The organism is Dactylosporangium sp. NPDC050588, from assembly GCF_040654975.1.
GTDB lineage: Bacteria > Actinomycetota > Actinomycetes > Mycobacteriales > Micromonosporaceae > Dactylosporangium > Dactylosporangium maewongense.
Genome location: NZ_JBFAJA010000005.1, coordinates 132470 through 186639, shown reverse-complemented (window position 1 = coordinate 186639; position 54170 = coordinate 132470). Strand labels below are relative to the sequence as shown.

Annotated in this window: 55 protein-coding genes and 4 pseudogenes (2 of these 59 running past the window's edge); 34 read left to right on the top strand and 25 right to left on the bottom strand. The window is 73.7% G+C overall.

Annotated features, from left to right (window positions below; genetic code table 11):
- Positions 1 to 757, top strand: partial view of an enolase C-terminal domain-like protein gene (locus tag AB0I21_RS04995; protein WP_360559131.1) — the 3' portion only. Its footprint begins 536 nt before the window's first position; the window shows 757 of its 1293 coding nt (coding positions 537-1293); its start codon lies beyond the left edge, outside the window; its stop codon occupies positions 755 to 757.
- Positions 754 to 1725, top strand: a complete 972-nt coding sequence (locus AB0I21_RS04990; RefSeq protein WP_360559130.1) for an NAD(P)-dependent oxidoreductase — start codon at positions 754 to 756, stop codon at positions 1723 to 1725. Before AB0I21_RS04995 ends, AB0I21_RS04990 begins: the two co-directional genes overlap by 4 nt.
- On the opposite strand, the gene AB0I21_RS04985 is transcribed toward AB0I21_RS04990, so the two are convergent.
- The 5 genes from AB0I21_RS04985 to AB0I21_RS04965 all read right to left on the bottom strand — a co-directional run bounded on the left by AB0I21_RS04985 (position 1685) and on the right by AB0I21_RS04965 (position 5753).
- Positions 1685 to 2641 (bottom strand): hypothetical protein, encoded by a 957-nt coding sequence (locus tag AB0I21_RS04985; RefSeq protein ID WP_360559129.1) that lies wholly within the window; start codon positions 2639 to 2641, stop codon positions 1685 to 1687. The two genes, AB0I21_RS04990 and AB0I21_RS04985, sit on opposite strands and share 41 nt — an antisense overlap.
- Complete coding sequence (locus tag AB0I21_RS04980) at positions 2638 to 3447, bottom strand: alpha/beta hydrolase (protein WP_360559128.1); 810 nt, start codon at positions 3445 to 3447, stop codon at positions 2638 to 2640. The genes AB0I21_RS04985 and AB0I21_RS04980 overlap by 4 nt, the downstream gene beginning before the upstream one ends.
- Positions 3447 to 4115: a VOC family protein gene (locus AB0I21_RS04975; protein WP_360559127.1), complete on the bottom strand. Its 669-nt coding sequence runs from the start codon at positions 4113 to 4115 to the stop codon at positions 3447 to 3449. The genes AB0I21_RS04980 and AB0I21_RS04975 overlap by 1 nt, the downstream gene beginning before the upstream one ends.
- Before the next feature lie 17 nt (positions 4116 to 4132).
- Complete coding sequence (locus AB0I21_RS04970) at positions 4133 to 4324, bottom strand: hypothetical protein (RefSeq protein ID WP_360559126.1); 192 nt, start codon at positions 4322 to 4324, stop codon at positions 4133 to 4135.
- A gap of 223 nt (positions 4325 to 4547) precedes the next feature.
- Positions 4548 to 5753, bottom strand: coding sequence for an MFS transporter (locus AB0I21_RS04965; protein ID WP_360559125.1), 1206 nt, complete (start codon positions 5751 to 5753; stop codon positions 4548 to 4550).
- Positions 5754 to 5846: 93 nt separating this feature from the next.
- Here AB0I21_RS04965 and AB0I21_RS04960 point away from each other — a divergent pair, with 93 nt between their 5' ends.
- The 4 genes from AB0I21_RS04960 to AB0I21_RS04945 all read left to right on the top strand — a co-directional run bounded on the left by AB0I21_RS04960 (position 5847) and on the right by AB0I21_RS04945 (position 8458).
- On the top strand, positions 5847 to 6392 hold the full coding sequence (locus AB0I21_RS04960) for a TetR/AcrR family transcriptional regulator (RefSeq protein ID WP_360559124.1): 546 nt from the start codon (positions 5847 to 5849) through the stop codon (positions 6390 to 6392).
- 107 nt (positions 6393 to 6499) lie between these two features.
- Positions 6500 to 6856 carry a DUF427 domain-containing protein gene (locus tag AB0I21_RS04955; RefSeq protein ID WP_360559123.1) on the top strand — a complete coding sequence of 119 codons (357 nt, stop codon included), beginning with the start codon at positions 6500 to 6502 and terminating at the stop codon, positions 6854 to 6856.
- A gap of 87 nt (positions 6857 to 6943) precedes the next feature.
- On the top strand, positions 6944 to 8176 hold the full coding sequence (locus AB0I21_RS04950) for an Ig-like domain-containing protein (RefSeq protein WP_360559122.1): 1233 nt from the start codon (positions 6944 to 6946) through the stop codon (positions 8174 to 8176).
- A gap of 75 nt (positions 8177 to 8251) precedes the next feature.
- Positions 8252 to 8458: a hypothetical protein gene (locus AB0I21_RS04945; RefSeq protein ID WP_344504779.1), complete on the top strand. Its 207-nt coding sequence runs from the start codon at positions 8252 to 8254 to the stop codon at positions 8456 to 8458.
- Positions 8459 to 8608: 150 nt separating this feature from the next.
- Here the strand turns inward: AB0I21_RS04945 and AB0I21_RS04940 are convergent, their stop codons facing one another.
- The 3 genes from AB0I21_RS04940 to AB0I21_RS04930 are packed head-to-tail and all read right to left on the bottom strand — an operon-like array spanning position 8609 to position 10365.
- On the bottom strand, positions 8609 to 9403 hold the full coding sequence (locus AB0I21_RS04940) for an SAM-dependent methyltransferase (protein ID WP_360559138.1): 795 nt from the start codon (positions 9401 to 9403) through the stop codon (positions 8609 to 8611).
- A 30-nt stretch (positions 9404 to 9433) separates the two neighbouring features.
- Complete coding sequence (locus AB0I21_RS04935; protein WP_360559121.1) at positions 9434 to 9769, bottom strand: DUF1330 domain-containing protein; 336 nt, start codon at positions 9767 to 9769, stop codon at positions 9434 to 9436.
- Positions 9766 to 10365, bottom strand: a complete 600-nt coding sequence (locus AB0I21_RS04930; protein ID WP_360559120.1) for a TetR/AcrR family transcriptional regulator — start codon at positions 10363 to 10365, stop codon at positions 9766 to 9768. Before AB0I21_RS04930 ends, AB0I21_RS04935 begins: the two co-directional genes overlap by 4 nt.
- A gap of 85 nt (positions 10366 to 10450) precedes the next feature.
- Here AB0I21_RS04930 and AB0I21_RS04925 point away from each other — a divergent pair, with 85 nt between their 5' ends.
- From AB0I21_RS04925 to AB0I21_RS04915, 3 genes are read left to right on the top strand one after another with little or no spacing between them, the layout of a single operon-like run.
- Positions 10451 to 11149 carry an SDR family oxidoreductase gene (locus tag AB0I21_RS04925; protein ID WP_360559119.1) on the top strand — a complete coding sequence of 233 codons (699 nt, stop codon included), beginning with the start codon at positions 10451 to 10453 and terminating at the stop codon, positions 11147 to 11149.
- Between the two features lie 5 nt (positions 11150 to 11154).
- Positions 11155 to 12081 (top strand): glutathione S-transferase C-terminal domain-containing protein, encoded by a 927-nt coding sequence (locus AB0I21_RS04920; protein WP_360559118.1) that lies wholly within the window; start codon positions 11155 to 11157, stop codon positions 12079 to 12081.
- 43 nt (positions 12082 to 12124) lie between these two features.
- The gene (locus AB0I21_RS04915) at positions 12125 to 12856 is read left to right on the top strand and encodes an SDR family oxidoreductase (RefSeq protein WP_360559117.1); all 732 of its coding nucleotides are present in this window, start codon (positions 12125 to 12127) and stop codon (positions 12854 to 12856) included.
- A gap of 17 nt (positions 12857 to 12873) precedes the next feature.
- Here the strand turns inward: AB0I21_RS04915 and AB0I21_RS04910 are convergent, their stop codons facing one another.
- Both AB0I21_RS04910 and AB0I21_RS04905 read right to left on the bottom strand, forming a co-directional pair.
- Positions 12874 to 14001 carry a serine hydrolase domain-containing protein gene (locus AB0I21_RS04910; RefSeq protein WP_360559116.1) on the bottom strand — a complete coding sequence of 376 codons (1128 nt, stop codon included), beginning with the start codon at positions 13999 to 14001 and terminating at the stop codon, positions 12874 to 12876.
- A gap of 41 nt (positions 14002 to 14042) precedes the next feature.
- Positions 14043 to 15035 (bottom strand): FAD-dependent monooxygenase, encoded by a 993-nt coding sequence (locus tag AB0I21_RS04905; protein ID WP_360559115.1) that lies wholly within the window; start codon positions 15033 to 15035, stop codon positions 14043 to 14045.
- 5 nt (positions 15036 to 15040) lie between these two features.
- Here AB0I21_RS04905 and AB0I21_RS04900 point away from each other — a divergent pair, with 5 nt between their 5' ends.
- Both AB0I21_RS04900 and AB0I21_RS04895 read left to right on the top strand, forming a co-directional pair.
- Positions 15041 to 15292: a MarR family winged helix-turn-helix transcriptional regulator gene (locus tag AB0I21_RS04900; protein WP_360559114.1), complete on the top strand. Its 252-nt coding sequence runs from the start codon at positions 15041 to 15043 to the stop codon at positions 15290 to 15292.
- Between the two features lie 80 nt (positions 15293 to 15372).
- A complete protein-coding gene (locus AB0I21_RS04895; RefSeq protein ID WP_360559113.1) occupies positions 15373 to 16317 on the top strand; it encodes an EcsC family protein in 945 nt (314 codons plus the stop codon).
- A gap of 1 nt (position 16318) precedes the next feature.
- Here the strand turns inward: AB0I21_RS04895 and AB0I21_RS04890 are convergent, their stop codons facing one another.
- The 4 genes from AB0I21_RS04890 to AB0I21_RS04875 all read right to left on the bottom strand — a co-directional run bounded on the left by AB0I21_RS04890 (position 16319) and on the right by AB0I21_RS04875 (position 19047).
- On the bottom strand, positions 16319 to 16543 hold the full coding sequence (locus tag AB0I21_RS04890; RefSeq protein WP_360559112.1) for a hypothetical protein: 225 nt from the start codon (positions 16541 to 16543) through the stop codon (positions 16319 to 16321).
- Between the two features lie 24 nt (positions 16544 to 16567).
- Positions 16568 to 17020, bottom strand: a complete 453-nt coding sequence (locus AB0I21_RS04885) for a class F sortase (RefSeq protein WP_360559111.1) — start codon at positions 17018 to 17020, stop codon at positions 16568 to 16570.
- Positions 17021 to 17922: 902 nt separating this feature from the next.
- Positions 17923 to 18516 carry a hypothetical protein gene (locus AB0I21_RS04880; RefSeq protein ID WP_360559110.1) on the bottom strand — a complete coding sequence of 198 codons (594 nt, stop codon included), beginning with the start codon at positions 18514 to 18516 and terminating at the stop codon, positions 17923 to 17925.
- A 279-nt stretch (positions 18517 to 18795) separates the two neighbouring features.
- Positions 18796 to 19047, bottom strand: coding sequence for a DUF6343 family protein (locus AB0I21_RS04875; RefSeq protein ID WP_360559109.1), 252 nt, complete (start codon positions 19045 to 19047; stop codon positions 18796 to 18798).
- Positions 19048 to 19139: 92 nt separating this feature from the next.
- Between AB0I21_RS04875 and AB0I21_RS04870 the strand changes: the two genes are divergently transcribed.
- Together AB0I21_RS04870 and AB0I21_RS04865 are read left to right on the top strand one after the other, a co-directional pair.
- Positions 19140 to 19940 (top strand): TIGR02452 family protein, encoded by an 801-nt coding sequence (locus AB0I21_RS04870; RefSeq protein WP_360559108.1) that lies wholly within the window; start codon positions 19140 to 19142, stop codon positions 19938 to 19940.
- Between the two features lie 180 nt (positions 19941 to 20120).
- Positions 20121 to 21191: a lysylphosphatidylglycerol synthase transmembrane domain-containing protein gene (locus AB0I21_RS04865; protein WP_360559107.1), complete on the top strand. Its 1071-nt coding sequence runs from the start codon at positions 20121 to 20123 to the stop codon at positions 21189 to 21191.
- Between the two features lie 498 nt (positions 21192 to 21689).
- Here the strand turns inward: AB0I21_RS04865 and AB0I21_RS04860 are convergent.
- Both AB0I21_RS04860 and AB0I21_RS04855 read right to left on the bottom strand, forming a co-directional pair.
- Positions 21690 to 22223: pseudogene (locus tag AB0I21_RS04860) on the bottom strand (phosphatase PAP2 family protein); the annotation flags it as partial.
- Positions 22224 to 22390: 167 nt separating this feature from the next.
- The gene (locus AB0I21_RS04855) at positions 22391 to 23512 is read right to left on the bottom strand and encodes a glycosyltransferase family 4 protein (protein WP_360559106.1); all 1122 of its coding nucleotides are present in this window, start codon (positions 23510 to 23512) and stop codon (positions 22391 to 22393) included.
- Between the two features lie 59 nt (positions 23513 to 23571).
- On the opposite strand from AB0I21_RS04855, the gene AB0I21_RS04850 reads away from it, so the two are divergent.
- From AB0I21_RS04850 to AB0I21_RS04840, 3 genes are all read left to right on the top strand, one after another.
- A complete protein-coding gene (locus AB0I21_RS04850; RefSeq protein WP_360559105.1) occupies positions 23572 to 24390 on the top strand; it encodes a PIG-L family deacetylase in 819 nt (272 codons plus the stop codon).
- Between the two features lie 179 nt (positions 24391 to 24569).
- A complete protein-coding gene (locus AB0I21_RS04845) occupies positions 24570 to 25631 on the top strand; it encodes a GGDEF domain-containing protein (protein WP_360559104.1) in 1062 nt (353 codons plus the stop codon).
- Positions 25632 to 25822: 191 nt separating this feature from the next.
- Positions 25823 to 27403, top strand: coding sequence for a beta-1,3-glucanase family protein (locus tag AB0I21_RS04840; protein WP_360559103.1), 1581 nt, complete (start codon positions 25823 to 25825; stop codon positions 27401 to 27403).
- Between the two features lie 104 nt (positions 27404 to 27507).
- Here the strand turns inward: AB0I21_RS04840 and AB0I21_RS04835 are convergent, their stop codons facing one another.
- A complete protein-coding gene (locus tag AB0I21_RS04835; protein WP_360559102.1) occupies positions 27508 to 28908 on the bottom strand; it encodes a DUF1996 domain-containing protein in 1401 nt (466 codons plus the stop codon).
- Between the two features lie 283 nt (positions 28909 to 29191).
- Between AB0I21_RS04835 and AB0I21_RS04830 the strand changes: the two are divergent.
- The 4 genes and pseudogenes from AB0I21_RS04830 to AB0I21_RS04815 form a co-directional block, all read left to right on the top strand.
- Positions 29192 to 29416, top strand: a pseudogene (locus tag AB0I21_RS04830) (phosphodiester glycosidase family protein); the annotation flags it as partial.
- A pseudogene (locus AB0I21_RS04825) lies at positions 29404 to 29703 on the top strand (hypothetical protein); the annotation flags it as partial. The pseudogenes AB0I21_RS04830 and AB0I21_RS04825, both read left to right, overlap by 13 nt.
- A 67-nt stretch (positions 29704 to 29770) precedes the next feature.
- Positions 29771 to 29998 (top strand): annotated as a pseudogene (locus AB0I21_RS04820) (VTC domain-containing protein); the annotation flags it as partial.
- Positions 29999 to 30039: 41 nt separating this feature from the next.
- Entirely contained in the window at positions 30040 to 30315 is a 276-nt protein-coding gene (locus tag AB0I21_RS04815; protein WP_360559139.1) for a hypothetical protein, read from the top strand.
- 20 nt (positions 30316 to 30335) lie between these two features.
- On the opposite strand, the gene AB0I21_RS04810 is transcribed toward AB0I21_RS04815, so the two are convergent.
- Complete coding sequence (locus tag AB0I21_RS04810) at positions 30336 to 30794, bottom strand: MarR family transcriptional regulator (RefSeq protein ID WP_344504801.1); 459 nt, start codon at positions 30792 to 30794, stop codon at positions 30336 to 30338.
- 66 nt (positions 30795 to 30860) lie between these two features.
- On the opposite strand from AB0I21_RS04810, the gene AB0I21_RS04805 reads away from it, so the two are divergent.
- The 3 genes from AB0I21_RS04805 (at position 30861) to AB0I21_RS04795 (ending at position 34003) form a co-directional block, all read left to right on the top strand.
- Entirely contained in the window at positions 30861 to 31043 is a 183-nt protein-coding gene (locus AB0I21_RS04805; protein WP_360559101.1) for a hypothetical protein, read from the top strand.
- A gap of 762 nt (positions 31044 to 31805) precedes the next feature.
- Positions 31806 to 32492: a hypothetical protein gene (locus AB0I21_RS04800; RefSeq protein ID WP_360559100.1), complete on the top strand. Its 687-nt coding sequence runs from the start codon at positions 31806 to 31808 to the stop codon at positions 32490 to 32492.
- 101 nt (positions 32493 to 32593) lie between these two features.
- The gene (locus AB0I21_RS04795; protein ID WP_360559099.1) at positions 32594 to 34003 is read left to right on the top strand and encodes a S28 family serine protease; all 1410 of its coding nucleotides are present in this window, start codon (positions 32594 to 32596) and stop codon (positions 34001 to 34003) included.
- A gap of 114 nt (positions 34004 to 34117) precedes the next feature.
- On the opposite strand, the gene AB0I21_RS04790 is transcribed toward AB0I21_RS04795, so the two are convergent.
- Both AB0I21_RS04790 and AB0I21_RS04785 read right to left on the bottom strand, forming a co-directional pair.
- Positions 34118 to 34771 carry a hypothetical protein gene (locus AB0I21_RS04790; RefSeq protein ID WP_360559098.1) on the bottom strand — a complete coding sequence of 218 codons (654 nt, stop codon included), beginning with the start codon at positions 34769 to 34771 and terminating at the stop codon, positions 34118 to 34120.
- Between the two features lie 80 nt (positions 34772 to 34851).
- Positions 34852 to 35793 (bottom strand): S41 family peptidase, encoded by a 942-nt coding sequence (locus tag AB0I21_RS04785; protein ID WP_360559097.1) that lies wholly within the window; start codon positions 35791 to 35793, stop codon positions 34852 to 34854.
- A 249-nt stretch (positions 35794 to 36042) separates the two neighbouring features.
- On the opposite strand from AB0I21_RS04785, the gene AB0I21_RS04780 reads away from it, so the two are divergent.
- Genes AB0I21_RS04780 through AB0I21_RS04770 form a run of 3 tightly spaced genes read left to right on the top strand, consistent with a single transcriptional unit; the run spans position 36043 to position 38770 of the window.
- On the top strand, positions 36043 to 36807 hold the full coding sequence (locus AB0I21_RS04780; RefSeq protein WP_360559096.1) for an SDR family oxidoreductase: 765 nt from the start codon (positions 36043 to 36045) through the stop codon (positions 36805 to 36807).
- Positions 36804 to 37589, top strand: a complete 786-nt coding sequence (locus tag AB0I21_RS04775) for an SDR family oxidoreductase (RefSeq protein WP_354891044.1) — start codon at positions 36804 to 36806, stop codon at positions 37587 to 37589. The genes AB0I21_RS04780 and AB0I21_RS04775 overlap by 4 nt, the downstream gene beginning before the upstream one ends.
- Entirely contained in the window at positions 37589 to 38770 is a 1182-nt protein-coding gene (locus tag AB0I21_RS04770) for an acyl-CoA dehydrogenase family protein (RefSeq protein ID WP_360559095.1), read from the top strand. The genes AB0I21_RS04775 and AB0I21_RS04770 overlap by 1 nt, the downstream gene beginning before the upstream one ends.
- Here the strand turns inward: AB0I21_RS04770 and AB0I21_RS04765 are convergent.
- Entirely contained in the window at positions 38757 to 39524 is a 768-nt protein-coding gene (locus AB0I21_RS04765; protein WP_360559094.1) for an alpha/beta fold hydrolase, read from the bottom strand. The genes AB0I21_RS04770 and AB0I21_RS04765 overlap by 14 nt on opposite strands.
- 47 nt (positions 39525 to 39571) lie before the next feature.
- Between AB0I21_RS04765 and AB0I21_RS04760 the strand changes: the two genes are divergently transcribed.
- From AB0I21_RS04760 to AB0I21_RS04730, 7 genes are all read left to right on the top strand, one after another.
- Complete coding sequence (locus AB0I21_RS04760) at positions 39572 to 40744, top strand: acyl-CoA dehydrogenase family protein (RefSeq protein WP_360559093.1); 1173 nt, start codon at positions 39572 to 39574, stop codon at positions 40742 to 40744.
- Between the two features lie 73 nt (positions 40745 to 40817).
- Positions 40818 to 42317 (top strand): long-chain fatty acid--CoA ligase, encoded by a 1500-nt coding sequence (locus tag AB0I21_RS04755; RefSeq protein WP_360559092.1) that lies wholly within the window; start codon positions 40818 to 40820, stop codon positions 42315 to 42317.
- Between the two features lie 716 nt (positions 42318 to 43033).
- Positions 43034 to 46360 carry a LuxR C-terminal-related transcriptional regulator gene (locus AB0I21_RS04750; RefSeq protein ID WP_360559091.1) on the top strand — a complete coding sequence of 1109 codons (3327 nt, stop codon included), beginning with the start codon at positions 43034 to 43036 and terminating at the stop codon, positions 46358 to 46360.
- A 181-nt stretch (positions 46361 to 46541) separates the two neighbouring features.
- Positions 46542 to 47042, top strand: a complete 501-nt coding sequence (locus AB0I21_RS04745) for a SigE family RNA polymerase sigma factor (protein WP_360559090.1) — start codon at positions 46542 to 46544, stop codon at positions 47040 to 47042.
- Positions 47035 to 47871: a hypothetical protein gene (locus AB0I21_RS04740; protein WP_360559089.1), complete on the top strand. Its 837-nt coding sequence runs from the start codon at positions 47035 to 47037 to the stop codon at positions 47869 to 47871. Before AB0I21_RS04745 ends, AB0I21_RS04740 begins: the two co-directional genes overlap by 8 nt.
- A gap of 160 nt (positions 47872 to 48031) precedes the next feature.
- Complete coding sequence (locus AB0I21_RS04735) at positions 48032 to 49147, top strand: exo-alpha-sialidase (protein ID WP_360559088.1); 1116 nt, start codon at positions 48032 to 48034, stop codon at positions 49145 to 49147.
- Entirely contained in the window at positions 49144 to 49440 is a 297-nt protein-coding gene (locus tag AB0I21_RS04730; protein WP_344501932.1) for a MoaD/ThiS family protein, read from the top strand. The genes AB0I21_RS04735 and AB0I21_RS04730 overlap by 4 nt, the downstream gene beginning before the upstream one ends.
- A 100-nt stretch (positions 49441 to 49540) precedes the next feature.
- Here the strand turns inward: AB0I21_RS04730 and AB0I21_RS04725 are convergent, their stop codons facing one another.
- Positions 49541 to 50380, bottom strand: a complete 840-nt coding sequence (locus tag AB0I21_RS04725) for an alpha/beta hydrolase (protein ID WP_360559087.1) — start codon at positions 50378 to 50380, stop codon at positions 49541 to 49543.
- A 127-nt stretch (positions 50381 to 50507) separates the two neighbouring features.
- On the opposite strand from AB0I21_RS04725, the gene AB0I21_RS04720 reads away from it, so the two are divergent.
- Positions 50508 to 51680: a hypothetical protein gene (locus AB0I21_RS04720; RefSeq protein WP_360559086.1), complete on the top strand. Its 1173-nt coding sequence runs from the start codon at positions 50508 to 50510 to the stop codon at positions 51678 to 51680.
- Positions 51681 to 51686: 6 nt separating this feature from the next.
- On the opposite strand, the gene AB0I21_RS04715 is transcribed toward AB0I21_RS04720, so the two are convergent.
- The 3 genes from AB0I21_RS04715 to AB0I21_RS04705 all read right to left on the bottom strand — a co-directional run.
- Entirely contained in the window at positions 51687 to 52469 is a 783-nt protein-coding gene (locus tag AB0I21_RS04715; protein WP_360559085.1) for an LPXTG cell wall anchor domain-containing protein, read from the bottom strand.
- Positions 52470 to 52620: 151 nt separating this feature from the next.
- Positions 52621 to 53016, bottom strand: coding sequence for a hypothetical protein (locus AB0I21_RS04710; protein WP_360559084.1), 396 nt, complete (start codon positions 53014 to 53016; stop codon positions 52621 to 52623).
- Positions 53017 to 53183: 167 nt separating this feature from the next.
- Positions 53184 to 54170 carry the 3' portion of a methyl-accepting chemotaxis protein gene (locus AB0I21_RS04705; protein WP_360559083.1) on the bottom strand. 666 nt of this gene lie beyond the right edge of the window, so only the last 987 of its 1653 coding nucleotides appear in the window; its start codon lies off the right edge, out of view; its stop codon occupies positions 53184 to 53186.

Below are 54170 nucleotides of genomic sequence, written 5' to 3'. Positions count from 1 at the left end.
GGCGGAGCCCGGCCTCGGCAGCTACGGCCACGCGGGGACGGGCGGGCACTACCCGGACTCGCCGAACCCGGACGGCTGGGACCCGGAGCGCTATCTGCGGGGCACCCCGTCACTGTTCGAGGCGGCCCGCGAGCGGCTCGGCACGGGCGTCAACCTCATGCACGACGTCCACAGCCGGCTCTCCCCGAAGCAGGCGGTCGTCCTGGCACGGGCCCTGGAGCCCTACGGGCTGTCGTTCCTGGAGGACCCGATCCCGTCGGAGCTCTACGACCGGCTGCCGGAGATCCGCGCCGCGTCGCCGGTGCCCCTCGCGGTCGGGGAGCAGGTGAGCGCGGTCGCCGACGCGGCCCGGCTGATCCGCGACGGCGGCGTCGACCTCATCCGCCTGCACACGTCCGCGGTCGGCGGGCTCACCCCGACGCGGAAGCTGGCGGCGCTCGCCGAGCTGTGCGGGGTGCGGACCGCGTTCCACTCCCCGGCGGACGTGTCGCCGGTCGGCGTCGCGGCGAACCTCGCGGTCGACATCTCCAGCCACGCGTTCGGGTTCCAGGAGTCGCACGAGTACAACGAGGCCACCCACGACGTGTTCCCCGGCTGCCCCGACGTGACCAAGGGCTACATGTACCCGTCGGACCGGCCCGGCTGGGGCGTGGACGTCGACGAGGCCGAGGCGGCGAAGTACCCGCCGACGAAGTTCCTCTTCGACCGGTGGGCCGCCGTCGTCCGGCGTCCGGACGGCTCGCTGGAGGCGCCGTGAGGATCGTCGTCACGGGTGCCGGGGGCAACATCGGCCGGGCCACGGTCGCCCGCCTGCGCGCCGCCGGTGCCGACGTCGTCGCCCTGTCCCTGGAGCCCGTCGCCTTTCCTGATGTCGTTTCCGGCGTCGGTACCGCCAATGCCCCTGACGCACATACCGGGGTCGACGGCGGCGGCCCGTCGAAGGCCGCCGGGACGGCCGGCGACCCAGAGGCGCGCGACGGGGCCGGTGGCCACGTCGACGTGGTCATCGGATCGGCCGGGGACCCGGACGTCGTCGCGGCGGCCTTCGACGCGCCGGTCGACGCCGTCATCCACCTGGCCGCGATCCCCGCGCCGACCCTCGGCACCGGCCTGGAGGTGTTCGGTGGCAACACCCGGGCCACGTTCGTGGTGCTCGACGAGGCCGCCCGCCGCGGGGTCTGCCGGGCCGTCCTGGCCAGCAGCTACGCGCTGCTCGGGATGCCGTTCTCGCCGCACGACCTGCACCCGCCGTACTACCCGCTCGACGAGGCGGCCCCGCCGCAGATCGAGGACCCGTACGCGCTGTCGAAGCTCGTCGACGAGCTGACCGGCGAGATGTTCCACCGCCGCGACGGCATGGACGTGGTCGCGCTGCGGTTCCCGTTCACCGGCGACACGGACCGGCTCGCGAAGACGGCCGCCGACCTGCGCGCCGACCCGGCGAAGGGCGCCCGGAACTCGTGGGCGTACCTGCACGTCGACGACGCCGCCGAGGCCGCGTGGCTGGCCGCGACCGTGCCGCTGACCGGGTTCCACCGGTGCTTCGTCGCCGCGCCGGAGACGTTCTGCGACACGCCGACCGAGGAGCTGATCGCCACCTACCACCCGGGCGTGCCGGTCCGGTCACCGATCCCGGGCCGGCGGGTCCCGATCGACACCGGCGTCGCGTCGCGGCTGCTCGGGTTCACGCCATCACGGGGTACGGCGCCGTCTTCGCCCCGGTGACCAGCTCCTGGAAGAACGCGGTCGTGACGAGGGCCCGGTCCGCGTACCGGCGCATCACCGCAGCGGCGGCGGGCGGGCCCAGGAACGGCGCCTCGCCGCGGAGCACGGCGGCGCGGTCCGCGTCGCCACGGAACTCCTCCGCCAGCCAGGTGGCCAGGTGCCCGGTGGTGTACCGCAGGTCGTAGTCGGCGTGCTCGCGCAGCCAGGCACGCTCCGGGCCGGTCAGGTCGAAGCCCTCGTGCAGGGCCAGGCCGTAGTCCGCGAGGTACACCTGCCGGCCGTCGGTCAGGATGTTGTCGAAGTGCCCGTCGAAGTGCCACAGCCCGGCGCCGTTCATGAACGCGATCGCGTCCCGCAGCTGGACGTCGACGTCGGGCGCCGTCTCCGGCCGCTCCTTGAGGTGCTCGTGCACGGTCCGGGGGAGGTGCTCGAGGAAGAGCACCAGCCGCGCCGGCGCGTCCTGGAGCTGCGTCAGCCGGAGCCGCACGGACGGCGTGTCACCCCAGTAGGCGACCCGCTCCTCGATGTCGACGCGCTCCCACGCGACGCCCGCCGGCAGGACCCGCCAGTGGTGCAGCAGCGGGAACGCCGGGTGCCGCCCGGCGAGCACCCACCCGGTCGTGACGCGGTGCGCGGCCAGCTCCCGCCACACGCCGAAGCCGGTCGAGCCGACCCCGTACTGGCAGTACATCGGCAGCCCGAACAGGTTTGCGGTGGAGTGCGGGTGCGCCAGGTCCAGCTCGGTGACCGGCACCTGCTTGACGAACACCGGCACCCCGCCGACGTCGAGCGTCGCCGTCTGCCCGCCGATGCCGACGGCGTCCGGCCGCGCGTCGTCCAGCATCGCCGCGACCGCGGCGTCGCTGAGCAGCGCCAGCCGCGAGGACACCCGCTCGTGCCGGTCGGTCCGGCTCATCGCAGGATCCCGGCCGCGTCGCGCAGCCAGCGGGCGTCGGCCTCGGCGCAGGCGGCGGACTGGTGCACCGACTGGGCGAAGTTGTGCTCGAGTCCGGGCTCCGTCCGGTGCACGACCGGCACCCCGGCCTGCCGGAGGCGGTGCGCGTACTGGTCGCCGCCGTCGCGGAGCGGGTCGTGCTCGCAGGTGACGACGAGCGCCGGGGGCAGGCCGGTGAGGTCCTCGGAGCGCGGGTCCGGGGCCGCCCCGGGCGCCCACCAGCCGATCCACTCCCGCAGCTGCGCGACGTCGAGGCCGAAGCCGGCGCCCTTCTCGGCCACGCTGCGGCTGGTGGCGGGGAGCGCGACCTCCGCGACCGGGCACACGAGCAGCTGCCCGTCGACCCGTCCTCGCCTGGCCAGGGCCGCCAGGATCGCGAGGAACCCGCCGGCGGAGTCCCCGGCGAGCGCCACCCTGCCGTCCGGCCGGGTCTTGAGCACGGCGTCCAGCACCGTGAGCACGTCGTCGAACGCGGCCGGAAACGGGTGCTCCGGGGCCCGCCGGTAGTCCACGGCGACGACCGTCCGTCCGGTGGCCTCGGCGATCCGCCGCGCGAAGGCGTCGTGGGTCTCGAGGTCGCCGAGGACGAAGCCGCCGCCGTGGGCGAAGACGACCGTGTCGGGGCCGCGCTGCTCATACCGGCGGATCCCGACCCCGTCGACGGTGCCGTCCTCCACCGGCATCGGCGGCCCGGCCGGGCGCAGGGCGGCCCGTTCCCGGCCGCCCCGGCGCAGCCCGGCGATGGCGTCCTCGCGATCCTCGCGCATCAGTCGCGGCCCTGCCAGGTGGTGACGCAGACCTCGTTGCCCTCGACGTCGGCGAGGATCCAGTACGCGGGGGCCGCCGCCTCGGACACGAGGACACCGCCGGCGGCGAGGGCGGCGGCGATGCGGTCCGCCGCCGCGTCGTGCGGGACGCTGATGTCGAGGTGGATCCGGTTGCGCTCGACGCGCGGCTGGTCCATCTGCTGGAACCAGACGGCGGGGCCGAGGCGGTGCGGGTCGACGACGGGCGCGCCGGTGTCGCCCTCGCCGCCGGCCTCGTCCTCGTAGCCGAGCACGGCCTTCCAGAACGGGCGGACCGCCTGGATGTCCATCGCGTCGACGGCGACCTCGATGAGCTGCGCGGCCCGGCCGGTCGCGGGCACGGTGCTCAGGCCGATCTCCCGCAGCGACCCGGTGAGCGCCCGGGCCAGCTCGATGTCACGGGGCGTCACGGCGGCCTCGCCGAGGCTCTGGAGGGTGAGCAGGACGTGGTCGGCCCGCAGGTCGAGCCACAGGTGCCGGTCGGCGTCGTCGCCGGCCGCGGCGGTGCACCTGGCCGCGACCTCGGCGGCCTGGCCGACCGATCCGACGGGCACCATGGTCATGATCGTGCTGAGGATGTACCGCCATCCGACGTCGACGACGGCGTCGCTGATCTCCTGCCGCTTCATCCGACCGAATCTAGTCCCTACAGGTAGATGTCGACGCCCTTGCCGTCGGAGAGGCCGGCCGCGACCGCGGTGTTGTGCTTGGTGCCCATGAGCGCGCTGAGCGTGTCGGCCTGCGCGTTGACCTGTGCCTGGGCGGTGGCGGGATCGACCCCGCGACCGGCGGCCGGGACGCTCCAGGTGATGGACGATGCGATGGAACCGACCTCCATGCCGTGTCTCCTCTGCTCGCCGGGCTGGTCGTGTCCACATCGGCACCGCCGGTCCGCGCTGAAGAGATTCCGCACCGCCGGCCCGCTCCGAAGAGGTTCCGCGCCGCCGGCCCGCGCTGAAGAGGTTCCGCACCGCCGGCCCGCTCCCGAAGAGGTTTCGCACCGGCGGCCCGCTCCGAAGAGGTTCCGCGCCGGGCCCCGGCGGGACGGGCCACCCGCAGGGTCATGCGGGGCGGGTGAGCCGCCACTGGGTGAACAGGCCGGCCGCCGCGGCGGCGAGGATCGCGGCGCCGTACAGCAGGACCGTGGTGAGCAGTCCGAGCGGGGCGACGAGCTGCCCGGCGACGATCGCCGGCACGCCGAAGGACAGGTAGGCGACGATGAACACGGCCGCGAACAGCCCGGCCCGCTGGTGCGTCTCGGCGAGCGGCCCGACGGCCCGCAGCGCCCCGGAGAACGTGGCGCCGAACCCGGCACCCCCGACGATCCCGCCGATCCAGACGAGCGGCAGCGCGACGGCGACGATGCCGGTGAGCACGACCGCGGCGCCGAGCAGGACGGCGGTGCCGCCGAGCACGATCGTGCGGCGCGGGTGCTGCCGGCCGAGGGCGTAGCCGGCGACCGCGGCGGCCGCGGGCGGCAGGAACGCGGTCGCGCCGTTGAGCAGGCCGCTGTCGAGGTGGAAGATGTCGCGGACGATCGTCGGGGCGAGGCCCATGAACAGCCCGGCGAACATCCAGCTGGCCAGGTGCACGGGGATCGCGGCGCCGAACTCGCGGCGGGCCGCCCGGGGCACCGTCACCCGCGGCCTGAGCGAGCCGAGCGCGCCGGCGCGGCGGGTCACGGTCTCGCCGGACAGCGCGGCGGTGAGCGTGCCGAGCACCATGATGACGGCGAGCGTGCCGAAGACGATGAGGTTCGCCGAGCCGGTGAACTGCACGGCCGTGCCGGTCAGCAGCGCCCCGAGGCCGAGCCCGCCGGCGGGTGCCGCGCCGGCGACGACCGTGCCGAGGCGCTTGCGGTGCGGCGGCGCCAGCTCGACGAGCGCGGCGGTGAACGCGCTGCTGGCCGCGCCGGTCGCGACGCCCTGCACGACGCGGGCGGCGATGACCCAGCCGATGCCCGGCGCGAACACGAACATGAGCATCGCGACGACCTCGACGCTGAGCGCGCCGACCAGCACGGGGCGGCGGCCGACATGGTCGGACAGCGAGCCGGCGACGAGCAGCGCCGCGAGCAGCCCCAGCGCGTAGGCGGCGAACGCGACGGTGAGCACCCACGGCGCGAAGCCCCACTCCCGCTCGAACAGCACGAGCAGCGGCGTCGGCGCGCCGGCCGCCAGGTAGAGCGACGCGAACGCGAGACCCGTGCCGGCGAACGCGACCCCGGCGGGCAGCGTGAACGGTCTGGCCAGAGCGGTGGTGGTCATGGCGTACCCCCTAAAGCAAAAATCTCTGCGTTAGGCTGAAGCTACGCGCTCCGGCGCCGCTTAAAGCAATTATCGTTGCGTTAGGAGCGTCACATGCCCGAGAAGCGCACCGGCGGTCGCAGCGCCGCGGTGCTCGCGCAGATCAGGACCGCGGTCGAGGACCTCGTGCGGGAGCGCGGCGCCGAGCGGGTCACCATCCCGATGGTCGCCGAGCGGGCCGGCGTCAACCCGACCTCGATCTACCGGCGGTGGGGCGACCTGCCGACGATGCTCAACGACATCGCCACCTACCGGCTCGACCCCGCCCGCCCGCTGCCCGACACCGGCGAGCTGCGGGCCGACCTTGTCGCCTGGGCCGGCGAGATCGTCGAGCACTACGCCAAGCCCGTCAACGCCGCCCTGCTGCGGGGCGGAGCCGCCTCCGCCGGCGAGACCGAGTCCGACTGCCTGCGCAACCGCCGGGCCGAGGCCGTCGTCCTCGCCTCGCGGTCCGGCGCGCCGTTCGCCGCCGACGACATCGTCGACCTGGTCGTCGCCCCGATCATCTACCGCGTGATCTTCCTGCCCTGGACGCTCACCGACCCGGGCCTCGCCGAGCGGTGCGTCGACCGGCTGCTCGCGACGGGCCGTGCCGCCTGACGGCGGCGCGACGGGCCGTGCCGGGCCGACGGCGGCGCGACGGGCCAGGCCGGGCTGACGGCGGCGCGATGGGCCGGGCCGCCTGACCGCGAGCTAGGGTCGGGACCATGAAGATCCCCGATGCGAGTCACCCGATCACCGTCACGCCGACCGGCCGGCGCGTGACGGTCCGCGTCGACGGCGTCACCGTCGCCGACACCACCGACGCGCTCACCCTGCAGGAGTCGACCTACCCGCCGGTGTACTACCTGCCGCTGGGCGACGTGGACCAGTCGCTGCTGCGGCGCACCGAGCACCAGACCCACTGCCCGTACAAGGGTGACGCGTCGTACTACAGCGTCGTCACCCCCGACCGTGAGCTGACCAACGTCATCTGGACCTACGAGACGCCCTATCCGGCCGTCGAGCCGATCGCGAAGCGGGTCGCCTTCTACCCGGACCAGGTCGAGCTGACCGTGGAATAGCCGACTTCCTCACTGCCGGGTGCAACGCGAAGGGTTTTGCGAGACGTCTTCGTGTGGGTAGCGTTCGCGGGCGGGGAGGGACGAGACATGCTGAGTCGTCGTAGGGTGCTGGTCACGGGTGCGGGAGTCGCGACCGCCGCGGTGCTGGCGGGGTGCTCCGACACGCCGAAGAAGACCGGCGCCGGCGCCGGCTCGACCGGCGGCGCGGGTGGCGGGGGCGGTGGCGGCGCCCAGCCGGCCAAGGTCACCATCACGCCCGCCGCCGACAGCAAGGACGTCGCGCCGTCGAGCCCGGTCACCGTCGCGATCGAGAACGGCACGCTCGACACCGTCACGGTCGCCGCGGGCGGCAAGAACCTGGCCGGCACGCTCGCCGAGGACAAGCACGGCTGGCAGTCGACGGGCGCCCTCGCCTACGGGCAGACCTACACGGTCACGGTCACCGGTGTCGACGCGGCCGGCGCCGCCGTCAACCAGACCGCGACCTTCACCACGCTGAAGCCCGCGAGCACGGTGTCCATCACGTTCCAGGCCAACCCGATGCTCGCGCTGAAGAACGGCAACACGTATGGCGTCGGCCAGCCCGTCATCGTCTTCTTCAACAAGGCCGTCACCAACAAGGACGCCGTCGAGCAGGCCATGAAGGTGACGACCTCGCCCGAGGTCGAGGGCAAGTGGCACTGGGTGAGCGCGCAGAGCGCCCACTGGCGCCCCGAGAAGTACTGGGCCCCCGGCACCACCGTGAAGGTCAGCGCCAACCTCCTCGGCGTCGACATCGGCAACGGCGTCTACGGCGGCACCAACGCCTCCGCCAACTTCTCCATCGGCAAGTCGCGCATCGCCATCGCCGACTCCAACACCAAGCAGATGGAGTGCTACATCGACGGCCAGATGGTCCGCCGGATCCCCTGCAGCATGGGCAAGGGCGGCAAGGGCACCATCGGCTCCAAGGGCGAGAAGATCGACTACCTGACCGCCAGCGGCGTCCACGTCCTCATGACCAAGGAACCCCTGGTCACCATGAGCTCCGCCAGCTACGGCGTCACCAACAAGAACGACCCGAACTACTACGAGGAGAAGATCCGGCTGGCGTGCCGCATCTCGCTCTCGGGGGAGTACGTCCACCTCGCCGATTGGAACATCCCCAAGCACGGCAAGGAGAACACCTCCCACGGCTGCATCAACGTGGCCCCCGACCACGCCAAGTGGTTCTACGACACCTTCGACGTCGGCGACGTCGTCGAGGTCCGCAACACCCCCAAGAACCTGCAGCTCACCGACGGCCTCGGCGACTGGAACGTCCCCTACGCCCAGTGGTGACGCGCCCCATGCCGGGCAGGTCCGATTTTTGCGATTTGGGCGGTAAGTGGGGTACCCCCGCACCAGAATCATGCGGTGCGGGGGATGCGGGTGCTGGTCACCGACGACGGGCGGTGGCGGCTGGAGGTGCGGGCGCGCGGCGTCGACGTGTACGACCGCGGGGCGCAGTCGGCCCGTAAGACGCGGGTCGGGGCGCTGGTGCTCCGGCAGGCCGACCTCGACCGGGCCGTGCGGTTCCTGCTCGACCACGGCGCCGACGTGGACACCCTGCACGAGCGCTGACCACGGCGCCGACGTGGACACCCTGCACGAACGCTGACCACGATGCCGACCTGGACACCCTGCGCGAACGCTGACCGCGGTGCCGGCGCGTCACCACCGGCCGGTTCGCCCGGTGCCGGACCGCTTGCTCGACGGGATCGAGAAGGAGGGCTACAGCCTGCCGACGGCCCCGTAGACGGACACGTCCGCGGGCGTCAGCGCCGGGTCCGGCGGGGTGTCGGGGCGCCACTCGTGCACCGCGACGACGCCCGGGTCGACCAGCGTCAGCCCGTCGAACAGGGCGCCGAACTCGGCCTCGGTCCGGGGCCAGATGTCGGTCTGCCCGGCGGCGAGCATCCGGTCGTACACCTGCGAGATCTGCGGCGGGAGGAAGTCCTTCGTCGCGTTGCTGGCGACGAGGTAGCTGCCCTCGGGCAGGGCGGCGAGCAGCTCCCGCACGATCGGCGCGCCGGCGCCCTCGCCGTGGATGAAGTGCAGGACCGCGACGAGCATCAGGCCGATCGGCCGGGTGAAGTCCAGTGTCGCCCGCAGGTCGGGGTGGGCGAGGATGCGGCCCGGGTCGCGCAGGTCCGCCTCCAGGTAGGCGGTCCTGCCCTCGGGGGCGCTGGTCAGCAGCGCCCTGGCGTGGACCATGACCATGGGGTCGTTGTCGACGTAGACCACCCGGGCCGACGGGTCGATCGCCTGGGCGACCTCGTGCGTGTTGCCGGCGGTCGGCAGGCCGGTGCCGATGTCCAGGAACTGGCGGATGCCCGCCTCGCCGGCCAGGAACCGCACCGCGCGGCCGAGGAAGCGCCGGTTCTCCCGGGCCGCGATCGGCGCGCTCGGCCAGGCCGCGGCGATCGCGTCGGCGGAGGCGCGGTCGGCGGCGAAGTTGTCCTTGCCGCCGAGCCAGTAGTTGTACCGCCGCGCGGGGTGGGCGACGCTGGTGTCGATCCGGTCCATGGACACGCGCCAAACTGTATACGCCTTTTGTCAGGTGGCCCGGATCGCGGCGGCCATCTTCGCGGGGTCGTGACCCGGGCGGACCCCGTCGAAGAGGATCGCGGAGCCGGCGATGTGGTCCGTGCGCAGCGGCAGGATCTCCTGGTAGGCGGGGGAGTCGTACCAGGAGCGGGCGGCGGAAAGCGTCGGGAAGGCGATGACCACGACCGTGCCGGGCCAGTCGCCCTCGCGGACCTCCACGTCGGGGCCGTGGGCGATGAACGTGCCGCCGAACGGGTCCAGGGTCGCCTGGATGCGCTCCAGGTAGACCAGGACGTCCTCGTTGATCGTCGGGGTGTGCAGGTGCGCGAGCGCGTATGCCGTCATGCCCCCGATCCTCGCCCGCCGGAGGTAGCCGGGTCGATTACCCCGGAGGTCATGTCCAGCAGCATCGCCGCGGTGCGGCTGGCGACGTCACCGATCGCCGCGCCGCGCATGACGGCGCGGACGGAGGCGCCGTCGAAGAGCATCAGCAGCTGCGTGCCGAGCTGCCCCGGGTCCGGGGCGCCGAGCAGGGCGGCCTGGCGCTGGAAGTACCCCTCCAGCTGCTCCTTGAACGCCAGCGCGACGCGGCTGGCCTGGTGCGACGCGTCGTGCAGCTCGATCGTCGTGTTGGCGAACGGGCACCCGTGGAAGCCTGGTGAGCCCGCCTGCTCCTCCAGCGTCGTGAACACGTGCAGGATCCGTTCGCGCGGCGACGGGGCCGTGTCCTCAGGGGCGAAGTAGCGCGCGACGGTGGCGGGTCCGTGCACCCGCAGGGCCTCGGCGACCAGGTCGTCCTTGGTGGCGAACAGCTGGTACATCGACCGCTTCGACACGCCCGCGGTCTGGCACAGGCGCTCGACGCCGACCGCGCCGACACCTTCCGCGTAGAACAGGTCGGCGGCGGCGCGCAAGAGGCGGTCCCGTGTCGGAGAGGTCACACCCCAATCGTAAACCGATCGGTTTATGGTTGCCGGCGAGAGCGGAAACCGATCGGTTTCCGCCCGGTCGGAGGGGAGCGCGGACATGGATCTCAAGCAGGCAGTGGTGCTGGTGACGGGCGGCAACCGGGGCATCGGCAAGGCCCTCGTGGCGCAGGCGCAGGCGCGGGGCGTCCGGAAGGTGTACGCAGCGGCCCGCGACCCGCGCACGGTGACCGCGCCGGGGGTCGAGGCCGTCGCGCTCGACGTGACCGACCCGGAGTCGGTGCGGCGGGCGGCCGAGCGCGCCGGCGACGTCACCGTCCTGGTCAACAACGCCGGCATCTACGTCGGGGCCAGCTACGTCACCGGCGACCTGGCGGACATCCGGCGCGAGTTCGAGACGAACTTCTACGGGCCGCTCAACGTCACCCGTGCGTTCGTGCCGCAGCTGCTCGCCAACGGCGGCGGCCGGATCGTCAACGTGCACTCGGCGCTGTCGTGGGTGGCGCTCGGCGGGTCGTACAGCGCGACCAAGGCCGCCCTGTGGTCCGCCAGCGACGCGCTGCGCCTGGAGCTCGCGCCGCGCGGCATCGGCGTCACGGGGCTGCACGTCGGCTACGTCGACACCGACATGGCCGCCTCGGTCGACGCCCCGAAGATCAGCCCGGACGCGGTGGCCGTCCAGGTCTTCGACGCGATCGAGCAGGACCGCGACGAGGTCCTCGCCGACGACACGTCCCGCGGTGCGAAGCGGTCGCTGACCGCGGAGCCGGGCGAGCGGTACGCGCGGGTGGCAGCATAGGACGCATGGGTGCATACCGGTCGACGGGCGAGTTCCAGCGGGACCAGAACTACATCACCACCCGCATCACCGCCGACGGACGGGACGGCTACCCGGTCGAGCCCGGCCGCTACCGGCTGGTGGTAAGCCGGGCCTGTCCGTGGGCGAGCCGGGCGATCATCGTGCGGGAGCTGCTCGGGCTGCAGGACGTCCTCTCGATGGGCGTCTGCGGCCCGACGCACGATCCGCGCAGCTGGACCTTCGACCTCGACCCGGGCGGGCGCGACCCGGTGCTCGGCATCGAGCGCATCCAGGACGCGTACTTCGCCCGCTTCCCCGGCTACGAGCGCGGCATCACCGTGCCGTGCGTCGTCGACGTCACCACCGGCCAGGTCGTCACCAACGACTACGCGCAGATCACCCTGGACCTCTCCACGGAGTGGGTGGAGTTTCACCGGCCCGGTTCGCCGCAGCTGTACCCGCCGGCGCTGCGCGAGGAGATCGACGAGGTCAACGCGCTGGTCTTCAAGGACGTCAACAACGGTGTGTACCGGGCCGGGTTCGCCGGCACGCAGGAGGCCTACGAGGCCGCCTACGAGCGGCTGTTCGCCCGGCTGGACTGGCTGTCGGAGCGGCTGTCGACCCGGCGGTACCTCGTCGGCGGCCAGATCACCGAGGCCGACATCCGCCTGTTCACCACGCTGGTCAGGTTCGACGCGGTCTACCACGGCCACTTCAAGTGCAACCGGCAGAAGCTCACCGAGCTGCCGGTCCTGTGGGATTACGCGCGCGACCTGTTCCAGACCCCGGGCTTCGGCGACACGGTGGACTTCGAGCACATCAAGCGCCACTACTACGAGGTCCACCGCGACATCAACCCGTCGGGCGTCGTGCCCCTCGGCCCCGACCTGTCCGGCTGGCGGCTGCCCCACACCAGGGCCACGCTGCCCTAGGCGGCCCTTGCCGACGCCGGGCACGGGCTGCGAGGCTCCGCGCATGGAGAAGATCACCATCGTCACCGGCGGCAGCCGGGGCATCGGCGCCGCCACCGCCGTCCGGCTCGCCGCGGACGGGCACCGGATCGCCGTCGGCTACCAGCGGTCCGCCGGCTCGGCCGCCGAGGTCGTCGCCGCCGTGGCGGCCGCCGGCGGCCACGCGGTCGCCGTGCAGGTCGACACGTCGGTGGAGGAGGACGTGGCCCGGCTCTTCGCGACCGCCGCCGCCGAGCTCGGCCCGGTCACCGGCCTGGTGAACAACGCCGCCGTCACGTCCCCGATGGGCCCGTTCGCCGACCTGCGCACCGCCGACCTGCGCCGCGTCGTCGACGTCAACTTCGTCGGCGCCTTCCTGTGCGCCCGCGAGGCCGCCCGCGTCCTGCCCCGCGGCGGCGCGATCGTCAACGTCTCCTCGGGCGCCGCCACGCTGGGCAGCCCCGGCGAGTACATCCACTACGCCGCCACCAAGGCCGCCCTCGACACGCTGACCGTCGGCCTGTCGAAGGAGCTCGGCCCCGCCGGCATCCGCGTCAACGGCGTCGCCCCCGGCATCATCCGCACCGAGATGCACGCCGTCGCGGGCGACCCGGACCGCGCCGAGAAGGCCGGCCCGAACCTCCCGCTCGGCCGCCCCGGCGAGCCCGCCGAGATCGCCGAGGCGATCGCCTGGCTGCTCAGCGACGCCGCGTCGTACGCCACCGGCACCACGATCCGCGTCGCCGGCGGCCGCTGACGCCCCTTCGCGCGGGGCTACCCGCGGAGGACGGCCTCGAGGGTGTCGTACATGGTGTCGCCGCGGCCGTGGTCGCCGAGGCGGCGGGTGACGTACGCGAGGCTGTAGCCCAGCGACTCGTCGTGCCCGGCGGAGGAGCCGCCGATGCCGCCCATGCCGAACCAGGAGCCGTCGCGGCGCCAGCCGAGGGTCCAGGTCGCGTCCTCCTCCAGGAGCCGGTCGACGCCGACCGCCTGGGGGCCGAGCGCCTCGGCGAGCAGCGGGGCGGGCAGCAGGCGGGGCAGGGCCTCGTAGAAGGCGGCGAGGCCGCGGGCGGTCGCGTGGCAGTTGACGGCGGGCAGCTCGCCGGTGCGCCAGAGCGGGCCGTTGACGACGTCGGTGGCGAGCAGCTCGACCGGGCCGAGGGCGCGGGACCACAGCTCGCCGTGGCCGGACAGCTGGCGCTCGGGCCAGTCGGGGGTGGCGTGCTCGACCTCGGCGCAGCGGGCGGCGTCCGCGGTGGACAGCCCGAAGTGGACGTCGAGGCCGAACGTGCGCACGACCTCGCCGACCGTCTCGCCGGTGGCGCCGAGGAGGATCTCGCCGAGGATGGTGCCGTACGTGAGGGCGTGCTCCCCGAACGCCGTCCCCGGCTCCCACTCCAGCGGCGTGGCCGCGATCGCCGCCGCGAACCGGGAGCTATCGAGAATTTCGGAAATGTCCGGAAGTGGGAAGGCGACGGAACCGGGGTGCGGGTCGCCGCCGGCCGGCGGTAGGGGAGCGGCGGCGGTGGCGGCCGAGCGGGCCGCGGGCAGGCCCGCCTGGTGGGACAGGGCGTGGCGGACGGTGGCGGACGGGTGGGGGAACGCCTTCCAGTACGTCGCGATCGGCGCGTCCAGGTCGATCCTGCCGTCGGCGATTCTGCGCAGCACGGCCATCGCCGCGACCGGCTTGCCGGCGGAGAACACGGTCGACAGCGTGCCGGGCTCCCACGGGTGGGTCCTCGCCGCGTCGGCCCAGCCGCCCCACAGGTCGACGACGAGTGCGCCGCCCACGTGGGCCGCGACCGACGCGCCGGTCTCCGCGCCCGAGCCGAACAGGTCCTCGAACGCCGACCGGACCGCCTCGAACCCGGGTGCGACGCTGCCCCGCACAATGTCTGTCACGCGCCGCACCCTACCGGCGCCCCGACGGCACGCGCCGGGAATTACTCCCTGTCGCCGCCGCGGGTGGTGTACAGCGAAGCCTCGAACTTCCGTTTCAGCGCCGGGACCCGGTCGGTGGTCCGCAGGAACGCCCGCTGGCCGGCCAGTGCCAGCCGCCCGATCACCGGCCGGTGGACCAGCTGGTCGCCGCCGGTGCGGGCCTTCGAGGCGGCCACGGCGGCGAAGCCGTAGTCGAGCATCTGCCGCTCGTACACCTGCGGCGAACGACTTCCGGAGGTCAGTGCCCGCACGAGGTTGTGGGCGTCGCGCAGCGCGGTGTTGGCGCCGACGCCCTGGCCGGGGGTCATGGTGTGGATGGCGTCGCCGAGCAGCATGACGCGGTCGGTCGGCCACGCCGGCACCGGCACCGACGTGCGGATGTTGATCGGGAAGCAGGTGGCGGGGTCGGTGAGCGTGAAGAGCCGCCGCAGCGCCGGGCTCCACCGCGGGGTCATCGCGAGGGTCTGGGCGACCAGCCGCGGGCCGTCGAAGCCGGTGACGTCCGCGGGGAAGCGGTCGCGGTGCGCGGAGACGCCCCAGTTGACGTGGTCGACCGTCGGGTCGCCGGGCACGGGCGAGCCGCCGCCGGGGCCCCACGGGAACTCCATGACGTGCAGGATGCAGGCCATGCCCCGCGGGGCGAGGACCAGGCCGATGCCGGGGAACACGCCCTCGGGCAGCAGCGCCCGCGTCTCGCCGGTGAGCGGCACCTTCCCGCCGATCGCCACGACGCCGGAGTCATCGACGCGGGCGTGCGGCAGCTTCTGGGCGCGCACCCGCGAGTTGGTCCCGTCGGCGCCGACGAGCAGGTCGCCGGTGACCGAACTGCCGTCAGCGAAATATGCCGTTATTTCGGTTTCAGTCTGTTCATAGTGGGTGAAGTCGCTGCCGAAGCGGACGACGTCGGTCATGCCCGTGTAGAGGACCTGCCGCAGCGTCATCCGGCTGACGGACTTCTCGTCGTTGACGTCGTCGGTGGGTGTCCGCAGCGGCACGGTGAGTGGGAACGATCGACCGGCTCGGGCGCGCCGGCTACGTGACCCGCGAACGCGACTCCGCCGACCGCCGCCGGGTCACCGTCCGCCCGACGCCGCACGCGCACCGGGTCGTCGCGGAGATCTACGGCCCGATCGTCGCCGAGGGGCAGGAGCACCTCACCCGGTACGACGACGCGACGCTGCGCCACATGGTCGAGTTCATGTCGTTCGCCACCGAACAACAGCACCGGCACGCGGCCCGGCTCGCGGAGTGACCCGCGGGCGCTGGTAGCGGCGCGGGTGCGGTCGGATATCGGTCCGCGCGCCGTTTGCGTGGATCTCCTACAGTCTTCGTGTGACCGACGTGCCGCCGCAGACCCCCGACCACGCCGACGGCGCCTCGCAAGCCGTTCCCCCTGCCCCGATCTGGGCGTCCAACGCCGCGCCTTCCGCGGCTTCCGCGCCGTTCGCGGCTTCTGCTGGTGGCGCGGCCGGGGTCGATGACGACGGAGGGCCGCCGCGGGCGCCGATGGTCGACCCGGGTCCGCCGTGGGTGCCCGGAGACGAGGGTCCCGCGCCGCAGCCTTCGCAGCCGTCGCCCGACGGTGTCGACGACGGGCCGCCGCCGGGGCTGTGGCAGAAGATGCGGGCCGACCCCGAGTACGCGCCGGAGCACCTCGCGCTCGAGGCCGTCACCAGGATCGGGCCGAAGATGGTCCTCGAACTGCAGAAGCTGCGCGCCCAGAACCCGGGCGCCCCGCCGGAGGCCATCGCGAGCATGGTGGCCTACCGGTACACCAACCACGCCCGGCTCTCCGGGGCGGTCTCCGGCGCCGTGGGGCTGGCCGGGGCGGTGCTCGACGTCGGCGTGCTCGCCTGGACGCAGGCGAAGATGGTGCTGCTCATCGCCGTCGCGTACGGGCACGACCCGGCCGACCCCGAGCGGGCCACCGAGCTGCTCGTCCTGCAGGGGGTGCACAAGTACACGCAGACGGCCCGCACCGCGCTGCAGGTCGCGCGCGGCCGGGAGGGCATCGGGGCGCTGCTGCCGGACAAGCGCCGGCCGATCAACCAGATGCTGCTGACCCTCGGACTCAAGCTCGCCCAGATGGCCGGCGTCAAGGCCGCGAAGCGCATCTTCGCGAAGATCGTCCCCGGCGCCGCCATCATCCTCGGCAGCTTCGCCAACGCGGGCGCGACGAAGGCCCTCGCGAAGAAGGCGATCGAGCTCTACGGCCGCCCGGCGCTGCCGATGCAACGCCCGCCGATGCAGCTGCCGCCCGCCCCAAAGCGGATCTGACTCACTCCGGCACCCGGATCAGGTGCCCCGCCTGCCGCGCGACGGACTCCATCGTCGCGCGGTACTCGGCCCTGGTCACCGTGCCGTCCAGCAGTCCCCGCGCCGCCGCGGCCTCCACGTCGTGCTGTTGCTCACCGCGCTCCGCCCTGGCCACCATCAGGTGCCGGGCGATCAGGACGCAGTAGACCACCGCGACGAGCGCGGCCACGAACATCGTCGCGAACATCCTGCAGACCCTACGGTCACGCCCTCACCCCGCCCGGCGCAGCGTCGCAAAGACGACGACGTTGCCACGGTACGAGCGCCGCAGCCGATCGAACGTCCCGCCGCACGTGATCAGCCGCAGCACCGGCCGGTCGACCGCGCCGTAGACCTCGTCCGACGGGAACTGCGCCTTCGCGTACTCCTCGACCCGGTCCACCCCGAACACCGCCGTGCGCCCGTCGGCCCTGCGCACGCTGACCTCGTCGCCCGGCCGCAGGTCCCGCAGCCGGTAGAACACCGCAGGCCCGTCACTCCTCGTGTCGACGTGCCCGAGGACCACCGCCGGCCCGACCTCCCCGGGCGCGGCGAGCTGCCGATACCACCCCGCCGGCGCCTTGGCCCGCAGCGGCGGCACCTCGATCGTCCCGTCAGGGTTGAGCCCGAGCCCCATGAGCGCCGTGCTGACCCCGATCGCCGGGATCTCGAGGTGTACGGGCACCGAGAACCCCATCCCCACCCCACTTGCACCACTCCCGCCTGCCTCCGCCCCTGTCCCCGGGTCGGTGCTGGATGGGGAGCCAGACGCGGTGCCGGAGGTGGAGCCGGATGCGGGACCGGTCGTGGCGCCGGACGCGGGGGCCGTCGCTCGGACGGACCCACGGGGCCCGGGCGGCCCGAGCACTTCCTGATCGGCTGCCGTGGCGGCCTGCTCGGTGCGACGCTGCGGCTCCTCGGCCGGCGCCGCCCCGACGATCACGAGCGCGAGCCCGGCCACGGCACAGACAGCGGTCACGACGTCGAGGACCCGCCTCCGCCGCCGGTCCTCCATCGCCGCCCACAGCTCCCGCCCCCGCCCGACAACCCGCCCCGCCATGCTCTCCGCTGCGGTGCCGTCCTTCGCGCTGTCCTGGGTGGCGGGGCTCTCCTCCTTCCCGTTCCGCGCGGCGGATGCCTTGTCCGCCTCTCCGTTCCGCGCTGCGGGAACCTTCTCCGCCTTCCCGTTCTGCGCGGCGGGAGTCTTCTCCGCCCTTCCGTTCTGCGTGGCGGATGCCTTGTCCGCCTTCCCGTTCTGCGCGGCGGATGCCTTCTCCGCTTTCCCGTTCCGCGCGGCGGGAGTCTTCTCCGCCCTTCCGTTCTGCGTGGCGGATGCCTTCTCCGCTTTCCCGTTCCGCGCGGCGGGAGTCTTCTCCGCCTTCCCGTTCCGCGCGGCGGGAGTCTTCTCCGCCTTCCCGTTCTGCGTGGCGGGAGTCTTCTCCGCCCTTCCGTTCCGCGCTGGGGGAGTCTTCTCCGCCTTCCCCCTCCGGACAAATCCGAAATGTCGGATAAGTCCGGCGCTTGCGTCCGGACTTATCCGGGGTGGGGCGGTGGCATCCGTCGGGGTGGTGGGTGGTTCGGGGTGCATCAGCGCCAGCCGGGAGCCGGGCGGAGGCGGAAGACGGTCAGGGCCGCGGCGATGAGGAGCAGGGCTATGCCTGTGCCGGCGAGGAGGGGGTTGCGCATGCCGAGGCCTCCGCCGCCGCCCGTTCCGGGGGCGCCGCTGGGGGTTGCGGGGGCGCCTGCCGAGTTGGCACCGGTGGGGGTGGCCGTCGAGTTGCCTGTCACGCCCGCCGAACTGCCGCTCGCCGCACCCGCCGAGCCACCCGTCGCGCCGCCTGTTGCGTTGCCGGTCGCGCCGCCTGTCGCGCCGCCTGTTGCGTTGCCGGTCGCGCCGCCTGTCGCGCCGCCGGGGGACTTGGCGCTGCCGCCCGGAGCCGTCGAGGTGCTGCCTGCGCCGCTTGTGCCGGTCGGGGATCCGGTTCGGGCGGGCGGGGAGGCGGTGTGGGACGCGGTCGGGGTGGTGCCCGGGGCGGCGCCGTTGCGGTTGGTGCGGTTCGCCACGCAGTACGACAGCAGCAGCACCAACAGGACCAGCAGCGCGACCGCGAGGACCGCGGCCACCATGCGGCGCTCGGCGAGGGGGCGCCGGGCGTGTGATCGCCTCACGGGTGTGGACATCGAGCCATCCCTCCGTGCGGCGTCGCCGGGCGTGTGGTGGGTGGTACCCAACCGTCAGCGTGGCATAACCGCCGGTCGATAGCACCTGTCGCCCGAAGGTGGGCGAGCCGCGCCCGAGGTCAGCCGGCGGCGGTGGGGGAGCGGCGCGCGGCCGCGGCTCGGCGGTCCCACAGCACCAGGAGCCCGATCCCGGCGCGCAGCGACACGGCACCCACCAGTACCCACACGATCCATGGCATGGCTCACCTATGCCCGCGGCGTCGATGGATCTAACCGGGGCTATTCGAAGAGCGAGTGGTGGCCGCCGCGGGCCCGCCGGCGACGCTGCACGACGACAAGGTCGACGGCGGCGACGGCGGCGAGGACCACGAACGCCCACGCGGGCAGTGGCAGGTGGGCGCGGAAGAGCAGCACCGCGAAGGCGATCGAGGTGACGAGGCCGAACGTGGCCAGCACCAGGCGCAGGTTCAGCGGGCTGTAGGGGTGCCCGACGGTCCCCCTCCGCCGTGGCGGTTGCGCGTCGAGAGGCATACCGGTCACGTACCCGTCCCCGGAGCGGCCCAACCGGTTGAAGCGGGCCGGTACCGTGACCAGGTGCCAACACATGGTCGAAGGCCCGCGGCATGAGCGGGAGGCTGCGGGAGATCGCCCGGCAGACCATCGCGATCGCCGAGGCGGGGGAGTACCGCACCGAGGCCGGCGGCGTCGTGGACATCGGCCCGGCGGTGCGGGCGGCCGTCGCCGGGACGACGCTGCACCTGCCGGACGAGACCCTGCCGCCGCCGCAGGGCGGGCCCACGAAGGCGAGCATCGCGGTCACGGGCGAGTCGACGCTGGCCGCCGCCAGAAGGCTGGGCGACGACGTGGCGTGCCTGGTGTTCGCCTCGGCGAAGAACCCGGGCGGCGGCTTCCTCGGCGGTGCGGTCGCGCAGGAGGAGAGCCTGGCCCGGGCCTCGGCGCTGTACCCGTGCCTGCGGGCGGCGCCCGAGTTCTACGCGTTCCACCGCGAGCAACGGGACCTGCGCTACAGCGACCGGGTCATCCACTCGCCGGGCGTGCCGGTGTTCCGCGACGACAAGGGCCGGCTGCTCGACGTGCCGCACCGCGCCGCGTTCCTGACCTCCGCCGCGCCGAACCTGGGCGCGATCCTGCGCAACCAGCCGGGCGACGCCGGCGATGTCCCGGCGATCCTGCACCGCCGGGCCCGCCGCGTCCTCGCGGTCGCCGCCGCGCACGGACACCGCAGGCTGATCCTCGGCGGCTGGGGCTGCGGGGTGTTCCGCAACGAGCCGGCCGACGTGGCCGGGGCGTTCGCCGCCGCGCTCGGTGAGGTCGACCGCTTCGACGAGGTGGTCTTCGCCGTGTACGACCGGGTCAGCGGCTCCCCGGTCCGCGCGGCCTTCGCGGCCGTCTTCGGCGGGTAGCGGGGGAGTTGCCATGCGTTCACCAGGCCGGTGTGGGTCAGTTCGCGACCGTGGGCAGCAACGGGCCATCTGTAGAATTGGCGCCCGGATTAGGCGCAATGCAGGAATTGGGCCGATTCACGCCCAGGGGCCCGTCAGGTATGTTCCGTCGGTCGCACGAGCGGTAGGAGCGGAATGAGCGTGAACCAGGCAGCCTGCGAGGACGCCGCACCGGACACCGTGGCGACCGAGGCGGCCGAGGCCACCGAGGAGACCGGCAAGAGCACCGTGCTGGGCTCCTCGCTGCCCCGGATGCTGCTCGCGATCGCCGTCGCGGTCACCGTGGTGGTGCTCGGCGTCACGCACTGGTCGACCCTCAGCGCGGGCGCCGCCGGGCTCGCCCGGGCCAACAGCGCCTGGCTGGTCGTCGCCGCCCTCGGCACCGCGTCGATCTGGGTGGCCGGCACGGTGACGCAGATCGGCTCCATGTCGCTGCGGCCGCCGGTCGGCCGGCTGCTGGCGGTACAGGTGGCGGCATCGTTCGCCAATCACGTGCTGCCGGCCGGTTCGGGCGGGATGGGCATCAACATCCGGTTCCTGCGCAAGCACGGTCTCGGCCCGGGCGCCGCGGTCGGATCCGTCGGGCTCAACACGCTCGTCGGCGCGGTCACGCACACGCTGCTGCTCGTGGTGGCCGTCGCGATCAGCCCGTCGCTCGCCCGCGGCATCCACGTGCCCGGGTCGTGGCGCGACTCCGTGGCGCGGGCCGCCGGGCCGGCCGGCTGGATCCTGCTCGCCGTCTGCGGTCTGGCGCTCGCGGCGGGCCTCGCGGCCGCCGTGCGCCCGGCGTGGCGCCGCCGGATGGCGGAGCGGGCGGTCGGGGCGGGGCGCAGGGTCGGCGAGGAGCTGCGCCGCCTCTGGGACGTGCTGCGCGACCCCTACCGGGCCGCTGCCCTCTGGCTCGGGTCGTTCTCCACGCCCCTGCTGCACGCGATCATCCTGTACGCGGTGCTGCGCAGCCTGGGTGTGGCGGTGACGGTCGGCACGGCCGTCGTGCTCTACCTGGTGGTGTCGACGCTGTCGGCGTTCGTGCCGTCACCCGGCGGCATCGGCGCGCTCGACGTCGCCATGCTGGCCGGCCTGACCGCGATCGGCGTCTCCTCCGCGGTCGCGCTCGGTGCGGTGGTGGGGTATCGCCTGATCACGGTGTGGGTGCCGCTGCTGCCCAGCGCCTTCGTCCTGGCGGTCCTGCTGCGCCGCCGCATCATCTGACACCGGGCCCGACCGCGCCGCTGCCCGGTCATGCGCCGCGTCTGAGGGCGCGTGCCGCCGCGTTGTCCGGTCATGCCCCGCGGAGTCCGACGGTTCGTGCCGCCAAGGTGTCCGCGCCGGTGCCGCGGCGTCTGACGACGCGTCCCGCCGCGACGTCCGGTCATGCGCCGCGTCCGACGGCTCGTGCCGCCACGGCGCCCGCTCCGGCGCCGCGGAGTCCGGCGACGCGCCACGCCACGACGGCGCCCGGTCCGGCGCACCGGACGTCGACCCGCCGCGCAACGACACGGATTCCGGCGTGCCGGACGGCGACCCGCCGCGCGAGGACGGCGTGCCGGACGGCGACCCGCCGCGCGAGGACGGCGTGCCGGACGGCGAACCGCTACGCAAGGACGGCGTGCCGGACGGCGAACCGCCGCGCCACGACCGCCAGACGCGCGACGGCCAGGTGGTGAGCCGGTCCGGCAGCGGCGGCAGCGCCGGGGCGAGCGCGACCGCGGCCAGCCCGACGGCGACCCCGGCGACGACGTCGAGGACCCAGTGGTTGGCGGTGACGACCACGACGACGCCGGTGGTCGTCGGGTACAGGTAGCACAACGCCCGCCACCTGTGCAGCCCGCGGGCCGCCAGGAGCGCCGCCGCGACGCTCGCGGTCCAGACCGCCCACGCCAGGTGCAGCGACGGCATCGCCGCGTACTGGTCGGCGGGCACCTGGCCGCCGTGGTCGAGGCTGAAGCCGGCCTCGCGGATCGTGTCGACGTAGCCGCCGCCGGGCATCAGCCGCGGCGGCATGACCGGCAGCAGGTAGAAGACGGTCATCCCGGTCACGTTGGTGATGACCAGGGCGTTGCGCATCGGCCGGTACAGCTCCGGCCCGGCGATGTAGCACCAGATGAGCGCCGCGAGCGCCACGCCGATGTGGGCGAACTGGTACCAGTACACCGCGGCCAGGGCGAGCGGCGGGTGGTCGGTCAGCCACCGGTTGGCGGCCAGCTCCCAGTCCAGGTGCAGGAGCCGCTCGATCGAGAGCACTTCGGCGCCGTGCCGGTGCGCCGGTGCCTCCCGGACCGCGGCCAGGGAGCGGATCAGGTCGTACACCTTGACCAGCAGCACCACGATCAGCAGCTCACCCAGGATGTTGGGGCGGCGGCGCCGGGTGACCGGAGCGGTGGCGGGGCGTTCGGTAACCGGGTTCAGGGTCACGCGCGGGCGCCGATCGGAGCGTGGTGCGCCGCGGCGGCCAGGTCGTACATGCTGGTGGTCCGGGCGAGGACGTCCGGCCACGCGACCGGTGGCGACGTCGCCAGGTTGTGCGCGGCGATACGGCCGCGCCGCTCCGGATCGGTGGCGAGCGCGGCGATCGCGTCGGCCATCGCGGCGTCGCTGTCGACCAAGACACCCTCCCTGCCATCGGTGATGAAATGGCCGATTCCGCCCTCGGCCCGCGCGACCACGGGAAGCCCGGCGCACCGGGCCTCCAGCGCCGCGATCCCGAAGGACTCCAGGATCGCCGGCGCGACGAACAGGTCGGCCTGCGCGAACAGCGACCTGATCTGCGACCGGGACAGCCTACCGGGCAGGCTCACCCATCCGGCCATTCCGTGGCGGCGCAGGTAGCGCTCCATCGCCGGGCGGCGCGGGCCGTCGCCGGCGATCACCGCCCGCATGCCGGTCGTCTCGGGCAGCGCCAGCCGGGCCCGGCGCAGCATCCGCAGCAGCTGCAGCGGGCGCTTGCGGGCGGCCAGCCGCATCACGGCGACGACCAGCACGCCCCGCGGGTCGGTGGGGTGCGGCTGGATCCGCCACCGGTCGGCGTCGATGCCGTTGGGCAGCACGTGCACCTGCGCGGGCCACACCAGGCGCCGCAGGGGCTCCGCGGCGACGTCGCTGACCGCCGTCCACACGGCCGGCCAGCGCGACCAGCCGGCGGCGCCGTCGAGGGCCCGGAACGCGTACTCCAGGTGTGACAGCAGTGAGTGGATCGTCACGACCGTCGGGACGTGCTCGGCGAGCGCGGCGGCGGCGAAGGCGAGCGGCGAGGCCGGCCCGGCGTGCACGTGCAGCACGTCGTACCGGCCGGACAGCAGCAGCGAACGGCCCGCCCGCAGCACGCCGGGGCGCACCTCGGCGGGCAGCACGAAGAGCCGCTCCGACAGCCGGTGCACCCGCAGCTCCCCGTCGTCGGCGGAGGTGCCGGGCGTGGTGGTGACGATCTCGACGTCGTGGCCGGCCGCCTGCTGACGGAGGGCCAGGTCGTGCACGTGCATCTCGATGCCGCCGAGACGGGGAAGGTAGAAGTCGGTGACGTGCGCGATTCTCATGAACTGCGGCTCCGAGGTGGTGACGGCCGACGTCCCGGAAGAGATGGGAGCATTGGCCGGTGCCGTACACGATGGTGTCGTTTCATGCGCATCCCGACGACGAGGCGCTGCTGACCGCCGGGACCCTCGCCCGGGCCGCCGCGGAGGGGCACCGCGTGGTCCTCGTCGTCGCCACCGCCGGAGGGGCCGGGCTGGCGTCCTCGGCGGTGCTCGCGGAGGGGCCCCTCGCGCGGCGCCGCCTGGCCGAGCTGCACGCGTCGGCGGAGGCGCTCGGCTGCGCCCGGGTCGAGTGCCTCGACTACGAGGACTCCGGGATGGCCGACGCGCCGTCCGGGGCGGCCGGCGCGTTCGCCGACGCCGACCCGCGGGAGGCGGCCGGGCGGCTGGCCGCGCTGCTGGCGGAGGAGCGCGCGGACGTGCTGACCGTCTACGACCCGGCCGGCGGCTACGGCCACCCCGACCACGTGCAGGTGCACCGGGTCGGGACCCTCGCGGCGCAGCTCGCCGGGACGCCGGTGGTGCTGGAGGCGACGGTCGACCGGCGGCTGCTCCAGCGGGTGCTGCGCGCCGTGCACTGGCTGCCGGGCGTGCCGGCGGACTTCCACCCGGCGCGCTTCGCCGGCACCTTCGCCGACCCGGAGCGCATCACGCACCGTGTCGACGTGCGCCGCTACGCCCCGGCCAAGCGCGCGGCGATGGCCGCGCACGCCAGTCAGGCCGGCGCCGACACCGGACGGCGCACGCTGGAGATCCTGCAGAAGCTGCCGCGGCCGCTGTTCCGGTTGCTGATGGGGCGCGAGTGGTTCGTCCAGCACGGCCGGGCACCCGGCCGTCCCCTGATCGACGACGTGTTCGCCGGTCTGCGGGACGGCAGGTGACCCGTTTCCCCGAGCAGGCAATGCGCCCCCGATCGTCGATCGCCCCTTGCGTCCGCAACCCAACGATCAGCGAACCGCTGGGGAATTGTAGGTGGTCCGCAGCCGACGCAGGGGGTAGGCACACCCCCTGATCGTCACGTTGTGCTCAGATGCGGGGCCCGGATGCCGAATCTGCCGGGGTGGGAGAACCGCGCCGGTCGATGATCCTCGCCCGGGACAGGACGGCCGCGACGCGCGCCGTCGCGTACTTCCTCATGCTCGGCGGCGCGGTGGTCGGGACCTGCGCATTGCTGGTCCCCGGCTTCGCCGGCAGCGCCGCGGGCGTCGTCGCGACGGTGGTCACAGCGGGCGCGATGATCTTCGCCGGGGCGTGCTGCCGGCTGGTTCCCCAGCGGGTTCCGGAGCCGTTCTGGGTCGCTGTGCCGATACTCGGCGTAGCGATCATCGGTGGTCTGAATCTCGCCACCGAGGACGTGAGTGTCAGCGCACACCTGTACTATCTGTGGCCGCTCATCTACGCCGCGACGTTCCTGCGCAAGGATGTGGCGTACGCGCTGCTCGCCGCGGCGAGCGTGACCGACGCCGCGGTGACGTTCACGCTGCAGCCGGTGGGGGTCGGGCTCACCGACGTCGCGGCCCTCGTCACCGCGTACTGCGTGCTGACGGTTGTGGTGACGAAGCTGCGCAGCCGCGAGGACGCGCTCGTCACGATGCTGGAGCGGCAGGCGACCACCGACCCGCTGACCGGCCTGCCCAACCGGCGGGCGTTCGACCGTGACCTCGCCACCGCGCTGGCCGCGGCCCGGACGACCGCCGCCGAGCACTGCCTGCTCATCGTCGACGTCGACCACTTCAAGACCATCAACGACACGTGGGGGCACGCGACCGGCGACGCCGTCCTGGTCCAGGTCGCCGCGGCGCTGCGCGACGCGGCCGCGGGCGGTGCCGTCGCGGCCCGGCTCGGCGGCGACGAGTTCGCCGTGATCGTCGAGGGCGGCGTGCCGGTGGCGCGGCGCGTCGCGGCGGCGGTGCGGGCCGCGGTCGCCGGGATCTCCGACCTGCCCGACGGGCTGCCGACGCTGAGCATCGGCCTCGCGTCCACCCGGTCCGGCGCCACGGAGGCGGAGGCGCTGCTCGCCGCCGCCGACCGCACCCTGTACGACGCGAAGGTCCGCGGCCGGGACCGGGTCTCGACCGTCGAGGCCACCCCGCGCCGGCGGTCGCACGCCCCGAACAGGTAGCCACCCGGCCAGTCCCGCGACTATTGACATGTTCCGATCTCGACCCGATGCTGTGAGAGCGCTCTCAGTTAAGAATCTTCACAGATTCGGTACCGGGCGCATGGCGAACCCAACGTCGCGACGGCCCTGCCCGGCCGCCACCGGGCGCGACCGGGGCTGTCCAGCGGAACCGAGGAGCCACCTTGCGCACCATGAGAAGGCTGCTGCGCGCAGCCGCAACCCTCCTGCTGGCGGCACCGGCCATATTGACGGCCGGCACCGCCGCGCAGGCGATCGGGCCCAACCTGCTGCCCATGACCGTCACCAACTCGACCGGCCGCGGCGACGCCGTCTACCTCTACGTGCTCGGCGTCAACCTGAGCACCGGGCGGCTCGGCTACGTCAACTCGGCCGGCACGTTCAACAACTGGCCGGCGGGCGGCCTCCCGCCGACCCCGGCGCCCGACGTGTCGATCGCGGGCCCCGGCAACGGCGGCTCGAAGGTCATCCAGATCCCGCGCGGGCTGTCCGGCCGGGTCTACTTCTCCCTCGGCCAGCGGATCAACTTCTACCTCACCCCGGACGGGCTCGTGCAGCCCGCGCCGTGGGCGGGCGGGGACTCCAACCGCGACATCCTCTTCGACTGGAGCGAGTTCACCTACAACGACTCCGGCCTGTGGCTCAACAGCTCGCAGGTCGACATGTTCGCGGTGCCGCACGCCGTGACCGTCACCGGCGCCACGGGCGCGACGAAGCGGACCGGTGACCTCGTCGCCGGCGGCCGCGACGCCGTCATCAACGGCATCCGGAACCAGGCCGGCTGGGGCGGCTCGATCTACACCCGCGGCGACGGCACCGTGCTGCGCGTCCTCGCCCCGGGCAAGGCGGCCGAGGCGGGCGGGCTCAGCTCCACGTACCTCGACTCCTACATCAACTCGGCGTGGGGCGCCTACGCGTCGAAGACCCTCACCGTGGTGCCCTTCGGCGACCAGCCGAACACGAAGTACTTCGGGCGGGTCTCCGGCACGACGATGAACTTCACCAACTCCGCCGGCCAGCAGGTCGCGTCGTTCCAGCGGCCGACCAGCGCCGACGTGTGGGTCTGCGCCGGCCGCCTCGCCGCGCCCAACGACCTCGTCGTCGGGCCGATCTCCCGCACGCTGTGCGCCGCGCTCAACCGCGGCACGCTCGGCACCATCGACACCCAGCCCAGCACCAACGCGGCGGACTTCTACAAGAACAACCCGACCAACCAGTACGCCAAGATCATTCACGCGAACATGGTCGACGGCAAGGCGTACGCCTTCCCCTTCGACGACGTGGGCGCCTTCGAGTCCCTCGTGCACGACGGCGACCCCCGCGCGGCCGGCATCGTGCTCACCTCGTTCACCGGCGGCGGCAACCCGCAGCCGACCGGCAACAGCATCATCAGCAACATGAACAACAAGTGCGTCGACGTGCCGTCGTCGAACTTCACCGACGGCAACCAGCTGCAGATGTGGGGCTGCAACGGCACCGGCGCGCAGAACTGGACGTTCGTCGGCGACACCATCCAGGCCGGCGGCAAGTGCATGGACGTCGCGGCCGGCTCCCTCGCCAACGACGCGAAGATCCAGATCTGGACCTGCAACGGCACCGGCGCGCAGCGCTTCACGCTCAACGCCGCGGGCGACATCGTGAACCTGCAGTCCGGCAAGTGCCTGGACATCCAGTCCTTCAACAGCGCCGACGGCGCGAAGCTCATCCAGTGGACGTGCACCGGCAGCTCCAACCAGAAATGGCGCCGGGGCTAGGTCCTCCGCGGAGTCGCCTGCACCTGACAGGGGGAACGTGGTCCCGGCCCGCCAGCCGAGACCACGTCTCTCACCCGTGGAACGTCAGTGTCGCCGGACGGTCGTCAGAACGTGCCGGCGGTGTTGCACTTGGCCTTCTGGACGATGCAGTCCTTCACCCGCTGGCTGAGGGCCACGTTGTCCCAGGCGAAGAAGTTGTCGCCGTGCATCGACGACGCCATGCCCGACGCGAGGGTGTAGCCGTCCGCGCTGCCGTGCGTGTTGTAGTCGATGACGAAGGAGACGTTCGGGATCGCGACCGGGAACGCCCCGCCGCACTGCCCGTTGACCAGGTTGCTCGACACGTGCGACTTGTGGTCGGGGCTGTCCAGGTTGATCCCGTCCCAGCAGTCCTGGAAGACGAGCTGGAAGGTGAGGTTGGCGGTCTGCGCGCAGATCGGCCAGTTGCCGTCGGCGCTGCGCCCGATCTCGCCGCCCGGACCCGCGCACCAGAACTGGCCCGGCGCGCCGGACGGAGTCGCCACCTGCCGCTTGGCGTCACCGGCGATCATCCGGAAGCCCTGCGGGAACGGCACCGTCTTCGTCGGGTCCTGCAGGCGCGAGCCGTAGTACACGGTCACGCCGCGCGGCTCGATGGCCACGCCCCGCTCGTACAGCGTCGGGATCCAGTACGCGGAGTGGTCCAGCGCCGGGCCGCAGCTCGACGACGTGTTCGCCAGCAGTGACTCGGTGGTGGTGTTGGCGTTGGTACCGCGGTTGCCCAGGAAGCTGTGCATGTGCGACGCGCCCGGCAGGCCGGGGAAGACGATCGGGTCGTCCTTGAACGAGTGGCTGTAGGTGCACGCGGCGTTGAACTCCGAGACCCGCACGGCGTTGGCGGGCGCCGGGTGCATGGTCATCGCGTTGAACTGCGCGAGCTGCGCGGCCCACTTCGCCTGGTCCATCTTGATCCAGCCGGCGCCGGACGACGCGCTGCCGGTCGGCGTGGGCTGGACGCCGCCGGTGCCGAACACCTGGAACTCGAACAGCGATACCCCGTACTGCGTGGCGCGGACCGTGGTGTTCAGCCGCACGTACCGGCCGGATCCGTTCACGGTGAGCGTCTGCACGCCGCCCGTGCCGTTGGTGGTGGTGTTGATCGTCGTCCACGAGGTGCCGTTCGTGGACGTCTGGATGGTGAAGCCGCGCGCGTAGGCGGCCTCCCAGTTGAGCACGACCTTGGTGACCGTGGCGGTCGCGCCCAGGTCGACCTGCAGCCACTGCGGGTCGCTGAACGCGCTCGACCACCGGGTGCCGGTGTTGCCGTCGACCGCGTTGGAGGCGGGGGTGCCCCCGTTCTCGGTCGAGGACGCCGTCGCCGGCCGGCCCTGTGACAGCGGGGTCTCGGCGGCGTCGGCGGACTGCAGGGCCTGGGCGGTGAGGAACGTGCCGACCAGCGCGGTGAGCGCGGCACCGAGCACCAAGGTGCGCAGCCGCGTTCTGCCCGCGAGGGCACTACGGGACATGACGGGTCCTCCGGTTCTGCGGGAACGGCCGGGGGCGGGGCCCGGCCGGCATCGGGCCCGTGGCAGCGGGCCCAGCGAATGATCTTGCAAGAGAGCGCTCTCTGTGGTTTCACAGTGAACCTCGTACGGGATCGGTGTCAATGGATTCCGACAAATGGGAGAGCGCTCTCCAAGAATCCGCTTTCCCGCAGCCCGTACGGGTGTGTGACCGCCCACGCGCTGCAACCGTGCCTCCTCACGGGTTCGAGGGAGCGCTCTCCAGCATGCGCGTCGTGATGGCGCGGCGATCAGCAGGCACGTCACGGGCGCAGCAGCGGATACAGCGCCGGGGGTCACCATGACCGGGCCGGCGGAGCTGATGCGGGACCTCGGCGCCACCACGGCGTACAACCTGGACGGCGGGGGCTCGTCGACGATGGTCTTCGACGGCGAGCTGGTCAACAACCCGCTCGGCAAGGGCCAGGAGCGCGGCACGTCCGACATCCTCTACCGCTCATGGCCGTGGTGATTCCGGCGTACGAGCCGGACCAGCGCCTCGTCGGTCTCGTGGACGACCTGCGCGAGGCGGGGCAGCGGGTCGTGGTCGTCGACGACGGCAGCGGACCGGCGTACGAGGAGACGTTCACGCAGGTGCGCAGAACGCGTAACCAACTGAAGGATGAAGGATCTCCCGTGAACGACTTGATGATCATCGGTGTGGACCTGGTCGCCATCGCCGTACTGACCTTCGGGGTGTACTTCCCCCGCCACCACCGCCGGGACCTCGTCGTGGCGTTCCTGGGGGTGAACCTCGGCGTCCTCGCCACCTCGATGGTGCTCGGCTCGTCGTCGGTCGGCGCGGGCCTCGGCCTGGCTCCCCGGGGTGCTGCGCCGCCTCGCCGGCGCCGCCAGGGTCCTCGACATCGGCGGCCGGCGCCGGTTCGGCTACCGCTCCGACTACTTCGACACGCCCGGCCTGGACAGCTACCTCGCCGCCACGCACCGCCGGCGCCGCCGATTCAAGGTGCGGGTCCGCACCTACGTGGACACCGGCGGGCGGTTCGTCGAGGTGAAGGCCCGCGGGCCGCGCGGCACCACGGTGAAGGAGCGGGCGCCGTACACCGGCGGGGCCCTGGAAGGTGCCCACATCCCTTGCGATCCCGCGTCGCTGCGGCCGGACCTGCCCGCGAACCGCCGGACGCAGACGCTGCGCCGGCACTTCCCTTCCGCTCGAAGGCGACCCAGAACCTCGTCTACTCCGCACCCGGGATCACCAGCGGCGGCCAGTACAAGATCTACACCGGCGGGACCTGGACCGGCACCTCCACCGGCGGCCTCGCCCAGGGCGGCACGCTCGGCTCGGCCACCCTCGCCGTGACGGTCACCGCCGGTCAGGCGCCGGCCGGCGGGGGTATGGGCGGCCGCTAGGCGGCCGGCAGGGCTCCGCTTCAGGAGGCGTCCGGCCCTTCCTTCTGGGTGACCTCGATGACCTTGGTGAGCGCGGCGTGCAGCTGGAGCAGCTCGTCGAGGGGCATGCCGAGCCGGGCGAACACGGCCGGCGGGATCAGCTCCGCCTGCCGCCGCAGCTCCTGCCCCTCGGCGGTCAGCGTGACCGCGAGGAGCCGCTCGTCGTCACGCGCCCGCTGCCGGCTGATCAGCCCGGCCGCCTCGAGCCGCTTCAGCAGCGGCGACAGCGTGCCCGGGTCGAGCTGGAGCAGGCCGCTGAGCTCCTTGACCGACAGCGGCGCCCGCTGCCACAGCGCCAGCATCACCAGATACTGCGGGTGGGTCAGGCCCATCGGCTCCAGCAGCGGCCGGTAGAGCGCGATGACGTTGCGCGAGGCCACCGCCAGGGCGAAGCACACCTGGCGCTCCAGGGCGAGCGGATCCTCGAGGTTGTCGGTCACGAGATCGAGTGTACACTGACGATTGGTACACCAACTATTGGCACACCAAGCGATTGGGTCTCGGGCATGTTCAAGCGGTCGCAGGGCACATCGAAAGATCGGTTCGGCGAGTTCTTCTTCAAGATCTTCGGCCCGGCGACCGTGGAGGGCGCCATCCAGGGCTGGCACCCCGAGGCCCGTGAGCAGTACAAGCAGCTTCGCGCCCGGCAGAAGGAGGCCGCCGCGCGTCGCGCCGAGGGGCAGTCGTGACACGATCGGGTGCGTCCTGACGGCCACCCGCGACCGACCGTCGGCAGCCGAGTCGGCCCCGACGGAGGTGTCGCCGGCCGTGTGCCCGTCAATACGCTCGGTGGCATGACGTGCCCGATCTGCGCCTTTCCGGGCAACGACGCCGCCGCGATCCGGTGCGCGAACTGCGGCTTCTCGATGCGCCCCGCACCGCCCAACCCTGAGCCCGAGCCGGCCAACCCTGAGCCCGGGCCGGCCGTCGCCGGGCCTGCGCCGCGTCCGATCCCGGACGCCCACGCCCTGCCGCCGCTGCCCCCGCCGCACGTCTCGTGGCCGCCGGTCGCCTGGTCGCCGTCCCGGGACGCCCACGACGCCGCCGTGCCGGCCTCATGGCCACCGATCTCCGGCCCACTGGCCCCGGGCCCGCTGACTTCGGGCCCGCTGACTTCGGGCCCGCTGACTTCGGGCCCACTGACTTCGGGGGCGCTGACCCCGGGCCCGCTGACTTCGGGGGCGCTGACTTCGGGGCCGCAGACCTTGGGACTGCTAACCCCAGGGCCGCCGATCTCCGGTTCGCCGATCTCCGACCCACCGGCTTCGGGGGCACAGGGCCCAGTGCGGCCGACCTCGGAAGTGCTGGCCTCGCAATCGCCGGCGTCGGGAGTGTCGATCTCGGGGCGACCGGCGCCGGGTCGGCCGGTCTCCGGGCCGCCCGTCTCGCTGTCCCCGGCGCCGGGCCCGCCGCGCGGGCTCTACGCGGCGCCGCAGCGGTCCCGCGCCGGCGTGCCGCTGACTGTGATCGTCGCGGTGCTGGTGCTCGCCGGCGCCGTCATCGCCGTCGTACGGATGACCGGCGGGACCCGCTTCACCCCCGCGTCCGCCGGATCGACCGCCGGCGCGGCCTGGCCGAAGATCCCCAGGCAGTCAACCAGCCAGTCAACCAGCCAGTCAACCGGGCCGTCGAGCGGGCAGCCGGCGGGCCCGGGTCAGCCGACGCAGGTCGCAGCGCCGGGCGCGGTGCCCGGCGACCCGCGGGCCCAGGCTGCCGCCGTCGACGCGGTGCTCGACGCCAGCGTCGCCAGCAGGACCAAGCTCAACGCCGCCATCGCCCGGGTCGACGACTGCACCGCCGTCGAGCAGGCGGTCGCCGACCTGCGCGCCGTCGGCACCGAGCGGCAGGCCCAGCTGGACGCCGTGGCCGCGGCCGACCTGTCCGCGCTCCCCGAGGGCGAGCAGCTCCGCGGCCTGCTCACCGACGCGCTGCGACACTCCCTCGCCGCCGATCGCGGCTTCGTCCTGTGGGGCCAGGCCGTCCAGGCGGGCGGCTGCGGCGGGAGCGGCCGGGCCGACTACCGGGAGGCGCAGCGCCAGTCGAGGCTGGCCGGCGACGCGAAGGCGCGGTTCCTCGCGGTGTGGAACCCGGTCGCCGCCCGCCACGGCCTGCGCGACCGCTCCTCGGCCGGCATCTGACGCCACCGGACCGCAGGTCAAGGGCCAGGACGAGGGCCGGAAGGCGGCGGACCCTCGATAGCGTGCATCGACGTACTCGAAATCGTCGATGGGAGGGCGCGATGACACGCTTCAGGCGTGTGCTGGTGTCGATGGCAGTGCCGCTGCTCGGGCTGGTCGGGGCGGTGGTGGCCGGGAGCCCCGCGGCGGCCGCGACCGACATCCGCGACCAACTCGAGGCGGCCCCGGGCGTGACCGTGCTGGAGGAGCAGCCGGTCGCCGCGCCGTACCGGTTCTTCGTCCTGAGCATCACCCAGCCGGTCGACCACCTGCGGCCTTCGGCGGGGACGTTCCAGCAGCGGTTCACGCTCCTGCACAGGGGCACCGACCGGCCGACGGTGCTGCACACGACCGGCTACAACGTCCCGGGGTACGCGTTCCGCTCCGAGCCCACCCGGCTCGTCGACGGCAACCAGATCTCCGTCGAGCAGCGGTACTTCACCCCGTCGCGGCCCGACCCGGCGGACTGGTCGAAGCTCACGATCTGGCAGGCCGCCACCGACCACCACCGCATCGTCGCCGCGCTCAAGCCGATCTACTCGCAGAAGTGGATCTCGACGGGCGCCAGCAAGGGCGGCATGACCTCGATCTACCACCGCCGCTTCTACCCCGGTGACGTCGACGGCACCGTCGCCTACGTCGCGCCGCAGGACGTCAACAACGCCGAGGACTCGGCGTACGACCGGTTCTTCACCAAGGTGGGCACCGCGCAGTGCCGGGCCGCGCTCGACGCCGTGCAGGTCGAGGCGCTGCGCCGCCGGGCGGAGCTCGTCGCCCGCTACGAGGCGTGGGCCGCGGACAACGCCCGCACGTTCACGGTCGTCGGCAGCGCCGACAGGGCGTTCGAGTTCATGGTGAACGGCACGACCTGGGCCTTCTGGCAGTACAGCCTGGAGAGCGACTGCGTCGACGTGCCGGCGCCGACCGCGTCCAGCGACGACATCTGGGCGTGGCTGGACGCCATCTACGGCATCGACTCCAACACCGACCAGGGCGTGAACCCCTACGTCCCGTACTACTTCCAGGCGGCCTACCAGCTGGGCTACCCGGACGTGTCGCTGCCGCACCTCGCAGGCCTGCAGCACTACCGGGGCCAGGACCGGGCCCAGTCCTACATCCCGCGCGACATCGTGCCGCACTTCCAGCCCCTGACGATGGTCGACATCGACGTGTGGGTGAAGCTCTTCGGGAAGCGGCTGCTGTTCGTGTACGGCCAGAACGACCCCTGGGGCGCGGAGCCCTTCCGCCTCGGGCCGGGCACGAGGGACTCGCTGTCCTACACGGCGGCCGGCTACAACCACGGCTCGAACATCAGCCGCCTCACCCCGGCGGAGTCCGCGACCGCGACGGCGGCCGTGCAGCGCTGGGCGGGGGTGCCCGCCCCGGCGGCGCTCGCCCCGGCGGCCCCGTCCTACATCCCCTCCCTCGACGACCGCGACCCGGCCCTGGACCGGCGGTTCAACCTCCGCTAGGAGACCGTGAGCCCGCCCCGTGACGGGGCGGGCTCATCCGAGCGGCGGCGTGCGCCGGGCTTCTCCACGTCTGGAAGCCGGCCGGCGGTCGCCGCGGTGGCTGTCCCGTCCGGGTCAGGAAGCGGACGGGGCGGGGACGGCGGTCGTGGGGGTCGGGGCGGTGGAGGCGGCCGGTGGGCCGGGTCGGCGGTTGCCGCCCTGGCCGGGACCCTGTCCCGGGTTCTGGCCCGGGTTCTGTCCGGGGTTCTGCCCGGGACGGACCCCGCGGCCGTTGCCTTCGCGGCCGCCGGGGCGGAATCCGTTGTCGTTGCGGTCGATCTTGATCCGGTCGTCGCCGCGGTGGCCGTCGCCGAAGACCGCCACGCCGGCGGCGACGATGCCCCCGCCCAGGCAGCAGCCGAGCACCAGGCCGGCGGCGCCGACCAGCACCGGGACGCGGGACCTCCGCCAACGGCTGCCCGCCGGGTGGGTCCGGAGCGGGGCCGCGGGTGCCGGATGGGCCGCGGGCGGCGGCTCCGCCGCCCAGACCGGCTCGCCCGGCGCGGGGTCGGGCGTGGCGGCGGCCGGGGAAGCGCCAGCGGCGGCCGGGGCAGCGGCGGCTGGGGCGGCGGCGGCTGGGGCGGCGGCGGCCGGGGCGGCGGCGGCCGGGGTGGCAGCGGGCGCGACGGCTGGGTCGCTGTGGGCGGGGGTGCTCACCGTCGGGGCGTCCCGGGTCGGGTCGGCGGCGGGCCGGTCCGGGTCGTCCGGGAGTGGTTTCGTGTCGCTCATCAGTGGTCCTCCGGTGCGGGGCGGTGTGGGGCCGACGCTGCCAGCATCGGCCCCGCACCTAAGAGCGCCGGTCCGCGACCTTAAGAGTTGGATGAGAAAGCGAGGGCTTCCCGTGCCTCGGTGAGCACGGCGTGCGATGTCGACGTGGTCAGGATGTGCTCGAGGGCCTTGCGGTGCGCGACGGTGAGCGCGTCGCCGGCCGCGACCGGGATGTCGGGGACGACGCCGGTGCCTTCCCAGTTGGTGCCGGTGACCGGGTTGACCGAGCGGGCGTTGGGCACCGCGACCTCCAGCGTCGGCGAGACGGGGAAGCGCTCGGTCGGGTGCGCGCCGCCCCGGGTCACCTCGCCGATGAGCGTGGCCCGGCCCAGTGCCTTGAGGTCGTAGGCGAACTCCTCCCCGCCGGAGAAGGTGAAGGCACTGGTCAGCACGTAGACGGGCCGGTCGAGGTAGCGGCTGCCCGGCACGTACGCGAGGGTCCAGAACTGGCGGGTGCGGGCCGTGCCGCCGTCGTAGATGTCGTTGAGGTGCGTGTCGGAGTCGGGGAACAGGTAGCTGAGCCACAGCTGGACGCCTTCGGGGTCGCCGCCCTTGTTGCGGCGCAGGTCGAAGACGAGGGCGCCGGTGTGGGCGACGAGCTCCATCGCGGCGCTGATCGCGGCGCCGGCGGTGCCCGGTGACGCGACGCCGCGCAGGTCGATGTAGCCGACGTTGCCGTCGAGCCGCTGCACGGCGGCGATGTGGTGTGCGGCGAGCCGCTGCGCCTCCAGCCAGGCGGTCTCGGCCTCCTCCGGGGTGGTCGCGGCGCGGTGGTCGGGGGAGCGGACGAGCAGCCGCAGGTGCTTGTCGCCGCTGACCGCGTGGAAGCACTCGGTGACGCGCGCGGCCAGGGCGTCGTCGTCGAGGCCGGCGAACTCGCCTGCCGCGGCGCGGGTCTCGATCGCGGTGGCGACCTCGGCGGCGACGGCCGGGAAGATGTAGTGCCGCCGGACGAGGTCGAGCAAGTCGTTGAGCAGTTGCATTGGGTGGATGCCTTTCGCACTCAGGTCACTGGTGGTCAGGTGACCCAGGCGTGCGTGGCGCCGCGAGCAGGGCTCAGCGGCGGACGGTGACGCCCGGGCGGTCACAGCTGCGCTCCATGGCGTCACCTCCTTCGTACGGCTACGGGCCCACAGCATAGCGGGGCGCCTCGCGGGTGGCTTGCCGGTTGACGGGGGCGGCGAAAAACATACACTCCAAGTGCAAATACTCCGGCGGATTGAAGGAGGGGCATGAGCGCTCAGGAAGGGCGGCTGGCCGGAAGGGTCGCCGTCGTGACCGGCGCGAGCCGGGGCATCGGCTTCGGCATCGCCCGGCGGTTCGTGGCGGAAGGCGCCAAGGTCTGCATCACCGCCCGCAAGCCGGACGCCCTGGAGGAGGCGGTCGGCGCGCTCGGCGGGCCGGTCAACGCGGTCGCCGTGGCGGGCCGCGCCGACGACCCGGAGCACCGCGCCGAGACGGTCCGGCGCGTCGCGGACCTGTTCGGGCCGCCGGACATCCTCGTCAACAACACCGGGATCAACCCCGTCCACGGGTCGCTGCTGGAGCTCGACCTGGCCGCCGCCCGCAAGATCTTCGAGGTCAACGTGGTCAGCGCGCTCGGCTGGGTGCAGGAGGTGTTCCGCAAGCCGCCGCCGCGGGGTGGGGCGGTCGTGAACGTGTCGTCGGTGTCGGCGATCCACCCGCCGGCCGGGATCGCGTTCTACGGCGTCACCAAGGCGGCGCTCAACCACCTGACGTCGTGCCTGGCCGCCGAGCTGGCGCCGGCGGTGCGGGTCAACGCGGTCGCGCCGGCGGTGGTGAAGACGCGCTTCGCCGCCGCGCTGTACGAGGGGCGCGAGGAGGACGTCGCCGCGCTGTACCCGATGCGCAGGCTCGGCGTGCCGGACGACGTGGCGGGTGCCGTGGCGTTCCTGGCCTCCGACGAGGCGAGCTGGGTCACCGGCCAGACCCTCGTCGTCGACGGCGGCGTCACCCTGGCGAGGCGGGCCGGATGAGCGGGCTGCAGCTCAACGGTGCCGCAGTCGTCATCACCGGGGGAGGGTCCGGGATCGGCGCGGCCCTCGCCCGCCGGCTCGCCGGCCTCGGCGCGCAGATCGTCGTCAACGACCTCGACGCCGGCGCCGCCCGCCGCGTCGCGTACGAGATCGACGGCCTCGCGTTCTCCGGCGACGTCGCCGACCCCGACGAGGTCGACCGGCTCGTCGACTTCGCCTGGGACAAGCTCGGCGCCCTCGACCTGTTCTGCGCCAACGCCGGCGTCGCCCCCGGCGGCGACGCGACCGCCCCCGACGCCGCCTGGCAGCAGGCCTGGCAGGTGAACGTGATGGCGCACGTGTACGCCTCCCGGGCGCTGCTGCCGCGCTGGCTCGCCAAGGGCCGCGGCCGGCTCCTCGCCACCGTGTCCGCGGCGGGAATGCTGACGCTGCTGGGCAAGGCGCCGTACGCGGTCACCAAACACGCCGCGTTCGCCTACGCGGAGTGGCTGCGCGTCACGTACGCCCACCGCGGCATCGTCGTGCAGGCGCTGTGCCCGCAAGGGGTGAAGACGCCGATGCTGGCCCGCGGCGAGGGCCCCAGCCGCGGCCTGCTGGACCGGTCGGCGCTCACCCCGGAGCAGGTCGCGGACCGGGTCGTCGAGGGGCTCGCGGGCGAGGAGTTCCTGATCCTGCCGCACCCCGAGGTGGCTACGTACTACGCCCGTCGCGCCGAGGACCCCGACCGGTGGCTCAACGGCATGAACCGGCTCCAGCAGAAGATCGACCAGGGCAGGCTGTGATGGACTTCGAATTCGACGCCGTGACGCAGGGCTACCGCGAGCGGCTCCTGGCGTTCATGGACGAGCACGTGTACCCGGCGGAGGCGCGGCCGCACGCGGAGGCCCTCGACGAACTGCGGCTGGAGGCCCGCCGGCGCGGGCTGTGGAACCTGTTCCTGACCGGCGAGCACGGCCCAGGGCTGACGAACCTGCAGTACGCGCCCCTCGCCGAGATCATGGGTCGCAGCCCGTCGCTGGCCCCCGCCGCCCTCAACTGCGCCGCCCCCGACACGGGCAACATGGAGCTCCTCGCCGGGTTCGGCACGGGGGAGCAGCGCGACCGGTGGCTGAAACCGTTGTTGGATGCCCGGATCCGGTCCGCGTTCTGCATGACGGAGCCCGACGTCGCCTCCTCCGACGCCACGAACATCGCCACCCGCATCGAGCGCGACGGCGACTCGTACGTCGTCAACGGCCGGAAGTGGTTCGCCACCGGCGCCATGAGCCCGCACTGCGAGCTGCTGATCGTGATGGGCAAGTCGGATCCGGCGGCCGACCGGCACCGGCAGCAGAGCATGATCCTGGTGCCGCGCGACACCCCCGGCGTCGTCATCCGCCGCGGCCTGCGCACCTTCGGCTACGACGACGGTGACCACGGCGGTCACGCCGAGATCGATTTCGCCGGTGTACGGGTCCCCGCCGGCCATCTGATCGGCGGCGAGGGCGACGGCTTCGCGATCGCCCAGGCGCGCCTCGGCCCGGGCCGCATCCACCACTGCATGCGCCTCATCGGCATGGCCGAACGCGCCCTGGAGCTCATGTGCCGGCGGGTCACGGCCCGGGTCGCGTTCGGTCGGCCGCTCGCGGAGCAGGGCGTCGTGCGGGACTGGATCGCGGAGTCGCGGGTCCGCATCGAGCAGGCCCGGCTGCTGGTGCTCAAGACCGCGTGGCTGATGGACCGCGTCGGCAACCAGGGCGCCCACACCGAGATCCAGGCCATCAAGATCGCGGTGCCGTCCACTGTGGAATGGATCGTGGACAAGGCGGTCCAGGCGCACGGCGCGGCCGGCGTCAGCCAGGACACGCCGCTCGCCGGGCTGTGGGCGAAGGCCCGCACGATCCGCATCGCCGACGGGCCCGACGAGGTGCACCGGCGCTCGCTCGCCCGCCGCGAGCTGCGCCGGTGGGTCAGCTCGCGATGAAGTCGACGAGGGCCGGCGCGTACGCGGGGGACCGCAGCGCCGTCATGTGGTCGCCGCTCACCGCCTTCCAGCGAGCGTCGGGGATCGCGGCGGCGAGCACCTCGGGGCGCGCGGCGAGGACGTCGTCCTGCCCGACCAGGACGAGCGTCGGCGCGGTGATCCGGTCGAGCGCGATCGGCGTGCGGTGCGCGGCGTGGACCTGCGCGGCGAGGGCGGCCCGGTCCGCGCCGACCGCGTCGGCGAGCATGCGGAACGCGGCGGCCGGGGACGCCTCGACCGCCGCCGGCGACGACGTGAGCAGCACCGCGGCGACCTCGGCCGGCGGCATGACCCGGGTGTCGAGGCCGCCGAGCTCGACGACCCCCGCGCCGACCCCGGACAGCACCAGCCGCCGCACCCGCGGGCCGTTGCCGGCGGCGAAGATGGCCGACACGACCGCGCCCATCGAGTACCCGACCAGGTCCACCGTGCCGAGGCCGAGGGTGTCGAGCAGGCAGCCGAGGTCGCGGGCCATGGCGGGCTCGCCGTACCGGGCCGGGTCGTGCGGCTTGTCGGAGGCGCCGTGCCCGCGCGCGTCGGGTGCGACGACCCGCCGGCCGGCCGCGACCAGCGCGCCGACGACGCCGGGGACGGCGAAGTTGGTGGTGGCGTCGACCACGAAACCGTGGTGCAGCACCACGGGTGGCGCCTCGGAAGGCTCGCCCCACACCTGGTAGGCGATGCCGGTGCCGTCAAACGAAGTGAACCGCTCCATGTCGGCGAAGATTAGTGCACTCGAAGTGCAAATAGGAGAGGAAAGCGATGGATTTCTCGCTCAGCGACGAGGAGAAGGCGGTCCGGGACACCGCCCGGACCTTCATCCGCAAGGAGATCGAGCCCCTCGAGCAGGAGGTGCTGCGCCGCGAGCGCGAGCACCGGACCGGCCTGGACCGCAGCGAGCTGCGCGAGCTGCAGCTCAAGGCGAAGCAGTTCGGGTTCTGGGGGCTGTCGACGCCGCAGGAGCACGGCGGGATGGACCTGCCGGCGGTGCTGCAGTCGCTCGTCTGGACCGAGGTCGGCCGGTCGTTCGTGCCGTTCCGCTTCGGCGGCGAGGCCGACAACATCCTGTACTTCGCCAACGACGAGCAGCGCCGCGAGTACCTCGTGCCGACCATCGAGGGCGAGCGGATCTCCTGCTTCGCGATCACCGAGCCCGGCGCGGGCTCCGACGCGGCGAACATCAGGTTCACCGCCCGCCGCGACGGCGACGACTGGGTGCTCAACGGCGAGAAGACGTTCATCACCAACGGCAACGACGCCGACTTCACGATCGTCATCGCCGTCACCGACCGCGACAAGGACGTCCGCAAGGGCGGCGCGACCGCGTTCCTCGTCGACCGGGCGATGGGCTGGCGCTCCGAGTTCATCCAGACGATGGGCGAGGGCGGGCCGGCGTCGCTGGTCTTCGACGACGTCCGCGTGCCCGGCCGCAACGTGCTCGGCGAGATCGGGCAGGGCTTCGACCTCGCGATGCGCTGGATCGGCAAGGGTCGCTACATCATCCCCTCGCACGCCCTCGGCATCGCCGAACGCGCGCTGCGCATGGCGATCGAGCACGCCAACACCCGCCACACCTTCGGCCGGCCGATCGGGCAGAACCAGGCGATCCAGTGGATGATCGCGGACTCGGAGGTCGAGCTGGAGGCGGCCCGCTGGCTCGTGCTCCGCGCCGCGTGGACCGTCGACCAGGGGATCGACCCGCGCCACACGTCGTCGATGGCCAAGCTGTACGGCGCGAACATGGTCAACAACGTCGTCGACCGGGTCATGCAGATCCACGGCGGCATGGGGTACACCCGCGAGCTGCCGATCGAGCGCTGGTACCGCTCCGTGCGGCTCCTGCGCATCTTCGAGGGCACCGACGAGATGCAGCGCATGATCATCGCGCGGGACCTGCTGCGCGGCTACACCCAGATCGGCGGGCACCTCGCATGAGCGGCCAGCGGAGCGGCTCGGGCCGCTCATCATGGATGCAGTGTCGGGTCAGGCCGACGCCGGAGGCGGCGGAATGACCGCAACGCTGTCGGTCGCGGCGATCCTTGCCGAGTCTTCTCGCCGGTACCCGCGGCGCACGGCCGTCGTGGACGGGGACCTCCGGGTCACGTATGCGCAGCTGTGGCGCGAGGCGCTCACGGTGGCGGGTGCCCTGCGGGACCTCGGGGTGCGGCCCGGCGACCGGGTGGCGCTGCAGTGCCCGAACACGGTGGACTTCCCGCGGGCGTACTACGGCATCCTCGCCCTCGGCGCCGTCGTCGTGCCGGTGCACCTGCTGCTGACGCCCGCGGAGGTGGCGTACACGCTGCGGGACAGCGGCGCGCGGCTGCTCGTCGCGCACCCGGCCGTCGCCGCCGGGGACTTCGACATCCCGGTCGTGGCGCCCTCGTCGCTCCTGGACGCCGAGCCGCTGCGCTCCTACGCGTCGCGGGACCCGTCGGACCCGGCGGTCGTGCTGTACACCAGCGGCACCACGGGACAGCCGAAGGGCGCCGTGCTGTCCCACCTGAACCTCGTCATGAACGCGACCGTCAACGTCTTCGACGCCAATGACGCCCGCCACTCCGACGTGGTGCTCGGGTGCCTGCCGCTGTTCCACACGTTCGGGCAGACCGTCGGCATGAACGGCACCTTCCGCCTCGGCGCCACCCTCGTCATGCTGGCCCGCTTCACGGGCCCGGCGGCCCTCGACCTCATGGTGGCCGAGGGCGTGGACGTGTTCCATGGCGTGCCGACCATGTACCTGGCGCTGCTCGACGCCGCCGCGGGACGGGCCGACCTGCCGCGGCTGCGGCTGTGCATCTCCGGCGGCGCGTCGCTGCCGGTCGCGGTGCTGGAGCGGTTCAACGCGGCCTTCTCGACGTCGATCTTCGAGGGGTACGGGCTGTCGGAGACCTCACCGACCGCCACCACCAACCAGCCGCACTTCGGCACGCGGGCCGGCACCGTCGGCCACGCGGTCTGGGGTGTGGAGGTCCAGGTCGCCGACGCCGCCGTCGACGAGCGGATCGAGCTGCTGCCGCCCGGAGCGCTTGGCGAGCTCGTCGTGCGCGGGCACAACGTCTTCTCCGGCTACCTGGACCGGCCCGGGGACACCGCCCTGGCGGTCGTGGACGGCTGGTTCCGCACCGGCGACCTGGGCACGGTCGACGAGGACGGGTTCGTCACGATCGTCGACCGCAAGAAGGACCTCGTGATCCGGGGCGGGTTCAACGTGTACCCGCGGGAGGTCGAGGAGGTCCTGGCCCGCCATCCCGGGGTCGCGCAGGTGGCGGTGATCGGCGTGCCCGACCCGGTGCACGGTGAGGAGATCTGCGCGGTGGTCGTGCCGGGGCCTTCCGCGCCGTCGGGGGACGAGCTCATCGCCTGGTCGAAGGAGCGTCTCGGCCGGCACAAGTACCCGCGCCAGGTCAGGTTCGTGGAGTCGCTGCCGCTCGGCCCGAGCCACAAGGTCCTGAAACGGGAACTACGCAAGGCCGTCGTTGCCTCTTCCATTGGTGTTACCGAGGCGTAACACTGGCTGGCATGGTTAGTGCATCGACCGTGCAGAAAGTTTCGTTGCGAGGCCGGGACGCCGACCGTGCCGCCGTCGCCGCCCTGCTGACCGCCGCGGCCGCTGGGCACGGCGGCGCCCTCGTCGTCGCCGGCCCGGCCGGCATCGGCAGGACCGCCCTGCTCGCGGACGCTCCTGACGATGCCGCCGTCGCGCTGGCGGTGACCGGCTGCCCGGCGGAGGCGGCGCTGCCGTACGCCGGCCTGCACCGCCTGCTCGCCGGCTGCCCGCCGTCCCACCGGCCACCGCTCGACGGGCGCCCGCCGCATCCGCCGTCGCGCGAGGGCTGCCGCCCGGCTTCCGCTTCGAGTTCGGTGCCGGCTTTCGCTTCGGGTTCCGCGCCGGATGTTCGGCCCGGTTCCGCGCCAGGTGTGGAGCCGGGTTCGGGACCGTGCTCCACGCCGGGTTCGAGGTCGGGTTCGGGACCGTGCTCCGCTTCGGGTTCGGCTTCGGGTTCGTGCTCGGCTTCGGCTTCGGCTTCGAGGCCGGGTTCGGGACCTTGCTCCGCTTCGGCTTCGGCTTCGAGGCTGGGCTCGGCGCCGGGTTCGGCTTCGGCTTCGGCGCCGGGTTCGGGTTCGGCTTCGGGGCTGGCTTCGGGTTCGGGGCCGGGTTCGGCGGCAGGTTCGGGTCCGGGGCCGGGTTCGGGGCGCGGGGATGCGGGCCGGCAGGGCGGCGCGGTGCCGGACCAGCTCGCCGCGGGGATGGCGACCCTGGCCGCGCTGCGGGCCCTGGCGGCGAAGGCGCGCGGGCCCGTGCTGTGCCGGATCGACGACGCGCAGTGGCTGGACAAGCCGTCGCTGGACGCCCTGGCGGTGGCGGCCCGGCGGGCGGGCGGGGACCGGATCGCGTTCCTGTTCGCGCTGCGCGACACCCCCGCGTGCCCGGGCGCCGAGGCGTCCCTCGCCGGCCTGCCGGTCCGGCGGCCGGCACCCCTGGACCTGCGCGACAGCCGCGACCTGCTCACCGCCGCCCTGCCCGACCTCGCCGGCGACGTGGCGGGCGTCCTGGCCGGGATGGCGTCCGGCAACCCCCGCGCCCTCACCGAGCTGGCCGCCGCCCTCACCGCCGAGCAGCGCCGCGGAGAGGCCGCCCCGCCCGCCACGCTGCCCCGGGACAGCCCGCTGCGCCGGGAGTACCGCGCCGTGCTCCGCGCCCTGCCCGCGCCGACCCGCCGCGCCCTGCTGCTGGCCGCCACCGCAGCCCTCACCGGCCCCCAGGACCCCACCGCCGGTGCACCCACCTGCCCCGTCGCCCCGCTGCTCGCCGCCGGCCACCACCCCGCCGACCTCACCCCCGCCGAAGACGCCGAGCTCATCCACATCGACGCCGACCTCATCCGCTTCGCGCCGCCCCTGTTCGCCCAGGTCCTCTACGCCGAGGCCACCCTCGCCGACCGCCACACCGCCCACCACCGCCTCGCCGCCCTGACTCCCGCCTCGCTCTCCGCCCCAACCCCCAGCGGTCCGTCACCCGCCCCCACACACCCCACGCCGCCACCCGCCGCCACACCCTCAGCCGCCGCCACGCCCATCGCTTCCACATCCGCGGTGGCTCGGCCCGCCGCCGCGCCCGCCACGCCCACCGGTTCCACATCCGCGGTGGCTCCGCCCGCCGCGGAGCCCCCCGCTCCGCCACCCGCCGCCACACCCTCAGCCGCCGCCACGCCCACCGGTTCCACATCCGCGGTGGCTCCGCCCGGCGCGGAGCCCCCCGCTCCGCCACCCGTCGCCGCCCCGCCTGCGCCTTCACTTGCCGCCACGTTCACCGCTTCCGCAGCGGCTCCTCCAGCCGCCGCGCCCCCTGCGTTGCCACCCGTCGCCGCTCCGCCTGCGCCGTCACCTGCCGCCACGCTCACCGCTTCCGCAGCGGCTCCTCCAGCCGCCGCGCCCCCTGCGTTGCCACCCATCGCCGCTCCGCTCGCGCCGTCACCTGCCGCCACGTCCACGGCTTCCGTATCCGCAGCGACTCCGCCCGGCGCGGAGCCCCCTGCGTCGCCACCCGTCGCCGCTCCGCCCGCGCCGTCACTTGCCGCCACACTCACCGCTTCCGCGGTGGCTCCGCCCGCCGCGACGCCGGTCCTCACATCCACCGCGTCGCCATCTGATTCCACGTCTGCTGCGCCGCCGCTGGTCGCTGGTCCGGCCGCGTCGCACATCGCCGCCATGTCCGCCGCGCCGCCGTTGCACTCCATGGCCGTCGCGCCGCCGTCCGACTCCTTGTCTGCTGCGGCGCCGCCCATCGCCGCGGCTGTCGTGGCGCCGGTCCTCACACCCACCGAGACGCCGGCCGATTCCACGGCCGCTGCGGCGCTCGGCGTCCTGACTGCCGCGTTGCACCGGGCCGCTGTCGCCGACGGGTTTGACGATGCGCTGGCCGGTACACTCGCCGCCGCTGCTGAAGGAGTCCCGCCGGCGCTCGCGGCCACGGCGCTGCGGCATGCGGCGGTGCTCACCAGCGGGGCGGTGCTCGCGGCCGAGCGGACCCTGGCGGCGGCCAGGCTCGCGTGGCGGGGCGGGGAGCCGCACCAGGCGAGGATGCTGCTGCGGTCGGTGTTCGGGCCCGCGGTGCCGGAGCACCTGCACGCGGAGCGGGAGCTGCTGCTCGGAGAGATCGACCTGCGCACCGGGGCGAGCGGCGGGGAGCAGCACACCCTCATCGCCGCGGCGGGGCGGCTCATCGCGCGCGACCGGCAGCGCAGCCTCGGGGCGCTCATGCTGGCCGGGGAGGCGCTGCTCGCGACCGGGCGGCACGACCAGTTCGGCGCGCTCGCCGAGCGGGCGCTGCGGCTGAGAAGGCCCGGCGACCCGGCCGGCGCGGTGCTGCTCTTCGAGCACTTCACCGGGCTGGCCGCGATCTTCGCCGGTGAGCCGGCGCGGGCCGGTGAGCCGATGCGGCGGGTCCTGCACCTGGCCGCCGCGGTCGACGACCCGCCGACCCTGGTCCGCGCGGCCGGCGCAGGGATCCTGATCGGCGAGGACCAGCAGGCGTACCGGCTCGCGGTCCGCGCCGCCCGGCTCGCAGGCGGGGCCGGCGACCGGGTCACCGTGCCGCACGCGCTCGACCTCGCCGCGACGGCCGCGTTCGCGCTCGGCGACCTGGACCTCGCCGTGGCGACCGCGACCGAGGGGCAGCGGCTCGCCGCCGCCACCGGTCAGGACACGGTCGCCGACAACTGCCGCGGCATGCTCGCCGTCGTGCTCGGCATGCTCGGCGACGGGCCCGCCAGCCAGGCGTGGGCGCGCAGGTGCCGGGCCAGGGCAGGCGTCGACGTCGACAGCCAGGCCCGGGCGATGTGCGTGTGGGCCGCGGCGCTGCTCGACGTCGCGGAGGGTCGGCACGCCGACGCCGCCGGCCGGCTCTGGGGCGTCATGCGCACCGCGGGCGGCCGCGGGCACCTCGGCGTGCAGATCCCCGCGACGCCGACGCTGATCGAGGCGGTCGCCCGCTGCGGCGACCGGGCCCCCGCGCGGGAGATCCTGCGCGCGTACGACGTCTGGGCCTCCAGCACCGCGAACCCCACCTGGCTCGCCCTCTCGGCCCGCTGCCACGCCCTGCTCGCGGACACCGACGACGAGGCCGACGACCGCTTCCGCGAGGCGATCCGGCTGCACCTGGCGGGGGACTCGCCGTTCGCCCGGGCCCGCACCGAGCTGCTCTACGGCGAGGAGCTGCGCCGGCGCCGCCACCCGGCCGCGGCCCGCGCGCACCTGCGCCGTGCCCTGGCGACGTTCGAGCAGTTCGGCGCGGTGCCGTGGGCCCAGCGTGCCGCCGCCGAGCTGCGGGCCGCCGGCGACCACGTGGCCGCGGCGGCGCCGGAGGACACCCGGGTGGCGCTCACCGCGCAGCAGGCCCGCATCGCGGAGCTGGTCGCGGGCGGCGCCACCAACCGTGAGGTCGCCGAGGTGCTGTTCCTGAGCCCGCGCACCGTCGACCACCACCTGCGCAACATCTTCACCCGGCTCGGCGTCCGCTCCCGCACCGAGCTCGCCAAGGTCGTCTCGTAGGCCGGTGATTCCACCGATGCCCGGCCGTGCCGCGGGCACCAGGATGGGCTGACAGCCCGGGTACGCACATCGACGTGCGTGCCCGGGTTTGCGCTGTCCGAGAATTGACGGCGCGGGGGGTCAACCGTGCCGGTCTCCGGCGGGTGTTGCCTTCAAGTGGACGCCGGAGGGGAGCACGGGGTTGGCCGAGGAAGACGGCTTCGAAGAGTTCTATCGGGGGACCCGGCAACGGGTCATGACATTTCTGTACGCGATGAGCGGCGACCGCAACGAGGCCCAGGACGCCGCCCAGGAGGCGTACGTCCGGGCGTGGCAGCGCTGGTCGACGATCCGCGGCTACGACGACCCGGAGGCGTGGGTCCGCACCGTCGGCTACCGGCTGTGCGTCAGCCGCTGGCGCAAGGCCCGCAACGCGCTGACGGCCCACCGCCGGCACGGCACCGGAGCGGAGGCGGAGCCGCCCAGCGAGAACACCGTCGCGCTGGTCCGCGCGCTGCGGCAGCTGCCGGCGGCGGACCGCGAGGCGATCGTCATGCACCACCTGCTGGACCTGACGGTCGCGGACGTGGCCGCCCACACGGGCGTGCCCGCCAACACGATCAAGACGCGGCTCGTCCGCGGTCGGAAAACGCTCGCCGGGCTGCTCGGCACGGATCTGACGGGGGACTACACCAATGCCTGACCCGCTGTTCCAGACACTGTTCGACGACACCGAAGCCGTCCCGTGGGCGCCGACCGGCACCGTGCGGGACCGGGCCCGCACCCGGACCCGCCGGACCCGGGCCGCGGCCCTCGCGGCCGCGACGGTCGCGGTGGTGATGGTCCTCGGCGGGGTGGCGCTCGCCGGCCGCGGCCCGCAGAAGCACGTCCAGCCCGGCATCTCGCCCACCGCCGCACCGTCGGCGACGCCGTCGCAGCCGGCCCCGACGACGCCGGCCGCCCCGTCGACCGGCGCGTCCTCGACGAGCGCGTCGTCGCAGCCCGCCGTCGAGCCGACGGCAATCGTCGACGGCCTGTTCCTGCAGCTCGCCGACGTCGGCACCGGCTACAAGTGGGCCGCTACGGAGGACTCCGGCGGCGGTGACTGGACCGTCGAGTACGCCTTCTCCGCGCTGCAGTGCACCGGCAGCGGCATGTCGGGCCTCGGCGACCACAGGGAGAGGACGATGGTCAAGGGCACCGGCCCGAACGCGTCCGGCGTAACGCAGTTCGTGGCCCGGTTCAGGCCCGGCACCGCCGCCCGGTACCTCGACGAGCTCCGTACGAAGATCCCGGCGTGCAAGCCCTCCAACGGCATGGCGATCAAGATCGCCGACCAGCGCTTCGCCGGCCAGGACGCGCTGCGGGTCGAGGTGACGTACGGCGAGGGGTACACGCCCGTCGCGCTGATCGTCGTCCGGCAAGGCGACCTGGTGTCGCAGATCTCCGCGCGCGCGGCCGACCACGACCAGGCGGCAGCACTCGCCCGCAAGGCGGCTGCGCGCATGTGCGGCGGCACCCCGGTCTGCTGACCCCGCGACCCCGCCCCCGCATCCGGGTGAACCCGGCTTGCGGGGGCGGGCGGGCGTGGCAGGATGCGAACCATGAGCGGCCAGCGGAGCGGCTCGGGCCGCGAGTCGGCATTGCAGGGTGGAGCTCAGGCTGGCGCCGGAGCGCAGCGGAGGTGACAGCATGAGCGGCGTAAGAGTGCTGGTAGGAACACGCAAAGGTGCGTTCGTCCTGACCGCGGACGGCGCGCGACGCGACTGGAGGATCGACGGGCCGCACTTCGGCGGCTGGGAGGTCTACCACGTCAACGGTTCACCCGCGGACCCCGACCGGCTGTGGGCGTCGCAGTCCGGCGGCTGGTTCGGCCAGCTGATCCAGCGCTCCGACGACGGCGGCGCCACCTGGGAGCCGGTCGGCAACGACTTCGCCTACGAGGGCAAGATCGGCGACCACCTCTGGTACGACGGCACCCCGCGCCCGTGGGAGTTCAAGCGGATCTGGCACCTGGAGCCGTCCCGGGACGACCCCGACACGGTCTACGCCGGCGCCGAGGACGCCGCCCTCTTCCGCTCGACCGACGGCGGGCACCAGTGGCAGGAGCTGACGGGCCTGCGCACGCACGAGTCCGCCCCGCGCTGGCAGCCCGGCGCCGGCGGCATGTGCCTGCACACGATCATCCTCGACCCGGTCGACCGGGACCGGATCTTCGTGGCGATCTCGGCGGCCGGGGCGTTCCGCTCCGACGACGCCGGCGTGACGTGGCAGCCGATCAACCGCGGTCTCGTGTCGGGGCAGATCCCCGACCCGGACGCCGAGGTGGGGCACTGCGTCCACCGGCTGGCGATGCACCCGTCCCGCCCCGACGTGCTGTTCATGCAGAAGCACTGGGACGTGCTGCGCACCGACGACGCCGGCGGGCAGTGGCGCGAGATCAGCGGCGACCTGCCGACGGACTTCGGCTTCCCGATCGCGGTGCACGCGCACGAGCCCGAGACGGTCTACGTCGTGCCGATCACCAGCGACTCGGAGCACTACGTGCCCGACGGCAGGCTCCGGGTGTACCGCAGCCGCTCCGGTGGCGACGAGTGGCAGCCGCTCGGCGAGGGCCTGCCGCAGGAGCACTGCTACGTCAACGTGCTCCGCGACGCGATGGCTGTGGACACCCTCGACGACTGCGGCGTCTACTTCGGCACGACCGGCGGGCAGGTGTACGTGTCGCCGGACGGCGGTGACAGCTGGTCGGCGATCGTGCGGGACCTTCCGGCGGTGCTGTCGGTGGAGGTGCAGACGCTGCCATGATCCGCGTCGTGCTCCCCGCGCACCTGCGGCAGCTGGCGAAGGTCGACGGCGAGGTGCGCTTCGACCTCGACGGTCCGGTCACCCAGCGCCTGGTCCTGGACGCCCTGGAGGAGCGTTTCCCGGTGCTGCGCGGCACCATCCGCGACCGGGCCAGCGGCCGGCGCCGCGCGTTCGTCCGCCTGTACGGCTGCGAGGAGGACCTCTCCAACGAGTCCCCGGACGCGCCGCTGCCGGACCGGGTCGCCAGCGGCAGCGAACCGCTGCTCATCATCGGCGCGATGGCCGGCGGCTGAGTCGGCGTGATGGCCGGTGGCTGAGTCAGCGCGATGGCCGGCGGCTGACACGGGTGTCCCCGGTGCCCGAACGGACACCGGGGACGTCGTGACGGGTGGGTCAGCAGGCGTTGCTGCGGAAGTCCGACACCGCAAGCCCGGAGAAGCCGCAGGTGTACGGCGTGAACCGGGAGTCCTGGTTGAGCCAGCGCTTGAACCAGGAGACCAGCGCGCGGGACGTCGTCGCGTTCGTCGACTGCGGGAAGAAGTGGCTCGCCCCCGTCAGCTCGACGTACGTCTTCGGCCCGGCCAGGGTCGAGTAGAACGGCAGCGAGTGGCTGGAGACCGGCGCGATGGTGTCGGCCTGGCCGCCCACGATCAGGACCGGCTCGCTGACGTTGTTCCACGTCTTGTCGCTGTTCCAGGGCGCGAGCGGCACCCCGGCCTTGACCAGCCCGCTGGTGTCGGCGGCGAGCGCCTCCAGCGTGCCGCCGCCACCCATCGAGTGGCCGGCGACGCCACGGCGGCTGCCGTCGGCGCGGGCCCGCACGGCGGAGGACGAGGAGTTGACGGCCCAGTTCAGCGCGGCGAGGAGCTGGTTGCCGCGGCTGCCGGGCTGGTCGTAGATGCTGTTCGTCTCGATGCCGACGACCACGAAGCCCCACGACGACAGCCGAGGGCCGATCCACGCGAGGCTCGACCAGGTGGCGGTGAACCCGGGCGACACGGCGATCACCGGGTACTTGCCGGAGGCCGTCGGGTAGTACACCCGGCCGCCGCCGAACCCGGAGACCAGGCTGGAGATGCTCTCGGACGTGGTCGCGAAGCTGCCGTTGCCGGTGATGTTGGCGGCGGTGGGTGCCTGGCCGATCTCGTCAGCGACCGCCGGGCTGGCGACCGCCGCGACCCCACCACCCATGAGCGTGAGGACGACGGCCAGCCTGAGCAGGATGGTTCGCAACGCTGCACTCCTCTCGAAACACCTTCGTAACTTCGATGGGTGTCAGTGTGTGCAGCTCCCGGCCCCGTCCGTATCGGCGAAATCACCGGTGTTCGCCGGTGAACCTCCGTTCGGCTACCGTACGGACATGATCAGCGTCGGCGCCGGGGTCGACCTGCTCGTCGCCGCGTCCGTCCTCGCCGGCGTGCCTCTGGCCCTGCGCGCCGGTCAGAAGCCGGGGCCCCGCCCCGGCGGCGGCCGCGGCCCGGGCTTCTGGCTGGCGCTCACGGTGGCGGCCATCTATCTCAACCAGGCGCTGTTCACGGTGTACGTGCTGCGCGTCCACCGCGGCGACCCGGCCTTCATCGCCCGCCACCTGCCGCCCGGCTGGTTCGACCTCGCCGGCGGTGCGGCGGTGCGGGCCGTCGCGGACGCGTTCCCCGCGCCGGAGGTCCTCGAGTTCAGCGTGCTGCGCGTGCAGGCGTTCCTCGAGCTGCCGTTCGTGATCCTCGCCTACCTGTGCGTGTGCCGGTGGCTGGACCCCGTCCGGGCCAGGGCGCTGACCGCACCCGCGGTGCTGTGGGCCGCCTGCGTCGCGTACTCCGTGGTGTTCGGGCTCGTCGAGTGGGGGCTGCGCAACCCGTACACGACGGACGACCTCGTGCTGCGGGCCGCCTCCTGCGTCGTGACGGCGGCGCTGCTCACCCGCCGGCCGCCGCGGCTCACCGGCAGGGCGCCGGCGTCGGGGGTGCAGGTGCTCCTCGCGGTCGGGTCCGCCGCCGCGCTCGGCGTGCTGGTGCTGGTGGTGTACGACACCGCGCTGCTCTACAACCTCGGCCACCTGCCGCGCCTGCTGCCGGTCGCGGCCGCGGCGGGTGGCGTCCTCGCGCTCGCCCGCGGGCTGACCCGCCGGGCCGGGACGCCCCGCGAGCCGGGCCCCGGGATCCGGACCGTCGCGGCGGGGCTGGCCTGGTTCGCGGCGCTGTTCTTCGTGCCGGCGCTGCCCATCCGGTACGCCATGGACCTCGGCACCCCGTGGCTCACCATCGCCGGCGCGTCCGTCGTCGCCGGCGCGGCCCTCGTGGTGACGGTGCGCGGCGTGGTGGACCGGGCCGGCGCCGGGCGGTGGCTGGCGCGGATGTCGGTGGCGGTCCTGGCCGGCCTCGTCGCGGCGAGCGCCGCGCTGCTGCCCCCGCCGACCTACCCCGAGGTGCGCATCCTGCTGGCCGCGGCCCTGTTCCTCACCGCGCTGACCGCGGTGTGCGCCGCGACGGACAGGGCCGCCGCGCGGGGTCGACCCCGCACGACGGCCCTGGACTGACGGGCGTTACGCGACGAACTTGACCCGCTGGCGGCGGCGGTACGCGACGAAGAGGAACGCGCCGGCGGCGACGAGCGCGGCACCCGCGGCGGTGAGGACCCAGACGTTCGTGCCGGTAACCGGCAGCTGCGGGCCGGCGCCGGGGGCGGGGGAGCTCGGGACGACCGGGCTCGGGGAGGCCGGGCTGGTGGGCTCCGCGGCCGCGGCGCAGGCCCGGACCAGGTTGAACGTGCCCTGCTGCAGCGGGTCGGTGAGCGCGACGCCGACGGCGAGGGCCCAGCCGGCGGGGGTCTTCAGCCAGCCGCCGGCGTCGACGAGCGACCCGCTGACGCCGGCCGGTGCCGGCGCGGTCGGGAGGGGCAGCTTCGCGGCCTTGCTGTTGGTGAGGGAGTTGGCCGTCAGCTTCTTGGCCAGCGCGGTGGGGTCGTCCTCGGTGAACGTGTAGACGCCCTCGTCGTCGAGGACGAGCACGACGAGGTCGTCGTACGACTGGCCGCCGTTCTTGACGAACAGGAAGATGTACTGCAGGTCCGTCCACCGGCCCTCGGGCTTGTCGAACAGCCAGCCGTCCTTGTCGGCGACGGCCTTGCCGGTGTCGATGCCGGCGCAGCCCTTCGTCGGCGCGGTGGCGGCGAAGACGGGCTCCTCGAACACGAGCGCCGCGCCGGGGAAGTCGATGTCGCCGAGGCCTTCGCCGACCGCGGCGGACGAGGGGGCGGCGAGCCCCCCGACGAGCAGGGCGGTGGCGGCAGCCGCGGCGGCGAGCCTGGCGATTCCCCGGAGCTTCATGCGGTCCTCTTCTGGCGTGATCGACGACGGACCTGGGGAATCTCCCAGCAAACTCCCAGTGCGGCAACACGCACCATTCGGACGCAAGCGGCATACGCCCGCAGGGTGGATCGGCCATCTGGCAGGTCTGACCGAAAGTACGAGCGGCCGGTCAACGCAGCGTGGTGAGCCTTGCCTTGATCCGTTGTAACAGCGAGGGGCGCGCGACCGGCTGGACCGGTGCCGTCGTCGTGGGGAACGCGCCCTCGTCGACCCGCACCACCGTCCGTGCGGCCGGTGGGGCCGGGGCGGTCGGGCGCGGGCCCGCCGGGGGCGCCTCCGGAGGGTGCACGGTGACCCCGTGGAGCCGGCGCAGCCCGTCACGGACCTCGACCCGGGTCCAGTCGCCGGGGGTCTGGACCGTGTGGTCGCGGAGGCGCTGCTCGTACCAGAGCGACACCTCGGCCGGAGGGGATGCCGTCGCGAACCAGGTCGTGGTGATGTGCCCGCCCGCCGCGGCGTGGGTGCGCAGCGTGTCGAACGGCGTCAGCCCCGGGAAGTGCTCCACCCCCGTCAGCCTAGGCACTGACCACTCCCGTGGCTGGATCGACTACGACGCGACGGTCGCCACGTACCGGCCCGAGTTCGCTTCCACCGCTGGGACGACCCGCGGGAGCTCGCCCTCCGCGAGGCCCTCTACAAGGATGTCCTCGGCGAGCGCTCCCAGCGCCCGGACTAGATCCGGAAGCGGCCGACGGCGAGCTGGAGGTCGGCGGCGAGGCTGTTGAGCTCGGCGACGGTCGCGTCGACCTCGGTGAGGGTCGAGGTGGTGGTGTCGGCGGCGTCGGCGACACCGGCGATGTTGCCGGCGATGTTGGCCGCGCCGTGGGCGGCGTCGCCGACGCTGCGGCTCATCTCGCTGGTCGTGGCGGTCTGCTCCTCGACGGCGGAGGCGATGGTGAGCTGGTAGTCGTTGATGCGGGCGATGATCCGGCTGATCTCGCCGATGGCGTCGACGGCGTTGGCGGTGTCGGACTGGATCGCCTCGACGCGGCGGGAGATGTCCTCGGTCGCCCGGGCGGTCTCCTGGGCGAGGTCCTTCACCTCGCTGGCGACGACCGCGAACCCCTTGCCCGCCGCGCCCGCGCGGGCGGCCTCGATGGTGGCGTTGAGGGCGAGAAGGTTCGTCTGCTCGGCGATCGAGGTGATCACCTTGACCACGTTGCCGATCTCGGCCGAGGAGTCGCCGAGCTTGGACACCGTGCGGTTCGTCGACTCGGCCACGCCGACCGCCTCCGAGGCGACCCGGGCGGCGTCGTTGGCGTTCTGCGCGATCTCGCGGATCGAGGCGCCCATCTCCTCGGAGCCGGCGGCGACCGTCTGGACGTTGTGCGACACGGTCCCGGCGTCGCCCGCGACCACGTTCGCGCGGGCCGCCGCGGCCTTGGCGCTGTCGGCGATGCGGGTCGTGACGCTGGTCAGCCGGCCGGTGCTGCCGCCGAGGGTGCCGGCCGCGGCGGCGAGCGTGTGCACGGTGCGCCCGACGCTCTCGTTGGCGCGGTTCATCGCGGCCGCCATCGAGCCGAGCTCGTCGCGGGCGTACACGTCGGCGCGCAGGGTCAGGTCGCCGTCGGCGACGCCGCGCAGGGTGTCGGAGACCGACCGCAGCTGCAGGTTCATGCGGCGCGCGATGCCCAGCGCCAGCAGCAGCGCGAGCCCGAG

Bases quoted from the DNA above. Each gene is read 5' to 3' on its own strand.
- AB0I21_RS04855 (WP_360559106.1), bottom strand. From the start codon at position 23,512: ATGAGAATCGCGCACGTCACCGACTTCTACCTTCCCCGTCTCGGCGGC.
- AB0I21_RS04880 (WP_360559110.1), bottom strand. From the start codon at position 18,516: ATGTCCACACCCGTGAGGCGATCACACGCCCGGCGCCCCCTCGCCGAG.
- AB0I21_RS04715 (WP_360559085.1), bottom strand. From the start codon at position 52,469: ATGAAGCTCCGGGGAATCGCCAGGCTCGCCGCCGCGGCTGCCGCCACC.
- AB0I21_RS04985 (WP_360559129.1), bottom strand. From the start codon at position 2,641: ATGAGCCGGACCGACCGGCACGAGCGGGTGTCCTCGCGGCTGGCGCTG.
- AB0I21_RS04770 (WP_360559095.1), top strand. From the start codon at position 37,589: ATGGACTTCGAATTCGACGCCGTGACGCAGGGCTACCGCGAGCGGCTC.
- AB0I21_RS04975 (WP_360559127.1), bottom strand. From the start codon at position 4,115: ATGAAGCGGCAGGAGATCAGCGACGCCGTCGTCGACGTCGGATGGCGG.
- AB0I21_RS04790 (WP_360559098.1), bottom strand. From the start codon at position 34,771: ATGAGCGACACGAAACCACTCCCGGACGACCCGGACCGGCCCGCCGCC.
- AB0I21_RS04775 (WP_354891044.1), top strand. From the start codon at position 36,804: ATGAGCGGGCTGCAGCTCAACGGTGCCGCAGTCGTCATCACCGGGGGA.
- AB0I21_RS04875 (WP_360559109.1), bottom strand. From the start codon at position 19,047: ATGCCTCTCGACGCGCAACCGCCACGGCGGAGGGGGACCGTCGGGCAC.
- AB0I21_RS04805 (WP_360559101.1), top strand. From the start codon at position 30,861: ATGTTCAAGCGGTCGCAGGGCACATCGAAAGATCGGTTCGGCGAGTTC.
- AB0I21_RS04950 (WP_360559122.1), top strand. From the start codon at position 6,944: ATGCTGAGTCGTCGTAGGGTGCTGGTCACGGGTGCGGGAGTCGCGACC.
- AB0I21_RS04765 (WP_360559094.1), bottom strand. From the start codon at position 39,524: ATGGAGCGGTTCACTTCGTTTGACGGCACCGGCATCGCCTACCAGGTG.
- AB0I21_RS04760 (WP_360559093.1), top strand. From the start codon at position 39,572: ATGGATTTCTCGCTCAGCGACGAGGAGAAGGCGGTCCGGGACACCGCC.
- AB0I21_RS04780 (WP_360559096.1), top strand. From the start codon at position 36,043: ATGAGCGCTCAGGAAGGGCGGCTGGCCGGAAGGGTCGCCGTCGTGACC.
- AB0I21_RS04730 (WP_344501932.1), top strand. From the start codon at position 49,144: ATGATCCGCGTCGTGCTCCCCGCGCACCTGCGGCAGCTGGCGAAGGTC.
- AB0I21_RS04755 (WP_360559092.1), top strand. From the start codon at position 40,818: ATGACCGCAACGCTGTCGGTCGCGGCGATCCTTGCCGAGTCTTCTCGC.
- AB0I21_RS04795 (WP_360559099.1), top strand. From the start codon at position 32,594: ATGACACGCTTCAGGCGTGTGCTGGTGTCGATGGCAGTGCCGCTGCTC.
- AB0I21_RS04980 (WP_360559128.1), bottom strand. From the start codon at position 3,447: ATGCGCGAGGATCGCGAGGACGCCATCGCCGGGCTGCGCCGGGGCGGC.
- AB0I21_RS04920 (WP_360559118.1), top strand. From the start codon at position 11,155: ATGGGTGCATACCGGTCGACGGGCGAGTTCCAGCGGGACCAGAACTAC.
- AB0I21_RS04940 (WP_360559138.1), bottom strand. From the start codon at position 9,403: ATGGACCGGATCGACACCAGCGTCGCCCACCCCGCGCGGCGGTACAAC.
- AB0I21_RS04890 (WP_360559112.1), bottom strand. From the start codon at position 16,543: ATGTTCGCGACGATGTTCGTGGCCGCGCTCGTCGCGGTGGTCTACTGC.
- AB0I21_RS04925 (WP_360559119.1), top strand. From the start codon at position 10,451: ATGGATCTCAAGCAGGCAGTGGTGCTGGTGACGGGCGGCAACCGGGGC.
- AB0I21_RS04915 (WP_360559117.1), top strand. From the start codon at position 12,125: ATGGAGAAGATCACCATCGTCACCGGCGGCAGCCGGGGCATCGGCGCC.
- AB0I21_RS04720 (WP_360559086.1), top strand. From the start codon at position 50,508: ATGATCAGCGTCGGCGCCGGGGTCGACCTGCTCGTCGCCGCGTCCGTC.
- AB0I21_RS04785 (WP_360559097.1), bottom strand. From the start codon at position 35,793: ATGCAACTGCTCAACGACTTGCTCGACCTCGTCCGGCGGCACTACATC.
- AB0I21_RS04965 (WP_360559125.1), bottom strand. From the start codon at position 5,753: ATGACCACCACCGCTCTGGCCAGACCGTTCACGCTGCCCGCCGGGGTC.
- AB0I21_RS04970 (WP_360559126.1), bottom strand. From the start codon at position 4,324: ATGGAGGTCGGTTCCATCGCATCGTCCATCACCTGGAGCGTCCCGGCC.
- AB0I21_RS04835 (WP_360559102.1), bottom strand. From the start codon at position 28,908: ATGTCCCGTAGTGCCCTCGCGGGCAGAACGCGGCTGCGCACCTTGGTG.
- AB0I21_RS04735 (WP_360559088.1), top strand. From the start codon at position 48,032: ATGAGCGGCGTAAGAGTGCTGGTAGGAACACGCAAAGGTGCGTTCGTC.
- AB0I21_RS04935 (WP_360559121.1), bottom strand. From the start codon at position 9,769: ATGACGGCATACGCGCTCGCGCACCTGCACACCCCGACGATCAACGAG.
- AB0I21_RS04955 (WP_360559123.1), top strand. From the start codon at position 6,500: ATGAAGATCCCCGATGCGAGTCACCCGATCACCGTCACGCCGACCGGC.
- AB0I21_RS04840 (WP_360559103.1), top strand. From the start codon at position 25,823: ATGAGAAGGCTGCTGCGCGCAGCCGCAACCCTCCTGCTGGCGGCACCG.
- AB0I21_RS04960 (WP_360559124.1), top strand. From the start codon at position 5,847: ATGCCCGAGAAGCGCACCGGCGGTCGCAGCGCCGCGGTGCTCGCGCAG.
- AB0I21_RS04740 (WP_360559089.1), top strand. From the start codon at position 47,035: ATGCCTGACCCGCTGTTCCAGACACTGTTCGACGACACCGAAGCCGTC.
- AB0I21_RS04870 (WP_360559108.1), top strand. From the start codon at position 19,140: ATGAGCGGGAGGCTGCGGGAGATCGCCCGGCAGACCATCGCGATCGCC.